Below are 57,671 nucleotides of genomic sequence, written 5' to 3'. Positions count from 1 at the left end.
TCCAAAGCTGCGAGGGTATCTGCCTGCGCGAAGAGCAACCGCAGTTGTTGTTTCTTGGTGGGCTTTAAATCGAGCGCCAGGGCATAGGCTTTCGCTGCCTCTTCCGGTTTCTTCTCCAGCATCCACAAATCCCCCAGCTTTTCCTGCAACACATTGCTGGTGCGCGTAGTCGCAGTTTGATTCAGGTAACCGATCATCTCCTTCGGAGTCGTGCTGCGCACCAGATTCAGGTTCACGATCTTGAGATGCGACCACTCGATGAGCGGATTCTCTTTGGTCATCAATTCCGCATGACGAATCTCTGGCCCCTTGACCATCGGCCGATAGAGCGGATCACCGATCACCGTAGTCTGCCAGGAAAGCACGGGCGAACCCGCATACGCCGCTTCACCGAAACTGAACCGGTTGTGCAACCAGCGCACCGCAAAGGTGCCGATGTCCGGTGTACCGCCAAGGTAAGGTTCATAGACACATCCCATTGTCGCCGTGACACCTTTGGCCAGGAGCGGCCCGACCCAATTACGATTCGTGGCCCGGATGGAATCCGCGCTGAAAGAATGCAGATGATATGCAAAAGCACCCGGCAAAAACTCCGCTTCCCCCCAGGCAAACGGACCGGAAAGATTTCCCTCATACCAACCGAAGTAGAAACCGACCTGACTCATAGGAAATGCAGCCGGAAAAGTCTCAGGCTTGTTATCAATGATAGTTTCCCAGCCCAGTTTGCTGGTCACTTCGCTAGCCTGTCTGATCCAGTCATCACCCTGTTTGTATTCACCCTCCTTGATGTTTCGGAGATCGATGTATGAGCGTCCCCATAGACCGTCTTTCTCCGCTTCCAACGCTTTATCGACGAGTCCTTTTGCGATTGCCTCACTTGGCCCATCCAAACGCGTGACCATCAAGATGCCGTTGGTGGGATGCAGCATCGCACTATTCGTAATGCCGTAGAAAGGACTGTTCAATGGGCCCGTGATGGAAAGGTTGCGCGTCTTCATGGGCAGCAAAGACAACTCGCTATCCACCGCCGCATAATTTTCTCGCAAAGCCTCGGGAAGTTTTTCGATACCAGCTTCAACCAGTCCCACCGCTTTGGAAATCTTCACCGGCACACCATAGCAGAGGACTGCATAACGGATTTTCGCTTCAGCCACGGAGGGTGCGATGATGGTAGCATCAGCCGCATCTGGTCGTAGCGTGATGAGTTTCTTCGCCAGCAATGCCCTCCACAACGGTTCCTCAAGTTCCTTCTTATAATCCTCACGCGTGATGATTTCTTCGCGGGAAAGATGCAGGGCGATGATCTGTTCCTTGGGCACCTGCCGTTTCTCAGCGTAATACTCCGCGACACGTTTGGATTCCGGGGAGCGATCATTGTAGACCACCACCACATCAGCACCGCTATCCGCATGAACGAACGGGGCGGCTGAACCGATGAGCAACACCAACAAAGTTTTAAGGATTCGAGCAGACATGGTTTAGCCTTCGATCGAGATGGTTAGACCGTCATATGCCAATTCCACGCTCGGCGGGAGTTCCGCTTGGTCGATGTCGTGGTCATAATCATGTGTCAAATGCGTGAGCAAAGTACGACCGGCCTGGATGCGTCGGGCGGCAGTCAGCGCTTCATCCAGGCACATATGCGTCCAGTGCAGCTCTTTCCGCAGCGCATCCAGCACCACTACATCCACTCCACGCACGGCCTCAATCGCGACCGGCGTGACTTCTTTGCAATCGCTAAAGTATGCGAGCTTTTTCCGGCCATTTTGTTCAAACAAAAATCCGCTGGTCGTCATCCGTCCGTGCGGCAGGTCAAATGGCGTGATTTTCAGATCACCTACTTCAAATGGACCTTCGACGATGTGCGGCTCGGGAATGAAATAGGTCTTGTACCATGGACCATCATGGAAGGCGTAAGAGTAAACACGCTTGAGATCCGCCATGGTCGCCGGACTGGCATAGATAGGTAGAGCGCCACCACGCAGATCGCAGAAACGGCGGCAATCGTCCAATCCCATGATGTGATCTGCATGGGAATGGGTAAAGAGAACTGCATCTAACCACTTGATGCCCGCGCGGAGTACTTGCGTACGAAAATCCGGTGGCGTATCCACGGCAATCTTCACCTTGTCCGTCGTCACGTAAATGGCCGAGCGCAACCGATGATTCTTGGGGTTTGCAAGGAAAGCGGGCGGATAATCCTTGCCGATGATGGGCACACCTTGCGAAGTGCCCGATCCTAAAAATGTAAACTCGAACGCCATGTCCCCTCTTGTACAGCATGGGGAGACGGGGGGCAAATAAATGACCTTTGAGGCTGCGAAAGTGCCCATCCAGTTGCACAGAGGGCCAAAGACTCGGCTTTTGATCCCTCAAGGCTGTAAAGGCGGCACGGATTCACAATCGGCTTGCAGGCACGTAGCGATACCGTGCAAAAATCCGGAAATGACAATTTTGTCACATATTGTCTCGACTCCACACCATGTTCAATTAACCCTGTAAACATCGGCTTTCGGGCTGCCTTGGGGCGGGGCCGGTCCTTGACTGCAAACAGCAAATTTTAAGAAGTTTTGAATCGCGACAGTTACACGCAATTGTTGGGGGATCTGCGAACTCAGATTAGAGCGGATACCGCTATCGCCATTGGCCTCTATGATGAGCGGCGTGCCCATGCGGATGTGCAGCTAAAAGCTATCGCCGCGTATCAAACCGTCATTCCCAAACTGCCCCAGCACCTTGAGAGCCTGACGGATGCCGTCCATTCCTTCTACAGCACGAACAGTCACCGTGGCTGGTCCCAGCAATTCGCCCTTCGCGATCTCGAAAAAATGGAATCCCTCTGGCCTGTTCAGGAAAATCACTGATTTGGCCCGGCCCCGCTCGTGGTTTTCCGCCGCAGAAGCCATCGCACCTTTCTCATACCGCCCGGCTCCAGGTCTGCCTCCCGTCCAGCACAAATCCGAGCCGCGCATAAAGCGTCGCCGCTTCCGGATGCCGCTCATCCACCTCCAGACGCAACCGGTTTATCCCTTCCGCTGGCAACTCATTCATGATCTCCTTTAGCATGTGCGCGCCCGAGCCTAAACCGCGGAACTCCGGCAGCACAAATAGCTCGTCGAGCAACCCCACCCGTCCATCGAACTCCAGCGCAAAATAAAAAGGTATGGAGGCATACCCCACCATTCGTCCTTCCTTCTCCGCACACCACAGGCCTCCCAGATCCCGTCTCCCTATGAACTCTTTCAGCAGTCGCCTTTTCTTCTCCGTATCCCATGCAAACCCGAAGTGCGCGTAGAACTGCTCCACCACCGGCAGCAATTTCTCCACGTCATCCACTTTCGCTTTTCGCACATCCAGCACTCGCATAGTATGTGCGTAACGTTCCTGCTTCTTCCTGATGTGTCCAGCGTCGTCCTTGATTCGTTGAAAGGTTAAAATAGTTAAATCGTAAATCGTTCCACCATTTAACGGTCTTAACTTTTTAACGTCTTAGGCCGCCATCCGTTCTCCCTCCGCTATGATCGGTTCCGGCATCACCATCGGCATCGCCACCTTCACATCATCCACATCCGGGATGCGGCTTACGAGAGGCGGCGGCAGGCGCAGCAGAGAGCACAATGTCGGATTCACGATCCACATCTCGCGGATCACCGGTTCGCCGGGCTGATACCCGATGCTGTAGCGGCCTGGCTCGCGCAAGATCCATCCGCGCAAGAGCAGATCGCCCAAATCAGGGAATCCGGCCATCTCGATATCGTTTGCGCGTGGCCGTCCCAAGCGACGGCAAAACACGTGCGCCAGTTCGATCAACATGGTGTGACGCAACGCCTCCGGAAGTTCATTCAGGTTCATGGTAGGTTTCAGCATCTCAGTTCCTTCTCTCATTCGCTATGGGGTCTGTGCCCGAGCAGAGCCGCCACCATGGCCGCTTTTCCACCGCTCCTTTGGGTCCCCATAACTATCTTCATGCCTCAACTCTACCGAGGGGGGTAGGACATTGGCTGTCCATGTGAATAATGTGGATAACTTTTACAGAATCAATATAAAACCCTAAATATCAAGATATTACGCGCTGTGATTGGCCAGTTTGGACTCTTCACCGTTTTCAAAAATCCTTACCTCGACGCGATTGTAGGGCGTCTATGACCCGTTCGCGTTTCTTCGGATCCGTGATCACCAACCGCATCTCCTCTTCTTTGCGCGCGCTCATCTCTATCAGCTTTTTCATCACCGCCGGATCATCCCAATCCAGAGGCGGTTGATTTGAGCGATCATACTTCTCATCGATCTTATAGAGCGCACGAAATTCCAGATCACTGACTCCTGATGCGCCTAGGTCATGACGCAATCGCTGGGCGACTGGTGATCTCTGCAGCTTGTATTCTTCAAGCTGCGAGGCGCTCATGATCTTCAACAGTTCAGCATCGCGTTCCTTGGCGAAGGCGGCTTTTTCGGCGAAAGGTTCTTCACCGGAATAACGATGATACTTCATGCCAATGGTGCCTTCCAACTGCATGTAACTGGAGGTGACCATGGCGACCTGACGGGATTGGAGCGGTGTGAGGAAGGCAAGCTGGCTTGGATTCTTATCCATGATGCCGTGGCGTATCTGCCTTTCCTTGTCCACATCCACTCCCAAGAGCGCGAACAGCAAGGCATCGCGTTCCTGGTTCAGTTGCATCTGCTTGCGGATGCGCTCCACCACAGCCTCACGATTCGCGCCGAAAGATGTCCAGTAATCGAAAGACAAGCCATCGCGACCGATACGCAATCGTTGGTTCAACGCGCGGACCTTGTGCGCGTAATCTTTGTCCACGAGAGCATAGATGATGTCCTGCACAGTGATCTCGGGACAACCGAGCGTGCGCAGGTTCTTCACGTAAGCGTGATAATCAGCCACGTTCATCTCATCCCACGTGAAAGTTTCACCCTCCACATCAATGACTTTGGGAGGTGCAGGTTCAGCGGTTTTTAAGCCCTTCACAGGAGATGCGGAAACAGAGGTCGTGGTGATCTGCTTTCTCTGACCGTTGAAATGCTGATACAGGAGACCCAATACCAGCAGTGCGTTCAGGAGCAGCGAACCGATATAAATAATACGGTAGTTCATGGCTGCTCCTTCTGTATGCGGGGAGAGATGCCGTTCATCCACCGGCCACCTTGTCGCTTGTAGTACTTATACCCGCGTTCTCCGATCACACCGATGACCGTCTTTTCCGTGGTGTCACGGATCGCCAATAATTTCTGCTGCCGCACCTCTTCAGTGAGGGATTGATCATTTCGCACAGCAGCCACGGCCTTGTTAACGTCCACCCGCATATCCACCACTTTCTTGGCCGCCTCGCGTGGAAAACCCAAGTATGGCGCTGCCAAGTATAGCTCCGCGTAAGCCATGTCACGGAAGAGGCGGAACTCGGCGTAACGCTCCGGCGTAAGAGATGCCTTCATCTGGTCGATGGCTTTTTGCTCATCGCGCTTCAGCTCCGCACGGCGTTCGTCCGTAGGTGGATTCCGAAAATCAAAAAGTTCATCCCTTGCTTTGTCCCATGCCTGATAAGCATCGTAGGAGGACCGGAACTCGGATTCTTTCACACCGATCGTGTAAAAGTCAGAACGCATGGAGGAGGCGATCTTGGAGGTGCGCAGATCATACTCGCGGATTTGCTCAGGTGTCATGAATTGCGCCAGTTCAGAGCGCATTTCCTTGAACTGTTCTTCCGGCAATTCGAGACGATGGAAACGAAGCCCTCCTTCACGTCCATCATCATCGGGATACAGGTCGTATTTTTTCTCCAAGCCGATGAGCTTCTCGCGTTGTTCGGCGGAGAGAAAGGCGTAACTGCCTTGGACCGCATCCTCATGCCGGTGATATGCGGCTCTGAGCGAACGCTCGCTGACCCCGAGAAGTTCCTGGATCAACGATGCCCTTTCGCTTTCCAGTTCCGATATGGTTTTGGTTACGGATGGATCCACTTTCGGAACGGGTGATCCGACAGGCTGCCCATATCTCTGCTCCCGTGCTGCAGCCATGATTCGCCGCAAGGGATTCAATTTTGGCTCGTACAAGTTGTCCAAATCGGCGAGGATGATGTCGCGGATGGTCGCTTCCGGGCAGTTCACAGTGCGCAGGTTGCGGATGTATTCCTTGTAATCCTCAGACTCCAGTCGCTGCCATTTGAAATTGTTCGGGATAATGTTTGTGATCGTGGTCGGAGCGGGTGTTTTTGCTTTCTTAGCTGGATGAGTAGCGATCCCCGCAGGTGCTTGTTTTGACACATCCGCCTTAGGAGAGGCGTTCAATATCCAAGCGAAGCCCAGCCCGATGTTCAGACAGAGGGATACCATCACCTTGGCCGTGGGAGTCATGTGCTATTCATATCCCCAAAGGAAGAAATGCTCAAGCAAAAGGGTTTGCTCAACAGGGCGCATCCGCGCAGTGCTCCAATGTGCTGCCGGCATGTTGCCGGCAGGAGCGGGGCATTCGTCAGGCATCGTCCGGTTCCATCAATCCGGGCTGGACCGCTCTCCGTCAGGCAGAACCGGCACGCCAATGACCGCCTCACCCCACACTCAACGGCAACGACACCGCATTCCCCGTCTCTGCCGCTATCAATCCCGCTTCCAAAATCTCCTGCGCATCACGCGCCACGCGATCCTGACACAACGGATGAAATGCCTCGCCCGTCTGCAGGCAATGCACAAAATGCGCCGTCGCATTCCGCAGATGCGGCGCCGGTTTCGGCACCTTCACCGCCTTGCCATAAGGCTCCTTCTCCGTCGCCAGCATCAACTTGCCCTCTGCTCCCGGCTCAACGATCAGTGTTCCCTCTGTCCCATAAATGCTCGTGAAATAAGAACTCATGTAACCCACCTGCGTCCAGGACGCCTCTGCGATGGATAACCCGCCCGGATACTGCATGAGCAACACCGCGTTATCCTCCACCACGATGTCTTCCTTGCACAAGCGACCGCTCATCGCCGTCACCCGGCTCGGCACACCAAGGAAGAAACGCGCCATCGCCGCGCCGTAGCAGCAGTAATCGATCAACGCACCGCCGCCGTTGCGATCCACATCATAAAGCCACTCGCAGAAGAACGAGGACGCGCCCATCTCCTTCGGCCCGCAATGCGCTGCGCGATACTTCGTCTGCCACACGCGCCCGATCGCCCCCTGCTCCACCAGCTTGATCGCCTGTTGCAATTGCGGCCACCACACCGTCGGCCAGTTCACCATCAGCCGGGTCTTCGCATTACGCGCCGTCGCGATCATCTCATCCGCACCCGCGAGCGTCGCCGCCATGGGTTTCTCAATCAGCACATCCAATCCCGCATCCGCCGCGAGAATGGCCGCGATCTCTCCCTCCGCATTGTCACCATAGATCAGCACCGCATCCAGCGTCTCACCTTCCAGCAAGTCTTGCGCAGAAGCATGGGCCCGCACTCCATATTCCTTCACCGCACGTTCGCGTAATGGCTCAATCTCATCTGACACCGCCACGAGCACCGCGTCACGATTGCTCTTCAGGTCTTTGAGATTATCCCACACATGATCATGCGTGAGGCCGATGACACCCAACCGGACCGGTGATGCTTTTTTTGTAGCCATAAAATTACTGTTTGTTCGCGCGCCAGAGCAGCCATGCGCCCAGCCCTTGGAAGAGGAACGTGGGTATCCACACGATGATATGCGGCATGTAGAGAGGCTGTGTCTCCACCGCCTGCGCCAGCACGATGAAGCTGTAATACACCGCCATCAAGATCACCGCCAGAAAGATGCCCACCGTCGTCTCCCGCCGATGCGCCCGTATGCCCAACGGAATCCCCACCATCACGAAGCCTAAGCAGGCGAAGGAAAACGAAAGCTGGCGATTGATGTGGAACTGGACGGGCGAAGGATTGAACCCCGCGCGTTCGAGGAATTTTCTCTCCTCCAAAAGTTCTGTGAACGTCATCTGGCCCAGACCCGGCTTCTGGCTGGCGCGTTTGATCAATTCATCCAATTGAATGACAGGCGTGGTGCCTTCCACTCCGGAGATGGGATGCCACCGCGCCAAGTCTTTCGTCATATCCTCGCTCTCCAACACGGGAACATCTGCGGTGACCTTTTCCACCACATTCGTGATGACCGATGCTTCCGGCGCCTTCTCCTTGTCTGGGTCATACGCCACGCCTTGCCATTGCTTGAGCTCGAAATAGACCTCACGCTTCTCCTTGTCTACCACCAATTTCCCTTCCGCCGCCTGCACCCGCCAGTCCACCTTTTCGTCTTTCAGGTGATAAACCCAAAGATCTTCCAACTGACCATCACGATTACGCCCGAGATAGATGATATGATCCGGAAACTCCGTGATGAACCGCCCCTCCTGCAAGAGCGCCAGCGGATCGCGCATGCCCTGATCGATGAGCAATTTCTTATACGCCACCCGCGCCCGCGGCCCCACCTCCATGTTCAACCACGCCGAGAACACACTGAGGCATATGCCCAGCAAGATCACCGGGCTCACCAGTGAAACCAGGCTGATGCCATTCGCCCGGATCGCTGTCAGCTCATGATCCGCACTGATGCGACCGAACACCAGCAACACCGCCGCCAGCAAACCCAACGGCAGCGCGAAGACCAGCACGAACGGGATCAGCAGCAACAGCGCCTGCAGGATCATGCCGCCCGTGGCCGCGCCATTCTGCAACATCAACGTGATGTCCTTCAGCGCATTGCTGAGCAAGAGCACACCGGCGCAGACGATGATGCTCATCGCCAGCGTCGCCAGCACCTGTCCCAGCAAATATCGGTAAAGCGTCTTCATCTAAACTGATCACGACCGTAACGGAAGCCGGAGCGTAAGGGATGAAGGAAGGATTGTCACGCGGAGCGTGGGCATCCCCGCCCATCAAGCCTCCTACTGACACTGCACAAATGCCAATGGATGAAGAAAGCAAGACAACACGCATCACCCTCGCCCCTCGGAGGGGAGAGGGCCGGGGTGAGGGGTGCTCCTGCGCTCAAAGAGGGCACTCCCCCTCACCCCGGCCACGCAAAAATGATCACCAATCCCCCGATGAACGCCCCACCGAACAACATCGCCACCCTCCCCAACAACGCCGGGTTCCCCAACACCGCCACAATGCCCGTCTTAAAAACCAGATTCGACAATGCCGCCACGATCACCAATCTCCAACCCGTCCTCCCATCCACATGCTGCTGCTGCACCATTTGAGATACAGACAACGTGATCGCATCCATATCCGTCAGCCCGGATAAGATCGCCACCGCATACAACCCTCGTTCACCGAAGTTCTCCTTCGCCGCCGCCACCCCCAGCAGCACCAATCCATACATCGCCCCAAACACCAGTGCCGCCTTCAGCTCCGAGGGGTTCTTCTGCTCCGGCATCTTGGATTTCCCATCACGCCCCTTGAACCACGCCACACCAGCCAGCACGATCGTGATCACCAGCAACGCACTGATCGGCCCCACCGCCTCCCGGAAAAACGCAGGCGCCGTCGTGACGATCAGCAGCAACACCCGGATGAACACGATCGCCGATGCGATCATCAGCACCACTGCCGCCAGCGATGCCGTGTTCGGACTCTCCTTCGTGCGCCGTGCATAACTCACCGTCGTCGCCGTGCTGGAGATGAGTCCGCCCAAGATACCACCCGTCAACGTCCCCGCCTTCTCCCCAAAAAATTTGTAGATGACATACCCCGTCAGGCTCAGCCCCACGATGAACACCACCATCAGCCACAACTTGAACGGATTCAGCACCGAATAAGGTCCGTAATACTCGTTCGGCAACACCGGCAGAATGATCATGCTGATCACCACGAACTGCATGATCGCCTTGAAATCCTCATCCCCGATCTTGCCCGCAAACCGCTTCATCTCCGGCTTCAAGTGCAGCAACACCGCCACCACTCCACCCACGATCACTCCCACCATCGCCGAACCCACCACCAGATACGCGCCCACGCAATACATCACCAGCATCGCCGTTTCCGTCGTCACACCCGTGTCCGGATGCGGCTTCTTCATCTCCGCCAGATTGCCCACCACCACCATCGCGCCGATCACCACAAACCCCATCGCCACGATCCATCCGCCGAACTCAGCCGCCAGCAACGCACTCATCGCCCCCGCCAATGTTATCAACGGAAACGTGCGAAACCCCGCGAGCGTCGCATTCGTCCGCTCCCTCTGCAAACCCACCAGCAAACCCAACGCCAGCGATAGCGCGATCGGTTTCAGGATGATCAAAAGCTCGTTCATGATTCCGTCCGCAATATGACCTAGATCACAGAAATAGCCATGCTGTGTTATCCTTCCTCAACGAAGCCGCCTGGCCGGCATCACACAACGAAAACCCACATCATTGCACGTCGAGTTCAAGGCTTCAAAAGCCTGATGCGAAGTCCGCGCCTGCTGGGGACTATAGGCATACGCACCACCACGGATGATCCCACGCTCACCGCGTTCTCCGAACAGATGCAACCACACCGAATCCTTGTGGTTATCACTCACCCACTCCCAAACATTCCCCGCCATATCCATGGCACCATAAGGACTCGCTCCCAGAGGAAATATCCCCGGCTCGATCTTCCTTCGTCCCTCCACAGTGATAGGCAACACACAAAGTTTTCCCGTCGCCTGAAACACTTTCTCCGGATCCAAGTTCGCCCGGTTCGTCTCGAACTGATCACCCCACGGATACCGCCTTCCATCCGTGCCCCGCGCCGCCTTCTCCCACTCCGCATTGCTCGGCAGCCGTTTTCCGGCCCATTCCGCATACGCGATGGCCTCCGGCTTAAAGACCTTCGTCACAGGCAAAGAATCTTCCCCCTCCGGATAATTGTGCGCTGGCTTGAACCGTTTGAACTCCCGGTTGGTCACCTCATACACATCGATGTAATAGGCGGGCAGATAAACTCGACGGCGCGGCCGCTCATCGGGCTCGGACTCAGGCTCATCACTCCCCATCCAGAACCAGCCCGCCGGAACGATTACCATCCCCTCCGGCGGCGGCGCATACTGCGCGTGCTCCGCCCGCCAGCGGCCAAAGGCACGCATACTCCCGAAGAGCACGAGGATGCCGACCACCGCGCCAAGCAGGGCAAGCAACCGGTGGGCGTGCTGTCTCACGGGACGGAGCATATGACGTATGAGACACCAAAGTGCGCCGCATTCCTCAAAAAAGAAACCCCGTCTGCACATTGCTTGCAGACGGGGTTGAAATCAGATGGAAGGGGATTATTCCTTCTTCTTTTTGTCACCCTTCTTCTTCATGTCTTCCTTCTGGGCGGCCTTCTCGGCGTCATCCAGCTTGCCATCGCCATTCTTGTCATACTTCTTGATGGCTTCTTCGCGGTCCTTCTTCATGGCCGCCTTCTCTTCGTCGTCCAGCTTGCCATTGGCATTCTTGTCATACTTCTTCAAGGCGGCCTCTTCAGCCTTCTTCTTCTTTTCTTCCTTGGATTCCTGGGCATTGACCGTGGCTCCGCCGAACATGGCGAGCACAACTGCGATGAGGATAAGTTTCTTCATAGGTTTGGTTTAAGTGATGACTTTCGTCATTAGGTGAGACGGAGGCAGTTCCGATTTGGTTACAGGATTGTTAATACCTTGGCGGCCAATCCTTTACCAGCACAGGAAACCGCCCAAAAAACCGTTTTGAAGAGAAAACCCGCTGCCAGCGTCGAAGAAATCAGCGGTCACCGCATAACCTGCATTTTTGACGTGCATAAGCCCCGGTGAACGGTATAGAAACTTAGCTGTCTCATTTATGCCTATGAAATTGATCATCACCACCTTGAGTGTTGTGGCGCTCGCCTTTGCTGCCCAAGCCGATCTGGGCGATGCCAGCAAGCTGCCGCCGGCCGCCAAAAAGACCGTTGATTTCGACAAGGACATCAAGCCCCTCTTCGAGAAGTCCTGCGTGAAATGCCACTCCGGCGAGAAGCCGAAAGGCAAATACAGCATGGAAACCAAGGAAGGCATCCTCAAGGAAGCCGTCAAAGGTGACAGCGCCAAGAGCGAACTCGTCCACCTCATGGCCGACCTCGTGGCTGATTCCGAGATGCCCCCGCTGGACAAGCGCGATAAGTTCCCGGCCCTGACCAAGGAACAGATCGGCCTCGTCCGCGCCTGGATCGATCAAGGCGCCAAGTAATCTTGGTCCCAAACAGTTTTCACAAAAGGCTCCGGTCACCCCGGAGCCTTTTTTATTTATGAATCTTCCCCCCACTGCACACGTCTGCTAGACCAGACCGGATAAAGCCTATGCGAACCCAGTTGATCCTCAGCCTCTCCTGCTGCCTGACCATCTCCGCACTCGGAGCAGACACGGTGGACATCAAAAAACTACCCACCCCGGCGAAACAAAAGGTGGAGTTCGCCAAAGACATCAAGCCGCTCTTGGACAAGTCCTGCACCGAATGCCATTCCGGTGAAAAACCCAAAGGCGGCTACAAGACTGATACCATTGAGGGCCTGACCAAAGGCAGCGGCAGCGATGTCCCCATCATCCCCGGCAACAGCGCCAAAAGCCCGCTCATCCATTACGTGGCGGACCTCATCGCCGAATCCGAGATGCCCCCCACGGACAAACGCGAAAAATATCCCGCACTGAACAAAGACCAGATCGCCCTCCTGCGCGCATGGATCGATCAGGGCGCGAAGCATTAGAGCGGTTTTCTGGCTGATACTGGAAAACAAAAAGCCCGGAACTGTTTCCACAGTTCCGGGCTTGTGATTTTTATAAAGACTTACTGCTTCGATGCCGGTGGCGTGGCCGGGACCGCATTCGGATCAGCCGGCACAGGCGTCGGCTGGAGCGGATTGCCCGGCAGTAACATCTCATCCTTCACCACCGGCTTCCGGGACTTCTTCATCTTCTCCATCTCCTTCTCGGATTTCTCCGCCAGCTTGCTCTCCTCATTCAGGATGTCCATCTCCGCCTTACGCACACCGGAGAGGCGTTGACGCTCAGACTCCGCCACACTGCTCGCGATCTCCGGCGTCTTCAACACCGTCGGACGGATCAACACGATCAGTTCCACCCGGTCATTGTTATCACTCTTCTGGCTGAACAAAGCGCCCAGCACCGGGATGTCCTTCAGGAACGGCACACCCGTCTTGCTCTTGCGTTTGTTGGAGCTGATGAAGCCGCCCAAGATCACCGTTTCGCCATTCTTCACGGCGACTCGCGCGGTGGCGTTGCGCTCCGTGGTCGTCGGCACCAGGTTGCCGTCGATCTCACGGTTCTCACCCAACTGCGCCACCTGCTGGTCGATGTCCAGCACCACCAGGCCATCCTGGTTGATCAAAGGCAGCACGCTCAAGTTGATGCCCACCGGCTGGTTCTGGAACTGGGAACGCGCACCACCGTTGATGTCCGAGGTGGTGCCCGTGATGAAAGGCACCGTCTGGCCGACGAACAACGATGCCTCCACCGCGTGTGACGTCTGGATGCGCGGACGTGAGAGAACGTTGATGGATCCATCACCCGCTGTGGCGCTCACCGCCAGATCCCAACTGCCCATCTGGCCGAAGTAGCTGAAGCCATTGTCCAAACCGCCCGGAAAATTCGTCAGACTGCCGAAGTCGGTGAATTTGCTCCCGCCGAAGAGGCGTTTCGCACCCTTGTCAAAGGATGTGGCGTTGGCCGCAGACACCCCGAAGTTAAAGGAGTCGCTCAAAGAAACTTCCATGATGACCGCTTCGATCAGCACCTGTTGCTGCACCACATCCAGCTCCTTGATGATCTTCTTGATCATGTCCCGTTCTTCCTTCGTGCCGAAAACGAGCAAAGCATTCGTGCGCTCATCGGGGATGATCTTCGCATCACCCAAGATCGGCAAGCTGCCGCCTGACGCGGCCCGGTTCACGATGTTGGCGAGCTGGTTCTGAAAATTCGCCTGGTTGCCAGCCACATTCCCTGTGGTGCCGGGACGGTTCTGCAAAGTGTTCACACCACCTTGTTGCCCCCCAAATCCGCCGGTGTTGCCCACGCCCAAGCTGCCGCCCGTGCGGCTGTTCGCGCCGGATAAACGGCTGGTGGTGCCGGATCGTCCGGTCGTTCCCGTCGTCCGCGCACCCGTGCTGCCCACCGATCCGCCGGAGGTCAGGCTGCCCAATACGGAGGCCATATCCGCCGACAAGGCGTACTTGATCGGGATCAATTCCAGCTCCACTTCCATCGGGATGTTCACATCGAGCTCTTTGATGATCTCGACCATGCGCGCGATGTTCACGGAGTAATCACGCAGGATCAGCTTGCGCGTGCCATCGATCGGTATGATGCCGTTCGGTACTTTGCTGAACGGCGTCAGCACCTGCTGCATCTCGCTCGGCAGCGCATTCGTGAGTGTGACGATGCGTGTCTCGTAAGACTGCGCCTCCACGATCATGTCCCCGGCGGTTTTGAAACGCGTGCCTTGCTGAAACGCCATCGCTTCTGGCACGGCCACGGCCAGCTTTTCGCCCATCGGCAGGATCACCACGCCATTCTGCGCCAGCACAGTATCCATGGCCTGGAGCAGTTCCGATTTGGTCAGCGGTGTCTGGATCTCCAAGGAAACAGTCGCCTTCAGTAATGGCGCGATCGCTGTTCCCTGGATGATGGTGCGCCCCACCTGCTCCGCGTAAAACTTGATGAATTGCGAGAGTTCCATCTGCGGGAACCTCAGATCCTCGATCGGGATCAATTGTTCACCGGCGGCATTCACTGCGCCGGAGCCCGGTGCCACCTGTGCCGCTACGTTTGGCAGCGGCTGGTTTGCGCCGGGCGTCACCGCCTGCACCATTCCCGGAGCAGGAGCCGGCGCGGCAGGAGAACTGGGTGCTGGTGGAACCGCAGGCAAGGCCGGCGGCGCTTGCGGCGCAGGCGGCGTCTGGGCTTGCGGCGCGACAGGCGAACCCGGAGCGGCTGGCGTCTGCGGCGTGCGCGACGGGCGGCGGATCATGTTCGTCGAGCCAGGCGCCGGCGGGCCACCCGGAGCGGGCGGCGTTTGGGCCGTAAGATTCAAAGCCACTGCCCCCAGACAGATGGCGGTCAACGGGAGGTTCTTCTTCATGGGGTCTTGTCAGTTAAATTGGTTGATTTGTTGGCCAGCGGACCGCTGGCCGTCCGTTCCTTCTTCTCCACTTCGTAATTGGCCACCAGTGTGAGATAGCCCCGCAATAGCATCTTGGTACTGTCCGGTGCCAGGGAAAACTCCCGCACCCGCACGGAGGAATTGCCGTCACTCAGACGGTAGAGAAAATTCACCACCGCTTTTTCTTCCGCGCCCACGAGGGTGATTTTGAGGCTCAGTTCCTGGAAATACTTGTTCGTAGTATTCAAGTTCACCGTGGGCGGGCTGATATTGTTGTAGGAAAGGCCCGTCTGCGCGGCGAGCGTGTTGACTGCACGGGAATAGTGAGCCGATGCATCACTGGCCGCCACCACCGGCGCGCTGTTCGTGGATTCCAGCTCGGCCAGGCGGGCCTGGATCTTCGGCAACTCGGCGATCGTCTTTTCGTAATCCGCCAAAGTCTTGAGCTTTTCTGCGCGCTCCTGGTTCACCGGTCCCCAGTTCTTGAACTGCGGAAAGATGAAAAGAAAGTTCAGCACCAGGGCGAACACGATCACCACGCCGATGACGAATTTGCGCTCCTGCGGAGTCAGGTTGAGATTTTGCCACCAGTTGCTCATCTTTCGTCCCCCCCGGCGAGTTCGCAGTCAAAGGACCAGTTCCAGTTCCCGGTCGCCATGCGGCTGGAATTGGGCACCATCACTTCCTTGAAGACCGGATGGCCGTTCACTGTCAATCCCCGTAACTGGTCGGCATAATCGTACACCTTGTCCTTGTTCGCGGCATCCACTGTCCCTTGCACGTTCAGGCGTGAGCCTTTGCTGAATGAAAGTGTGGAAAGGGTCATGTTCTCCGGCAGGTTCACCACGATTGTTTTCCAGGCATCCAGCGCCGCGAACCGGAGGTTGATCTGGTTCTCCACCACCTTGATCTTCTCGCCCAGCTGCACCGTTTTCTTGTACTGCGGATCCAGATCGTCGATCCTGGCCGTCAGATTGTTGCGCTGGTAAATGCGGTATTGCAGGGCTCCCAGATAGACCCCCACGCCGATGACATAGAGCAACGCCACCAGCCCCAAACTGCGCATCCACAGGCGCTCGATAAATTGCTGGCGGTAACGCACCGCATAATCCGGCGGCATCAGGCCGGGATTGATATCCTTCCGCAGGGCGTGCGCTGCGCTCGCCGTGGCCTGTTCGGTCACGGGCTTGGGCTTCACTACCTCCACTGCACCCTCCGCGGCTTGCTGCACCACGGGCAGCCAGCTCGCCGCCGTCTGGTCATCCGCCACCAGATGCCACTTGAAAGGCGTCACAAACCACCCTTCCACTTCACCTGCCCACGAAACTTTCGCCACTTGATCCTGCAACTCGCGCACCCAATTAGGTTCCGTGGTCAGCTTGAACAGGCTTGCCTGTTGCAATACTCCGCCGAACCACCATGCGATGATGCAGGCCGCGTTCTCGCCTTCTTTCCGCGGATAGATCCACGCACTGTTCTCCGCCACCGGCCGCTCGATCAGTTCATGGATAGCCGGAAGCTCCAGACGATCTGCCTGATAACCGCCCGCTTCCAGCTTGCCCAGATGCTCTTCCACCACATCTCGTGCGGCGATAAGGACCAAAACCGTGCGGGGCGTTCCCGGTACCGATTGCGCCGTAGGCACATGCTCGACCGTCCAGACGATCTGGGCCAAAGGCAGCGGAGAAAGTTTTTCCAGTTGAAACTCCACCATCGCGGGCACTTCTGATTCCTCGCAAGGCGGCAAATGCAGCACGCGCAGAAAAACTTTGTCGTCCGGCAACCAGGCGACATTCAAGGAAGGGTTCCACAACTGGCTCCAGCCTTTGGCCACCCAGTTGGCTGGAGGCGCTTCCATGGGGCCAAGCGCCTTTTGCCCGGCTGGCACACAACGGTTGCCATTACGGGTAAAATGCCAGACCTCACGGCGCGTCTGTTCGCCGGAAGAAAGGACATTGCAATAATTCGCGCGCCCCATGCTACTCCTTGGTCATGAAAATGGTGTTCTGGTCTTCCAGCAGGGACTGGTGCTCTTCCGTTTGTGTCACACGCAGCACTTCCTCCACCGTGGTGATGCCCTCGCGAACTTTCTTCCAGCCGTCATGACGCAACGTGCGCATGCCTTGAGCCACTGCTTTCTGCGCAATGGTCGAGGCCGCCGAACGGTTCAGGATCAACGGACGAAGATCCTCGTTCACGACCAGCAGTTCATAGATGCCCAAACGGCCCGTGTAACCGGAGCCGCGGCATTCATCACATCCTGCACCGTGCCAGAATTTCGCAGTGGGCAACTCCGCCGCCGGATAACCCAGCTTGCGCAAGTAATCGCGATCTACCTTCTGCTCCACTTTGCAGTGCGGGCAGATGGTACGCACGAGACGTTGCGCCAGCACGGCCTCGATGGACGAAGCTACTAGGAACGGCTCGATGCCCATGTCGATCAAACGCGTGAACGCGCTGGAGGCATCATTCGTGTGCAGTGTGCTGAATACCAAGTGACCCGTGAGCGCCGCGCGGATGGCGATCTCCGCCGTCTCCAAGTCACGGATCTCACCCACCATGATCACGTTCGGGTCTTGGCGCAGGATATGACGCAAGCCCACTGCGAATGTCAGACCGATGTCTGAACGCACTGCGATCTGGTTGATGCCCTTGAGTTCGTATTCGACCGGCTCCTCGATCGTGATGATGCGTTTATGCACCGAGTTGATCGTGTTGAGGAACGCGTAAAGTGAAGTGGATTTACCGGCACCCGTAGGCCCGGTGACCAAGATGATGCCGTGAGGTTTGACGATCAGGTCACGGAGCGCATCGTCTTCCCGCTTGGAGAAACCAAGTTTTTCCAGACCGATCAATACCTTGCCACGCGAGAGCAAACGCAAGGACACGCTCTCACCGTAAACCGTCGGCACGGTAGATACGCGGATGTCGATCTCCTCGCCCTTGATGCGGACGTTGATACGACCATCTTGCGGCAAACGCTTCTCCGAGATGTTCATTCCGGACATCACCTTGATACGCGAGATGATGGCCGATTGATAATGCTTCAACTGCGGGGGCATCGGCGTCTGATGCAAGATGCCGTCGATGCGGTAACGGATGCGCAGCTCGTCTTCGTTCGGTTCGAAATGGATGTCCGTGGCGCGCGTTTTGTGCGCTTCCCAGATGATCTGGTTCACGAATTTGATGATGGAGGCTTCTTGGTCGTCCTCGGTGATCTCCTTGTCACTGACCTCCAGGTCCAGAGGATCATCCTTGGCGATCTCATCCAACGTCTCGGCACCCACGCCATAATATTTCTTCAACGCCTTCTCGATCTCTTCACGCGGAGCCAGGGCGAATGTCACCGGGCAACCGGCATCGAATTGCACTGCGCTCAACATGCCAGCATCAAAAGGGTCGCTGACAGCGATCTGCAGTTTGCCGTCGATGAAAGCTGTCGGCAGGATATTGTATTGGAAAGCGATCTTGGTGGAGATACGGGCGCGGGCCTCAGCCGGCACATCGACCTTCTTCAATTCCACGAATTCCCAACCCAGCGCATGAGCCAGCTTTTGGAGGAACTGATCCTGGCTCATCCCGGCTTCCCGGCAGAAAAAGGCGAGCAAGCCCTCTTGAGAGCCATTCTCCGCCGAGATGCGCCACGCCTTACGCCACTCCTCGAACTGGTCGGGAGTCGCCAGTGCCGCATCGGCGAGTACCGACTTGATAGACCTAAATGCCATGTATGCTACTGGTTAACTTCAAATCGTGTAACACGAGAAGCTAGGGAAAGTTGCGCCATGGGTCAAAGGATTTACGGAAAACATCACGTTAAGAGGCATTTTGCATAACTTTGCATTAACTCATGCTACAATCACACAAAGAGAAGCGGCCCTAATGCATGCGAAAAAGATTTACTCAAACGGCACTTCCCGCCTTCATTTCCCGCTTAAGTCTATGAAACGTCTGGCCACCATCACCGTCATCGGCAAGGACAAGACGGGCGTCATCGCCCGCATCACGAATTATCTTTTCTTACAGGGCGCGAACATCGAGGCCCTCGAGGAACAGGTCACTCGTGGCCAGTTCAGCATGACGGTGAACGCCTCCTGGCCGGAGGAAAAACTTGTGGCGGCATCGGTAAAGACCGGCTTGGCCGCCCTCGGCCAAGAACTCGGTATGGAGATCACCCTGCGCTTCACCAAGCCACATACCCGCCAGCGCATGGCTATCTTCGTTACGAAAGAACCGCGCTGCCTTGAAACCCTCCTCGCTGCCGCCAAGTCCGGCAAGATCCGCCAAGCAGAACCCGTGTTAGTGCTGGGCAATCATCGCGACCTCGAACCGATGGCGAAGAAAGCCGGTCTGCCGTTCATTCATCTTCCTTGGGAAGACCGCGCGCAATCCGAAGCGAAAGCGCTGGAGATCCTCGCCGAGCATGAGATCGATTTCGTGGTGCTCGCGCGCTTCATGAAGATCCTCTCGCCGAACTTCGTGTGGCGCTACAAGAACAAGATCATCAACATCCATCCTTCCTTGTTGCCCAGCTTCCCTGGACCGCAAGCCTATCGCCAGGCCTACGAGCACGGCGTGAAGATCATCGGTGTGACCGCGCATTTCGTGAGCATGCACCTCGATGAAGGCCCCATCATCGCTCAAAGCGCCTTCCCGGTGAAGCCCACCTACACACTCAAAGAGATCATGGACCAAGGCCAGAAGCTCGAAGCCAAAACTCTCCTGAAAGGTGTGCAGCTCTACCTCACCAAACAGCTCGACGTGCATTGGGGCAAGGTCAAATGGGTATAGACCGGCTGTTTACAAATCTCGGCGCTCTCAGCATTTGAAACCGCCGGGCTCACAGCTAGAGTTCAAAACATAGCCTATGAAATCCGCCAAGAATGCGCTGTCCCCCGCTCAAAGCAAAGCACTGCTCTCTGCTTTAAAAAACCGCTTCGAGAAAAACCCGGCCCGTCATCAAGACCTTGATTGGAGCAATGTTCAGACACGTCTCGAAGCCAGCCCGGAAAAATTCTGGTCTCTCCACGAGATGGAAACGACCGGTGGCGAACCCGATGTCATCGCCCACGATAAAAAATCGGGCGAGTACACTTTCTTCGATTGCTCCGCCGAGACACCCAAAGCCCGCGTCAGCGTCTGTTACGACCGCGAAGGTCTCGACTCCCGCAAAGAGCACAAACCAAAGACCACCGCCATGGACATGGCCACGGCCATGGGTGTCCAACTGCTGACCGAGGAAGAATATTTCGACCTGCAAAAACTCGGCACCTTCGACACCAAGACCTCGAGCTGGATCAAAACCCCTGCGGCCATCCGCGACCTCGGCGGTGCCCTCTACGGAGAACGCCGCTACGGCCGCGTATTCACCGGTCACAACGGCGCCCAATCCTACTACGCCGCCCGCGGCTTCCGCGCCTCGCTCAAAGTCTGACGACTCACCGGACAAATAGCAGACAGAGCCCGAACATCTGAATCCCGTCCTCGGAACCAATCCAGCATCCTGTAAATCTTGTCGATCCTGTCAAAACCCTCTCCTCGCTCTGTATGTCTTCAGTGTTCAATCCGTGCTAAAAAACACTTTCTTCCTTTCCTGAACGTTGGACGTTGGAAGTTGAACGTTTCCCCCGCTCCCCTATACTGCCCCTCGCATGAGTTCCCCCGAGGAAGCAGAATTGCTCGCGCGCTGTCGCCGAGGCGACTCCGCCGCTTGGGATGAACTCTTTGACCGGCACTACGCCCCCTGCGGCCGCTTCCTCTTCCAGCTCTCCAACACCCTCACTGCGGAAGATGTGGACGAGATCTGCCAGGAAACCTTTCTCACCGTCGTAAAAAACCTCGCCACGTTCCAAGGCCACAGCCAGTTCCAGACCTGGCTCTTCCGCATCGCCGTGAACAAGGCGCGCGACCATCAGGAGAAACAACGCGCCGCCAAACGCGGCGGCGGACAGCTCACCTTTTCACTCCACGCAGAAGACCCAGACACCGGCCTGACCATTGATCCCCCCAGCCAGCAACCCGGTCCGGACACCGCCCTCACCACGCAGGAAGATGGCTCCCTCATCATCACCGCCCTGACCGAGCTGGGCGACCCTTGCCGCGAAATAATCGAGCTCCGCTACTTCGGCGATCTCAGCTACGAAGAAATATCGAAAGCCTTGGAACTCAACGAGAAAACCGTCAGCTCACGGTTGAGCAAGTGCCTCGATAAGCTCGAAGAGATCGCCCGTATAAAATTTTCTCGGGGAAATGCCAGCGTTTCTCCGTCAAACAAATAGACGACCATGTCGCAAGAACCTGAAAAAGACATCGAGAAGCAGTTGCGAGAACACGCTGAAAAGCGTCGCGCCGCTGCGGGCGATCAGGTGGAGCTGCATCCCGCCACCCGCGCGATGTTGCAGGGCGAAGTGGCGCGCACCTACGGCACCACCTCAGCGGCAGCAGCCGCGACTGCTCATGAAAAATCAGCGCGTCCATGGTGGTCCTACTGGCCTGGCCTTCTCTTCGCTTCCTGCTGTGTTATGCTCTTGGCCGTCTTCACGATGAAGCCCGGCTCGCAAAACGAAATGGACTTCGCGCAAGCTCCAGGCACTCCTCCAGCAGCTACCGCAATCTCGGCTGAAATGGCCCCTACTTCCCCTCAACCTGCCGCCTTTGCTTTAGACGCCGGAGCACCTCCATCACCTCGTGAAGCGATGGAATCCGTCGTCTTCGATCCTCAAGGTCCGACCCTCAAAAAAGAGATGCCCTTTACCTATGCAGAAACCAAATCCTCCGCACGCCAGGCTGGCACTGCACCAAAAGACGCAGTCATGTCCGTGTTCGAACCGGCCAAGCTAAAAGCCGATGCACTCGCCGCCACTCCAGCCGTTACCAGACCCCTTCCCGCAAACACCGCATCCGCGCCCCTTGTCGTTACCGTCGCAGCCCCAGCCTCCGCGCCCATCTCTTCCGCCTCCATCACCATGCGAGAGGATCTCACGGAAAAGCCTGCGCCCACGATCGCCGCCAAACGCATGGCCGTCACCGCCTTGCCGCCACCCGCACCGAGCGCTCCTTCAGCATCCGTCCCCGCGCCTGACGTAGCGCAAGCGGCAGAAAAAGCCAAAGTCGCACTCCCCAGCGACAACACTGGCCAGCGCTTCGAGCAAATCCCTTCCCGCGCCGGTATGCGCCGCAATCTCCAATCACCGCCCAGCCCCGAAGTGCTCGAACAATTCCAAGTGCAACAAAACGGTAATGAACTGAAGATAACCGACAACGATGGCTCCGTTTACCTCGGCAGCCTGATCACCCCCGAGGAAGCAAATCGCAATCAGGAGGCGCGTGACGAAGTCGCGAAGGACAACGCCCGCATACAAATGAATCGCGGCGGCGCACTGCGCGACACACGCACCGCGTCCGAAGCCGAAAACCTCCGCACTCGCAGTGCCTTGGCCGAATCCAATGCCAACATCGACCGCTACTTCCGCGCCACCGGCATGAACCGCACCTTGAACCAGCCCGTAGTCATCGACGGCACCTTCAAGAACACCGCCGCCATCGGGACCAACGCCAATACCCGCGCGCTAGTCGCCAAAAAACAAATCGAAGCACCAACCAATCTTCCCCCATCAATGCAGATACAAGGCCGCGCCGTCATCGGCGACCGCCAAGAACTCATCATCAACGCCATACCAGTGAATCGCTAAATAGACCGTGCTGCCGGATTCCAGCCGGCAGTTCCTGCGCTCTCGCCGAAGCCCATAACATATTCCTCGCAACCACCTTGAATTTGCGAACACAAATTGCAAAGGCCTTTGCCGATGTTCCCTACCCCGGTGATGACAACATCACCTTCAGCCAGTGTGAAGAAGCACAACATGTCCTCCACTATTTGTGCGGAAAGAAATGGCATGAACTTTCCATTCAAGAGCTGAGATATGCGAACGCACTCAGTTGGTTGAGCGAAGCCGGGTTTCAACACTACTTGCCCGCCTATCTTCTCGCCGTCACAACGGATATTGGGAAAGCGGACGTAATGGTGCTTGAGCTGAAGTACGCCTTCATTCCTCCACGCCGCCTAACTGGTGCGGCCAATTCCACATTCGCCTCACGCATCCAGTGCCTGACTGACGCGCAAAAGGAAACAATCCTCCTCACCTTTCAAAAACTTGCTCACGATGGAGCCTATGACGAAACCGACTTGGAGATGCTCCACCGCACATTCATGCAATTCGGAAAAGCCTAAACCACCTCCGGCCTACTCCTTCTTCTTCGCCTTCGGATCCGCCGTCGCCTCCTCCAGCCGCTTCACCACATCCTCATATTCTTTCACCAGCTTGTTATACTTCTCCACGATCTCATTCCGCTCCTTGCCCATCGTCTCGATCGTTTTGTTCTGCTGCGTGATCGCCGCATTCGCCTGCTTCATCCCTTCGTTCTGCTTCTTGATATCCTCGTTCTGGCGCTCCATCTCCTTGTTCTGCCGCTCGATGCTCGCATTCGCCTGCTCAAGCGCCTTCTTATAAGCCTCGCTCTGCTTCTCCGCGCGATTCCCCTTCTGCTCCGCCTCTGCCAACGAACGCCGCAAGGTGAACACCTCTTGTGAAGTTTTCTTCGAAGCATCCGTCAGCTCTACTTTCACGCCATCGAGCCGTTTGATCTCGTTCTCCAGCAGCTTGTGCTTGCCTTCCAGCTCCTTGAACTTCTCATCCCCCTTCACCACGGCGTCATGCTGCGCCTGCAATTCCCCGCGCAGCTTCGCCTCGCGGAACCACTGCACCGTGATCAGCCCGCACAGGATGAGCGACCACACCAGCAACAGATTCGGCAGCCACTTCTTCATGTCTTACTTCTCCCCCTCGCTCGCGGCTGCGATGGCGAAGGAAACCTTCTGCACACCCGCTCTGCGCACCATGTCCAACACATTGATCACCGCCCCGTGGCTCGCCGCCTTGTCGCCGCTGATATACACCGGGATGTCCTTCTTCTCCGCCACCCGTTTCACCAGATAATCATGCATCTCCACCAACGTCTTGCGCTCCTTCTCGATGTAGATGTCACCTTGCTTGTCCACTGCGATGTTCACCAGGTCCGGCTTGAAATCCTTCGTCGCCTGCGTGGCCGTAGGCAGGTCCATCTTGATGGATTGCAACTTCACCATCGTGAGACTCACCATCATGAACGACGCCAACAGAAAGAACATGATGTCGATCAACGGGACGATCTCAATCCGTGCTTTCCGGTGTGGCAATGGAGAACCGATTTTCATGCGCGTCTGGAAGGAAGCCCCATCAAACTGTAGTCGTAGATTTGCGCGCGCTGATCATCGAGGGCGCAGGAGGAGCTGGCGTCTCACGGAACGTGCCGCCATCCGATTCCTTGTGCTTCGCCGCCTGCACCATCACCTCGACATTCGTCGCCGCAGACTCCAGCTCGAACTGCAAGCGCGCGACCTTCGCCGTGAAATAATTGAACGGGATCAGCACAAAGATCGCGATGCCCAGGCCCGCACCCGTCGCGATGAGCGCCTCACCGATACCGCCCGTCACCTTCTCCACGGCCAGTTCAGAACCGCCGATGGAATCGAATGAAGCCATGATGCCCGTCACCGTGCCGAGCAAACCAAGCAACGGCGCCAGCGTGATGATCGTATCCATCGCCATGATGAAACGGCCCGCGCGTTGCAGTTCTACACCCGCCGCCACCTGCAACGCCCCCTGCATGGAAGAGTGAACATGGTTCAACCCATGCCAAATCATACGGATCACCGGGTCTTCTGAATCCTTCGCGCGATTCGATGCTGTGTTGAAATCACCCACCTCGATCGCCGTCAACACCTGCTCCAGCCGCTTCGCATCACGCTTCTTCGCCAGCGTGCTCCACCAGATGATCCGCTCACCGACCACCGCGACGGCAACCAGAACAACGATGAGGATCGGCCACATGATGGGGCCGCCCTTGATGAACAATTCAACGACAGTATTCGCGAGCATGGGTAATAAAACGTGCGGTTACGACTTGGCCGAAGACTATTTCTTCTGGTTGATTTGGAATTTAAAAGGCACCAGATAATGACGTTGCGGCCCGGCTGGCCAGCGCCACTTGCGCTTCACAGTGTAAGCGGCTTCGTCATCCAGAATATCCCAGCCAGAACTGTCACGCACTGAAATGGATGAAGGAAAACCGGTGCGATCGACCACGATCTCCAACACCGTCACACCTTGATAGCCACGGCTCAAAGCCAGTGCAGGATATGTCGGCTGGGGATATTTTCCGCCATCCCCGCCACCCGGACTGAACTCCACCGCATCCCCCGTTCCACCCGTGCCATTACCCGTCGGTCCCGGCGGCGGAGGTGCCACCACTTTACGGATCACCGGCGGTGCCGCTGCATACTGTGCTGCCACCACGCGCACAGGTCCTTCCACCGGCACGGCAAACGCCACATTCGCATTTTCGGGAGCCACCGCAGGAGCCACTTCCGGCATCTCCATCGGTTCCGCAATGCTGTCTGGCGCAGGCGCACTCTCGCTTGCCGGAGCCAGCGACTGCGATTGCATGCTCGGAGGCGGCGGCATGAACAACACCGGCACCACCACCTCTTCCGCTTTCGCTTCCGCTGGCAAGATGAACAACGGCGACTTCAAACCATACAGCCCGATGAGGATGAACAGCACACAGATCGCGTTCGCCCAAGCATACTTCACATTCGGGTCCGGCTTGTCCTGCGGAAGACATTGCCGCGCCAGCTCACACGTCAACCGCGTCGGGCACGCTTCCCCCAAGGCGCAACGTTCCAGCGATGCCGGAGGCACCTTCACGATCAATTTAGCTGGTTCTTGCGTGGTCACCATACTGCTAAGAGCAGTTCTTGAGACTAAATCTCAAATAAATCTGGTCAAGCCCTCTTTCTGTTACGATTGGGCTGTTTAAACCGTCTATTCTGTGGCCGTGCGAGGCACCGCCATCACTTCCGGTTCCGGCTGCGCGATAGCGCGTTTCTCGGCTTCAGCGGACTTCTCTTCCGGCTTGGCGGCCAGATCATGCTTGCGATTCCGCCAGTTACGGAAGCGGCGGAAGGAAAGCGCAAAACCCGTGTAAACTAGCACCATGCCACCGATGCAGGCAAAGAGCGCGATCGCCTGTCCGGGCAACCCGAACGCCTCGCCTGTGTGCAACGTGCGGTTCAACGTGCGGAAACCGCGACGCACCCCGTAATCGGACAAGCTCTCTTTCCGCAACACATCCCCCGTGAACGGATCAAGCTGAAGCTGGTAAGGCAACGGCATCCACGCCTCTGTCTTCACCGTCATATTGATCGGTTGCGGCGCAGCGGCAGCCATACCACCAGCCCCACCGCGACCTTCACCGCCCATGCCCTTGGCGCGCTCACCACCACGTTCGCCACGACCTTCACGCGCTTCACCACCGGTAGACGCCGTCGCTGCGGCCACAGCCGGAGCTGCATTCGTAGAACCTTCTGCATTCTGCGCCACCTCTGCATTGCCACCTTCGCGCTTGCGGCGACCACCCTCACGCTTGCCTTCACCGCGAGGTCTCTCTTCCGCAGACGCCACCACCGCATTCGTGCTGTTCGCCTCAACCGTCGTGCCCGCCACCGCTGCACCCGGAGCACCACCTTGCGGACGTTGCATTCCACCGCCACCACCGCGCTGACGCGGATTGGAAAGGCGCAACGTGATCGTTTCCCAGCCCGGCACTTCCTTCTGCGCGGCAGCGAGCAATACATCATGATTCGCCGGACGCGTTCCCGGAGCCGGTGTCGGCACCGTTGGAATCAAAGCCTTCGCTGCATCGCCTTCCGGTCGCTTATAAATCCAGTCACCCACATCATGGAACGCCATCACGATGCCCGTGAAACCCATGATCACGATGACCGGTGCAGACCACAGCCCCATCGCATTGTGCCAGTTCCAGTCACGCGGCTTGCCTTTGAGCTTGAAGCTAACCACCGAGACCGCCTTCAAACTCTTCCAAGACCAGTGACGCGGCCACCACAGGTAAATACCCGTGATGCTCAACAGCACAAAGATGATCGTGGAGATACCCACCACCGTGCCCGCCATCTCCCGCGCACTCATTGGACGAGGTTCGCCAGCCGGCCCTCCGGGACCACCAGCCGGTGCCGCCGCTACGGCATTCGTAGAAGCAGTCGCAGCAGTTGCTACAGTATTAGAACCGCCTTGTGCACTTGCCACCGCATTCGTTCCCATTCCACCAGAACCTCCCGGACCTTGGCCCGGAGGCGTGTTCACACCCAACCACCGATGCCAACGCAGCATCAGCGCGAAGAACTCACGCGTCTTCTTCGCACCCGGCTGCTGGATTTCGCCGGTGTAAGGATTCAGGTAAACCGTGTTCGTCCGGCCCATGCTGTAGATCACTGGCTCCGTCGGATCGGCAGAGACCACAATGCTCGCCGGACGCGCCTCCGGCTGTGCCTCACGCAATTTCTTGCCCAACTCATCCAGCGTCAGGCGCGGTGCATCCGCCGTCGGCGGCTTCACCTTGCGTACATCCCGCTCCACCCACGCGATCACCTGCTTCTCGAACGCCATGGAAGCACCCGTGAAAACCGTGATCGCGATCACGCCACCGGCGACGAGGCCGATGACCAGGTGAACCCAGAAAAGTGCTTTGCGGAACTTCTGCTTCATGGCTGGCGGAAGGAAAGGGTGGAGCTGTGCGTCAGGCCCTCAAATGCCTTGCCCCCGGCAAAGCCCGCCAACGTCTCGCGATGAACACAGACCAGCAAAAACAATCCCTTGGACGGTGCCTTGAAAGTCACCTTGCCTTCAGCATTGCTGGTCAGATCCGCCGTAAAACCTTTATCTCCCTCCACCTTGATCTTGGCCTCTGCGAGTGGCTGACCACGGAACGTCACTTTGTATTCGCCCGCCTTACCCGTCGGCACGATGTCCAGCGTCAGCGCCGCTTCACCTGCTTCGGATTTAGCCGGTTGCCAGCGTGCGTAAAACATCGTCTTACGCGGATTCTGCACCGCACGCACCGGCATGCCCGCTTCTTCCGCGAGTACCGGAGCGGATGCTTTGCTGCCTTGCAGCAGGATGTGATCGCTCTTTTTCTCCAGCTTGAACTGATTCGTAGCCACCGTCCAACCTTGCAGGCTGGTGAACGCATCGAGACGTCCCGGTGATGTCTCCACCTTCTCTCCGATCTCACCGAAGCGGAATCCCACCTCGCCGTTCGGCAGGTCTTCCAACCAGATATTATGCGCCTGCGCCGTGATGGCACCAGTCAGACCGGCGGCCAGCACTAACGCACGCAATGAAGCGAAGAGAGATTGTTTCATACGACAAATAACAATGAGTTAGCCCATTTCCGCCCATTGGCGGAGCAGGTTGTGATACACGCCCGTAAGGCTCACGGTGGATGGGTGATTCGGCACATCCGCATTCAGACGCTGGATTGCCATGTCCAAGTCGAACAACAGCGAGCGCTGGGTGTCATCGCGGATCATGCTCTGCAACCAGAAGAACGAGCACAGACGCGCACCCCGCGTCACGGGCGTGACGTGATGCAAGCTCGTCGCCGGATACAAGATCATGTGTCCGGGCGGCAGCTTCACCTTCTTCACACCATACGTGTCTTCCACGCACAACTCGCCGCCATCATACTCTTCCGGTCCGGCGAAGAACAATGTGGCCGACAGGTCCGTGCGGATGCGATGGCCCGTGCCCGGCACCTGCCGGATCGCATTATCCACGTGCGTTCCAAATGATTGACCACCGGTGTAGCGGTTGAACAGCGGCGGGAAGATGCGCAAAGGCAAGGCCGCGGTGATGAACAGCGGATTCTTGCTCAACGCGTTCACGATCATCTCACCCACCTGCCGCGCCGCCGGATGCCCCTCCGGGATCTGCCTGTTGTCCTTGGCGCGAGCGGATTGATAACCCGCCGTCACCTTGCCATCCACCCACTCGGCGCTCTCAAGGATCTGCCGTGCCTCAGCCACTTGCTGCGGCGTCAATACATCTGGAATGCTGATTAACATGTTTATCTTAGAACCGGAAATTGGCCGTCAGCACAGCGGAGCGTCCCGCACCCGGGATCACATGGCCGCCGCCCACACGGTCAATGTAGGTCGTATCCGTCAGATTATAGACGTTCAGACGGACATCGAAGTTTTTATTGATGCGATAACCCACCATCGCGTCGAAGAGCACATAGCCTTCCACCTGACGCGTGTTCGTGTTGCTGCTGTAGCGGGTATCGACGAATTGCGCACCGCCGCCAAGTTCGAGACCGAACGGAAGCTGATAGGTCGTCCAGAGGTTGAACGATTGCTCCGGCGTGTTGCTCAATTCCTTGCCCACTTCGGCCGCGTTCAGAGATTTCACGATCTCACTGTGCATGTAGGTGTAACCGGCGAAGACCTGCCATTCTTCTGTGATGCGGCCAGCCGCGCCGAACTCGATGCCATCCACACGCTGCACACCATTCAGCACGATCACGTCGGCCGGGTTCGTCGGGTCTTCCGTGCGCGCATTCGTCTTGTCCGTGCGGAACACGGCAGCGCTGATGGAAAGCCGCTGCTTGAAGAATTCCCACTTGGTGCCTAGCTCGTAGGTATGGCTTTGCTCGGGATCCGTATTGACGTTGTTCGCCGCGGTCGCGGTCGTGGCCAGCGTCAAACCTTCCGCTGAAGGATTGAAGGACGTGCCGTAACCGAAATAGACGCTGCCGTTTTCCTTCGGCTTGAAGACCAAGCCCGTGCGGCCGCTGATCATGTCATCGTTGGAGCGCAACGGACCGACATCCACTTCAAAGTGCTCGAAGCGCACACCGCCATTGACCTGCCACTTCTCACCGATCTTGATCGTATCGAATATGGACAAGGCCGCCGACATGGATTGGGCTTCCGTCACCACACCCGTACGAGTGACAGCGCCTGGATTCGGGTCGTTCGGGTTCGGATTATAGATGTCCGTTACCGACGTAACACCAGCCCGCGTGTAGTTCTCCGAAGATTCACCGATGACTTCCAGGCTGGTCACCAACGTATGCTCCAGCTTGGCGGTTTCGAAACGGCTCGTCAGGTCGGTCTGGTTCGCAATGATCGTATCCGTCTGGTCACGTGATTGGATCTGGCGGTTGACGCGGGTGTCATTGATAACACCTGCGCCCGGATCGGAATCGAAGAAGCGCGGAGCCGTGATGATGGAATCACGCTTGGTGATGCCCATGCGGAACAGATTCCGCAGGCTGTAGGAATCGTTGAAATCGTGCTCGAACAGAGCCGTGCCCAAATCCGTGCGGGTCTTCTCGTAATCACGATTGGCGAGACCGTAGAAATTGGAATAATCCACGGGGGCCACTTGATCACCGTAACCGGCGAGGAAGGGATCGGTATTGCCCACCGGCACGAACGGAATGCCGTAGTCCGGAATATTGTCCTGCTCCAAGTGGAAATAGCTCAACGTCACGCGCGTAGGCGTGCCCAGACCGAAAGCCAGTGACGGCGCCACACCCCAGCGCTCATTCGTCACTTCATCACGGCGGGGCGTGTCGTTCTGGTGCCAGACACCATTCAACCGCAAAGCCGTGCCTTCAAAGCCCGTATCCTTCAACGGCTGGTTCACGTCCACGGTAGAACGGATATAGTTATCCGTGCCGACACCTACGGAACCGCTGTAGAACGGGTCCACCTTGGGCATTTTGCTGACCAGATTGATGGAACCGCCCGTGGAACCACGGCCCGTGGAGGAAGACGTCGGGCCCTTGATCACTTCCACCTGCTCCATGTTGAACGGGTCGCGCGAGTAACCGCCGAAATCACGCACGCCATCGATGAACATGTCCGTGCGGGCATTGAAACCGCGGATGGACAAGTTGTCACCCGCCGGCACACCGCCTTCGCCTGCTTGCATGCTGATGCCCGGAACGTTGCGCAAGACATCGCGCAAAGAAGTCGCACCCTGGTCCTCCATGACGGCGCGAGGGATGACCGTAATGCTTTGCGTCGTATTGACCAGCGGCTCCGTGTATTTGGGTGAAGATACCGTCTCCGGCTTGTAAGCCGTCTCATCCTTCGTCTTCTCACCCGTGATGACCACGTCTGGCAGCTTCGTCGGCGCGTTCGTAGAAGAACCCGCCGCGACTGGCGGCGTGTTCGTCTGCGCCTGCGCGGCACTGGCCCCCGCGAGCATGATGGCATTGACCATCATCAACGTGCTGGCAGACGGACGATATCCCGGCTTCTGCCCCTGAACTGTGTTCTTCTGCGTCATCATTTTATTAAAGTCACTACAGCCCGACAGCCGTGCGGATGCCTTATGAAACCGGAGCCTACAGGGCTCAAATTTCTCCGACGGCTGTCGGGCCAAGGATTCATAAAGTAGAGAACCGGTAAATCCCGCGCTTGCGGTGGCTTGCGTTTTTCTATCGGCGGCTTGCGTACCTCGTTTTGGGCGAGTGCAAGCCGCCGACAGGTAGTTTTTGCCTATCCAGCTTAGAAGCTGAAGTTGGCCGTCAGGTAGGCTGACCGCGGTGTGCCCGGATTGAACCGCCCGCCGTTGTTGTTCAAGCTGCTGGAATACAGCTCGTCAGCCAGGTTGTAGATGTTCAGGCGCACATTGATGTTCTTCGTGATGTCATACTGCAGCATGGCATCGAAGACCCAATAATCCGGCGCTTCCGGCATATTCGCACCCGGAGTATTGGTCGTCTGACGGGCGATGGTGCTCACATAGCGCGCACCACCACCCAGCGTGAGGCCGAAAGGCAGACGATACGTTGTCCACAAACTCATCGAGAACTCAGGCGTCCATTGGATGGCCGCACCGTTGGCTGCATTGGCCGGGTCAGAGAACTCCGTGTTGAGGTAGGACCAGTTGGCAAAGACCTGCCACTCATCCGTGATGCGTCCCGCCACACCCCATTCCACACCATTCACGATCTGCTCGCGACTGTCGTAAATGAAGGAACCAACATTCAACGGATCCGGCGTCAGAATATTGTGATTGATCGTCCGGAACACCGAAGCATTGACCGCCAGGCGTTCCTTGAAGAATTCCCACTTCGTGCCGAGTTCGAAGTTGTCGGCGATCTGCGGATCCGTGCTGGCATTGTTCACATTGCCCGCCGCACCACTGAGGTTGAAGTTCGCACTGCCCGGAGGCGTCATTGTGCGACCGAAACCGAAGTACGTGCTGCCATTGGAGGCCGGCTTGAAGAGCAAGCCCGCCTTGCTGCTGAGAATGTGTCCATCCGCGCCCAGATCGGCGGTCACTGCCTGGGTTGCATCCACGGAAGTGAAGTGCGTCGCATAATGCTCCCAACGCACGCCACCATTCACCTGCCAGCGTTCACCGATATCGATCGTATCAAACAGATACAGCGCCACCGTGTCCGTAGAGCCCCTGCTGTAAGCGCCGTTCCGCACCGGGCCATAGCCGGTAACATCGTAGTATGGATCGGGGTTGTATCCGTCAAACGGAGTAACTGCCGCGGTACCGGCACCAATCACCGTGGGGGTGTATTGCTCTTCCCAAGTGTATTCCAACCCCGTCACCACGGCATGTTCCAGCGGGCCTGTGTCAAACTTGATGGTGCCGCTCGTCTGATTTGAGAAAATCTTGTTGTACCGCTCGTTTGCCTGTCGCATACGCGCGACCTGACCCGCAGCATTGATATTGCCCAACCCCGTGATCACCGCCAAACGGTGCGTCTCCGTGTAGACGGTGTTATTGCGCAACGTAAAGCTGTCCGAGAGATCATGCTCGATGCGGCCACCTGCGCTGAACTGGCTGACTTCTTCAAAGTCATAGAGCACGTTGCCATAATAGTTCTCGCGATCGATGCCACTATTGCCATTCAAAGTCGCTGTTGGCAGACCGTAATCAGGAATGTTGTCCTGCTCGGTATATGTGGAGGTGAATACCACACGCGTTGGCGTACCCAATCCCAATGCCAATGATGGCGAGATGCCCCAACTATTGCGCTCCACGTAGTCACGGCCCGCCACGCCGCCACCCTGCACCAATCCGTTCAGGCGTAACGCCGAACCGCCCAGCCAGGTGTCTTTCTCGCCGAGTTGCAACGGCTGGTTCACATCCGCTGTGAAACGGGTGTTGTCGGCCGAGTTGTATCCCAGGCTGGCACGATAGAAAGGTTCCAACGCGGGCGACTTCGTAACGATATTTACGTAACCAGAACCATTGCCGCGGCCAGTATCACTGCCCGTAGGGCCTTTGAAAACTTCCACCGCTTCAAGATTGAAGGCATCACGCGTGATCAGACCCTGGTTGCGCACACCATCTACGAAGATGTTATTGCTCGCATCAAAACCGCGCATGAAGAACGTGTCACCTGCGCTGCTCGAAGCACCACCTCCCTCTCCTGCCAGCATCGTCACACCCGGGATGTTGCGCATGATTTCGCTCAAGGTCGTCGCACCTTGCTGCTCGATGACCGCCTTGGGGATCACAGTGATTGTTTGCGCAGTATCCACCAGCGGTGTCGTGTACTTCGGGTTAGCAACCTGTTCCGGCTTATAAGCCGTCTCATCCTTCGTCTTCTCGCCAGTGATCACCACGTCCGGCAGTTTCGTCGGCGCATTCGTGGACGAACCGGCCACTGCTGGTGGCGTATTCGTCTGCGCCTGCGCGGCGCCAGCACCCGCCAGCATGATGACATTCACCAATGCCAGCGTGGCGATGGACGGTTTTCTTAGACTTTCCGGATTTGTTTCAACCCCCTGCTGCGTCTGCTCGTATTTCTTCATGTATATAATAAAGTCACGTCGCCCGGCCGCCACACAGATGCCTTATGAAATTTGAGTCCAACCGGGCCTCAACTTTCTCCGGTGACGACCGGACAACGGTGCGCAAATTATATAATTCGAAAAGCCTCCGCTTTCGTTCACTTGCTATTTTCTATTGTAAGATTGCGAAACAGGAAATTCGGAATCACAGACGCAATCCTCCCATTGAAATCATTTTTAACCAATAAAATCAGGTGTTCTATTCGTGTTAAGTTTTCAAGAAACCAGATCTGGAAGCATCTTCAGCGGGTGATTGAAATATTTTTCATCTATTTTCATTCTCATCAAAAAATAAAAGCCCGCAGCACTTTCACGCTGCGGGTTTTAAACAATTTATATAAGTTATATCACTCGCCACCCTTGGGGGCTCCGCCGCCTGTTCCGCCACCACCGAGGAAATACTCCACCAGCAACAACCCGCCATCACCAGCGCGGCGGATCATCTGGAGCAGTTCATCCGCAGAAGAGACCTCCTCCAACTGCTCGTTGATGAACCATTGCAAAGATGTCTGTGTGAAGCGATCGCCCTCCTTTTCCGCGAGATCGAACAACGCCTTGATGGAATCCGTCACCTTGATCTCGTGTTCCAAGGCCACCTGCGCCGCTTCTTCAGCGGATTTGAATTCGCACTTCGGCGCATCGATGGCCGGCAACGCCAGCGGCGTGCCCGTATCCACCACATATTTCATGAAGCGGTGCGCGTGCGCCCGCTCCTCGCTCGCCTGCTGGGCGAAATGCGCCGATAGCCGCGGCAACCCTTGTTGTTTGAACCAGGCCGAGATCGCCTCATACTGCATCGAGGCAAAGAATTCCAAGCCGATCTGCTTGTAAATGGCAGCAGCCACCTTTTTAGGAATAAGCGTAGTCATAACATTTTCTCCAGCAGGTGGTAACGTAGCCTTGATGCGCGGAAAAAGCAATCTGAACCACGGCTCATAAAATAGCGCCCTTGTCGCAAAGTGCTAGCGACACCATCCATATCCCTCGCTGCCATGGTTCCACGTAGAACTGACTAGCGGGCCAACGCGGCCTTCAAGCTCGCCTTGGCTGCGGCTGCACGACGGCTGCTGCTGGATTTGGCCGGCTTCCGCACCTTTGTGAGTTGCTGCCAGAACGCCATGAAATGATCGAAACGCTTTGCGGTCATGGCGTCACACTAGTTGAGAGGTAAAGTTTACGCTGTCGTTGGATTGCGAATCTTTGTCGTCCGCTTGCACTCTCCTTTTTGCGGTGAGGCTCCACGTCACCCGGCATCACCGCAGGAGGATAACCGCGGAAAGGTGGCTGACCCGATATGCCAGGTGACGTGAGCACTCACTTACCTAGCGCACAAACACATTCAATCAGAGCAGCAGATTCTCCGCCTCCGTTGCGTTGTCATTTTCTATCGTTGCGTTGCACCCCCATGATTCCTTTAGTTTGCGAGCGGCAGTAATTTATATTAAAGCCATAGGCATGCATTTCCTTTCACGTCTCACTCTCCTGATTCTATTAGCCATCGGCCTTGGCGGCTGTGAATCAAGTCATGCTAAGAAGCCGACATCGGTTAAAAAACCGCCGATCATCGTGTGTTACAGCGTTCCCAACAAGACTTGGGATCTCAAGGCTCTCTATCAAAAGCCCGCACACACCTTCGGAACCACCACCGGCCTCGTGCAAGAGGTCTATTACGAAAACGTTCCTTTCCAAGGCAAACCCACCCGCGTCTTCGCGTATCTTGGCCGGCCCGAGGGCAAAGGTCCCTTCCCCGCCATGGTTCTCGTCCACGGCGGCGGCGGACAGGCTTTCGCGAACTGGGCGGAGATGTGGGCCAAGCGGGGTTACGTCGCCCTCGCCATGGACACCGCAGGCAATGGCCCTGGGAAAGTTCGCCTGCCCGATGGCGGCCCTGACCAAAGTGACATCGAGAAATTTCAGAAGTTCCCCACGACTGATGTGAAAGACATGTGGACTTATCACGCCGTCGCCGCTGTCATTCGCGGTCACTCACTACTGCGCAGCCTGCCGGAAGTGGATGCAAACCGCATCGGCATCACCGGCATCAGTTGGGGCGGTTACCTCACGTGCATCGTCGCGGGTGTGGATGACCGTCTGAAATGTGCCATCCCCGTTTATGGCAGCGGCTACTTATGGGAAGACAGCGCGTGGCTGGCGCAATTCGAGAAGCTCGGCCCCGAACAATCCAAACGCTGGTGCAATCTGTTCGATCCCTCAGTATATCTTCCAAATGTCACCTGCCCCATCCTCTTCGTGAACCGGCCTACCGATTTCTACTACCGGCTCGGCGTTTATCAAAAGTCTTACAATTTAGTGAAAGGCCCGCGCACCTTGCACATGGATATCAAGCTGGGCCATTCGCATCCAGCGGGTTGGAACCCGAAGGAGATCGGCCTCTTCGCGGATAGCATTCTGCGCCACACCGCACCTCTCGCTCAAGTGACTGCGATGACGATCATCGAAAACACTACTGAAGCCGAAGTTAAAGGCTCTGCTGCTATCACTAAAGGCGAACTCTGTTACACCACCGACACCGGCACCTATGATAAACGCAAATGGCAGGCTGTCCCTGCTGCACTTAACGGAAATTTTGTCAGTGCCGTATTGCCAAAAGAACGCCCGCTCACCTTCTTCCTGAATGTGATCGATGAACGCGGAGCCATCACCAGTTCACCGCATAAGGAACTCACTGCGGAAGACAAATAAGTTCGCGCATGAAATCTGGTGCGTGCTGTGATAGGCTGAACATCAGCCAATGATTCCATGAAAGCCAAGGCCGCCATCACCTCTCTCATCGGGTTGCTGATAGCCGTGAACTTGGCGATCTATTTTCATCCGCAATGGAAAACTCGACGTGCCAAGCAGGAAATAAAGTATGCAGCGACGACATGGTTTGAAAAAGAGGCCCACCATTATCGCACGGCTGATCCAAGCAAGGATGCTGTCGCGGCTGCTGCCAAAGGTGATACAAATTTTTATGGAGTGATGGGCGTGGGACTATCACTGCCCGGCATCACCAATAGAGCTATCCTTCTGCCAGCATTGCAAACCCGCCAATACCGCGTGATATCCCGCACGAGTGATGTCATCGAAAGTGAACTGCATCTGCAATACGTGCTGGCGGCCAGTGATTATGCAAAAGCTTATAATCTGGCACTCGAGAAGTTGATACTCTCCAATCGCCTGCCCGCGGCGTCCAACCCATGAAAACCAGAACGCTCATCCTTTTTGGTGCGCTGCTGGCTTTGAGCGTTTTCCTTTATCGTGATTACCGGAATTCCAAAACCGTGAACGAGAAGCGGATGAGAGAAGAATTTTACCAAAGGGAAATCGCCCAGCTTCAATCCGCTTCACCTCGGCGCGCCGCCGTCGCTGCCGCTGCCCATGGAAACAATAAATTCTACATCGTTCAGGGAGAATTTCACTCAAGCATCCCAGGTATCACCAATGGTTACTCTCTCAAGCGGATCTATGATCAGAAACAATACCAAGTCATTTACTACGCAACAGATGTGATGCGCCGACCTCAATCTGATTATCATCAAGTAGCTTGGCGTTATGCAGCTTCATATAATCGAGCGCTGGAACAACTGATCCTGACTAACCTTCCTTCCACAGCATTGGAGAAGTGATGGGCTTGGCTACGGCTTCTTCGCCTCCTCCACCTTGATCCACCCCCGCATCCGGTAAACCACCCACCCCGCCTGTTCATGCGCATACCGGCTGAACAACTCGATCCCCGGCGGCCACGGTAGCGGATTGAATGGCGATTTGTTCAGCATTCCTGAACGGACAAAATCACATCCTACCGGGATCACCGGAAGACCTGCTGTGCGAAACACTCCCTCCGCCCGTCTCATGTGGTAACCGGACGTCACGAGATAGACCCGTTTCCATCCGCGCTCTTTCGCCAGTGCCGCACATTTCACCGCTTCATCATGCGTGTTACCAGAAGCCGTGAGTTCCATCATCTCTACCTTCACCGACAGATTCTTTTCCATCCACCGCTTCACCGTACTGCCTTCACTGATATCCTGGCTCTCTTTCGGATCACCGCCACCGCCCAGCACAAGCAACGGTGCTTTCTGCAACCGCATCAGTTCCATGGCGGTTATGATCCGGTCTGAAGCTTCATTGAAATTGATGCCCAAGGGATCAGTCTTTGTATATCCCGCACCACCGCCCAATAGGATCACCGCATCTCCAGACTCCAGTTTCTCCATCTCGACATACGCATAAGGCGCTTCTAGGCGTCCCATGAGATACAGCGGGATACGGCTCGCCACGAGTGAGATGAAGAGCGCGATGCCCAACAAAAAGAACATCGTCGGTTTCAGCTTCTTCCGCTTGGCCACCACAGCCCCTATCAGACACGCCACCCAGATCAAACAGATCGGGTGCGCCAGCGGGCTGAAGAATTTAAGTGTGGCCGTGAGCATGTCCCACACAGGCTAACGGGAAGGTGTCGACCTGAGCAAGCCAAGCGCGGGTCTCCGCCCCACAGCAATCTCCAACAGTCTGCAGTAACAACCTGTTGCAGATGTCCGCTGTCATCATCGGTCCAGTCTTTCCGTATCCCCTATGCAAACCGCCGAATCCCCAACGCACAGCACCGCTGCCATCCACAACGGCAGTGGCCACCATCTGAACCTTGGTCCGTAGAAGATTTTGCCCCTGCCCTCTTCGGGATGTCTTGCCGTTGATACAGGGATAGACATACAGTCGGGCATCGTCACGCTATGAGAGGCCGCCTTGTCTTCTTTCTTTTGTCGCTCATGGCGGTGCTATGCCTGTCTGTCTCAGAGGGGGCGGAGACAAGTTCTCGTGAGAAAGTTCTCCGGCACTTGGAGGAAATGATGGCGGTCACTAACAAGCAGTCCGCCCTGCAAAGCATCATTGTGATGGGAACAAATGCTGCCCCGGTATTGATCGAAGTGATGGGATGGTCGCCGGAGCAACTGGATCAATGGCAAGCCCGGTTGCAGACTAAAAACCCCGGCGTTGCCCAAGGAAAGATGAGCCAAAGAACGCTACGGTCCCGAACATCAAGCGCTGCCCAAGAGGCGCTCATCAGTATTCCTGAGGCGACATCTTATGTGACGAATTTTTTCCCTTTGTTACAGGATTCGCGATCAGAAGTCCGTAACGTTGCCGCCACTTCGCTAGCCTATTTTTCTCATCAAGTGGATGGGGAACTGCTTTTGCCCGCCTTACCCGCGTTGAAGGACAAGGATCCATTAGTGAGGACATACATTCTTAAGGCTTTCAGACTGGCGGCGACGATACCTGAGGTCAGGACAGCTTTGGAGGAGGTGCTGCTAGATGCACGGGAAGACCTGCGGCGTGAGGCGGCGAACGCGTTGCTCCGCGCAGACAAGAACCATGCCAGGGCGTTGGCCACCTTGAAGTCTCTCTTTACATCGACGGATGCACACACACGCTATTTCGCCGTGCGGGATTATATCAACAGCGATCCAATCAGGCCGCGCACAGAAAAGGAGTTGATTCCTGTGCTCATCAACATGCTGTCGGATGATGATGTCTGGACACAACGTAATGCGGCCAATTCTCTGGGGGAGTTTGGACCTCGCGGCCTTGGGGCGGTGTCGCAGTTGCAGAAGCTGTTGCAATCTGCCGATCCGGACGTGCGACGGTCTGCCACTAACGCGTTGAGCGAGATTGCCCCGGGACTGCTGCCGGGGAAACCGGCTGCTCCTGCTGACCGTGAAGTGGTCTTGCAGCATCTGCAAAATCTCTACACGACCAATCAGGCTTTCGTTTTTCAGAGTGTCAAAGCGATGGGGACAAATGCCGTGCCTCTATTGATTGAGATATTAGGTTACGAGACCACGCAGATGGATCAATGGTATGAAAAGGCGTATGCCAAGGCTCCGGCAAGTGTTAAGAGCCGGATGTCCAAACCGGAAGCGTTGGAGAAATTACGCAGCCAAACTTCCTTGTTGCTCCTAAACATGCCTGAGACAGGATTATATCTGACGAATCTTCTGAGTCTCTTAAAGGATGAACGGGTGGAGGTCCGCCGGCGGGCGGCTTCATTGGTGCAAAGTTGCATAGCGAATAACAGGCAGCGCTTGGAAGACGGTCTTATGCTGGAATGCCTGCCTGCGCTCAGGGATAGCGACCATATGGTGCGCCTTTACATGGTCCATGCCTTCAGTCCGCGCTGGGCGGTAATTCCTCGTGCGAAAGCGGCATTGGAAGCAGTCTTGAATGATCAGGTGGAAGAGGTCCGTGTGGCGGCAGCCGCGATCTTGCTGCAGACTGATGGAAACCATCAAACGGCGTTGCAGGCGCTCAAGGCCCTGTTCACTTCAACCAATGCCACCTATCGTCACAGGGCGGCAGCTTATTATCTGAGCATAGGTTCGCCGAAGGGAAGGCTGGAAGATGAGATGATCCCGATCTTCATCAGCACCTTATCCGGCTCGGACAAGGATCAACTGATCAGTGCCTCCGGTTGTCTGGAGCGGTTTGGGCCACGAGCAAAAGCGGCAGTGCCGGTATTGTTGAAACATGCGCAATCCACCGAGCCGGAAGTGCAGCAGGCGGCCCGAAATGCTTTGGAGAAGATCGCACCGGAGGTGTTATCACCGAGGAAGCCGTGATGAGATTATGAAAAGATGGGGCATCGCGTTGATTCTGCTGCTGCTCATGGATTGGGCGGGGGAGGGTTTTGCACAGGTGACGAATCAGACGCCGCGGGAGCAGGTGTTGCAGCTGCTACAGGGGGTCATCTCGACCAATCAGCCTGCGGTGATCAAAAGCATCCAGGCGATGGGGACGAATGCGATACCGACGTTGATCGAGGTGTTGGGGTATCGGCAGCAAGCGATGGATGCGTGGTATGAGAAGGTTTATCTGACTACGCCAGCTACGTTGCAGAAGCATTTGTCCAAGCCGGAATTCATCACCAAGCTGCGGAGTGAGGCGAGTTTTCTGCTGATGTTGATGCCTGAGACGAAGGATTATTTTCAGGATTTGGTGCCGTTGCTGAGGGATGAACGGGCGGAGACGAGGCGTTCAGTGGCTTCGATATTCTCGATGCGCGGTCAGAATGCACCGGCCGCCATCCAGTTGGAGTTGATACCTTTGCTGAAGGATGATGATGCGATGGTGCGTGAGTATGCCATGGTGGGACTGGGGCAACGTATCAATGATCTGCCAAGGGCGAAGGCAGCCTTGGAAAACGCTATGCAGGATCAGGATGAACGGGTCCGCGTGCGGGCTGGCGAAACGTTGCTGCGTTCAGATAAGAATCATCCGGAAGCTTGGGCGGTGGTGACCGCCTCTTTGAAATCGACCAATGAAGCGGTGCGGCTCAATGCGATCGGAGCGTATCTGATAGTGCGGAAAAATTCGCCTGAAGTGGACCGAGAGATAAGTCCGATCGTGAATGGCATTCTCTCGGGGACGAACAGTCAGATGCAGGCAATGACGCTTATGCTTTTGCAGGGGAATGGAAAAGTTCTCACATCGACGGTGCCGGAGGTGCAGAAGCTGCTGACGAATACCAACAACTTTATCCAGATGGAGGCAGGCAAGGCGTTGCGGGTTTTGACGAATAATGTGCCGAAGCTGTGAGCATGAGAAACTTTATCAGAGCTTGGTCTGTTCCCCTTTGCTTGCTGGGATGCATCTGTTTTTTCACCGAGGTCACCCGGGCTGCTGAGCCTTCGTTGCGGGACAAGGTGATCGAGCATCTGGAGCGCCTGCATTATGGACCGACGCAACCGCGAGAAGCCGAACGCAAACGATTGCTGGCCCTGGGAACGAATGCGGTGCCCATATTGATCGAGCTTGTGGGTTATAAAGAAACGAAGCTGGAGGAAACGTATCGCAAGACTTACTACGAATCGCCGGAGGCTGTCCGCCAGACGATGTCCAGACCGAGGGATTTGGAGGGATTGGCCCGTCCGGCTGCGTGGGAGCTTCTGGACATGCCGGAGTGCAAAGATTATCTGCGTAAGCTGCTGCCGTTGTTGCAGGATTCGCGGAGTGAGGTCCGGGAGTTGACGGCCAGAGTCATCGCGACACATGTTGAGGCCGTGAGGAAAACGGACCGGGCTTTTCCCCTCGAACTGGTGCAGTTTCTCAAAGACAACGAAGCCGGAGTGAGACGGCGCATCATCAATGCGTTGCAATTCGATATCACTACACTGCCGCGTGTGAAATCGGCTTTGGAGGGGATGTTGGCGGACAAGGATGATGCGGTGCGCAATTCAGCTGCGCTGGCTCTGTTGTTGGAGGATAAGGGCCACGCTGCTGCTCTGGTAGCGATCCGGGCGTTCTTCAGTTCCACAAATGAATCGACAAGGATCAATGCGGGTTTGGTTTATGTGATCAAGCAGCCCAATTCCCCGGTGATCCAGAGCGAGGTGCTGCCGCTTTTTGTGCGCAGCCTGTCCAGCACGAATGAGAGTGCGCAGACTCTGGCGCTTTCGTATATCCGGGGATATGCGCCGCACTTCACAGCCACCGTGCCGGAGGTGCAGAAGCTCCTGGCGCATCCCAGTCTACGGGTCCGTCAGGAGGCCACGAATACGTTGCGGGGTTTGACGAATAATGTGCCGAGGCCATAGCGTTTTTCCTGCTGGCATTTTTATCGTTTTCGCTTTCAATCTTTCAGATTTCATGAGGAGTCGTGAGCAACATTTTCGGCTGATTTTGCTCGGCAGTATTCTGCTGCTGAGCGGCTGGTTGTGCTTTATCGAGGAAAAAGAAAGGAATCCGCCGCCAGAGCAGTATGCGGATATTGTCAAACTCATGGATAGGGGTCTACTTCCTACTTACAAAGCTCCCGAGCGCTTCCGACGGCTCAATACCAATGTTTATCTGCAATTAATCGCGGAGATGGAGATAAAGGATGGTTATCTTCGGACCAAATACATCTCTGTTTATCCGAACCTGCCAGAATTTCTAAGGTCTGAGACAGTTCAACCGCTGGTTGATGTGCGGCGGCGCGAACGGGCCCGTTTTCTTTTAGAAGAACTGCTTGAGACCGAGCCCGACATCTTGAAGGTTGTGAATTTTCTGGGCAACGAATCTCCCGGGGTTCGCCAAACAGCCTGCCGGGCACTTTTGTCCAGGAGTTGGAAGATGGATCAAGAAAGAATTCCGTGGCCGCAAGTTGAGTTGCTCAAATATCTGGACAGTCAAGATGAGAGAGTGCGGGATTTCATACTGCATCTCTTTCAACAAATCGTTGAGAAATCCAATGTGGCGGAGACCAACTTCACGCGCTTTCTATCTCATCGGGACGACGAAGTGGTACTCGATGCCGTCAGGGTCATTTTGAAAACGGGTGGAAGCAAGGATAGTATGAAGCCGCATTTGCAAAAACTGCTCCAATCGACTTCCGATGAGGTTCGCTATCAGGCCGCAGTCGACTTTGGGACTGTGGATAAAAGGAATACCAATGCCATGGCCGTGCTGATGTCCTTTGCTCAATCGACAAACACGGTATATCGGCCCGAGGCGTTATGGCTGTTAGGATCGTTCGAAACTAATGCTGCGGTCCATTCTCCGGACGTTAAAAAATTCTTTTGGGATCCTGACAAGGAAATGCGGGAAGCCGCAACAAACACATTCTACCTCATCACACCTAATATCAAAGATGAGAGGGAAGTTTTCGGTATTCTGATGCACCATCAACGGTCACGTTATACCCGCAAGGGACGATAAACTCACGTCTTGCACGATGAAGGAGTTTTCCCGCTCGCGTTTTCTGCATCAGTCGCTTCAATATGTCTAACGAATTGAATGAGTCGCAAAGGGTCATCGCAGTGGGACTTCGGGGAGCTTTTCCCGAAGGAGGCGACGCGTAAGGTTTTGACGGTGGCGGAGCTGACGGGGGAGATCAAACGGACGTTGCAAAAGCAGATCGGGCAGATCTGGGTGACGGGGGAGATCACGAATCTGCGGGCGCAAAGTTCCGGGCATGTCTATTTCACGTTGAAGGATGCGGCGGCGCAGTTGAGTTGCGTGTTGTTCCGGGGTGAGGCGTTGGATGTGCGGGATTCTTTGCGGGATGGGCAGAAGGTGGTGCTAAACGGTGATCTGACGGTGTATGAGCCACGCGGGCAGTATCAGTTGCGTGTGACGGCGGTGGAGTTGCAGGGCATCGGTGCGCTTCAGGTGCAGTTCGAGAAGTTGAAGCAGAAGCTGGCAGCGGAGGGATTGTTCGCACAAGAGCGGAAACGGGCGTTGCCGAGATTTCCGCAGCGGATCGGGATTGTAACGTCCGCGACGGGGGCGGCGATACGGGATGTGATGCATGTGATCATGCGGCGTGATCCGGGTTTGGAGATCATGCTGGCATCATGTCGCGTGCAAGGAGCTGGGGCGGCGCAGGAGATCGCGTGTGCGATAGAGTTGCTGAACTCGTGGAATGCGGCGCAACCGGAGGGCAAACGGTTAGATCTGATTTTAGTGACGCGTGGCGGCGGGAGCTTGGAGGATTTGTGGGCGTTCAATGAGGAGCCGGTGGCGCGCGCGATCTTTGAGAGTTATCTGCCGGTGATCTCGGCGGTGGGGCATGAGATCGATTTCACGATCAGCGATTTTGTGGCGGATTTCCGCGCGGCCACGCCGAGTGCGGCGGCGGAGATCATCACGGCGGAGGCGGTGCTGGCGCGGGAGTTCGTGCTGAAATCGAATCACCGGTTGAAGCAACTGGTGCGACGTCGGCTGGATGAGCAGCTCGACAATCTCGATGCGTTGGCGAGTCGTCTGGCGCGGATGCATCCGCGGCGCAAGTTGAACGAGGCGTTGCAGCGGTTGGATGATTTGCAGATGTCACTGGTGCGTTGTGCGCGGGTGCAGTTGCGGGAGCATCAGAACCGGCTGTCGCGAGTGCTCCAACGGTTTCAACAGGTGCGTCCGGCAGCGCAGGTGAAGGTGCGTCGCGAGGTGGTGACGCAGGCGGAGCGGCGGTTGCATGAGCTGGCGCGGCATCAGGTGGAGCGGTTGGAAGCGCGGTTGAAGCAGGCGCAGAGCACGTTGCGTTTGTTGGGGCCGGATAATGTTTTGCAGCGCGGGTATTCAATCACGACGGATGCAGAGTCCGGCGCGATCGTGCGGGATGCGGGGAGGGTGAAGTCGGGGCAGAAGTTGAAGACGCGGGTGAAGAAGGGCGAGATCAGGAGTATAGTGGAGGAATAAATCTCGAGTTTTCAGCCATGGGATGACCGTAAACCCTGGCCGAAACGCCGAGATGAAGAAGCCACAACGGGGTAACCCTCTACCCGTTCTGTTTACCGTTCAAAGCAAAGAAATCTTCACTCCCGCACCGGCAGGCAAAGTGGTTTCTGGCGGGACATCCAACAATGCGTTCGCCGCAGCCAGGGAATGAAGTTGATGTGATGCTTGTGTGCCAGCCAGGCGTACGTGGCCGGATGAATCCAATGTCACACGGACGAAATGGCGGCGGTCTCCGCGGTTCGTGACCGGCTCAGCCAAGGTGGCATGGATCAGCGGTAGCGCAGTATCGCTGACGCCTTGCAAGCGCAGCAAAGCCGGACGCATCAGAAGCGCCGCCGTAACGAAAGCGGAGACAGGATTACCCGGCAGGCCGAACAGGAAGCGATCATTCCATTCTCCGAAGACAAACGGTTTGCCGGGTTTGATTGCTACGCGCCAGAAATCCAGCTTGCCGCCGAGCGATGTGAAAGCGTCTTTCACGAAGTCGAATCCACCTACGGAAACACCACCCGAGGTGACCACGGCATCGCATTCAGAAAAAGCTTTCTGCAAAGCAGCCTGCGTGGCTTCCAAGGTATCTTCCACGATGGGATAGATGACCGTCCTCACACCCCATGTGGCGAGCAGTGAGGCAAGCATCAGGCGATTGCTCTCGTATATCTGGCCGGGCTTGAGCGGCTGGCCTGCTTCAACAAGTTCACTGCCCGTGGCGAGTAACCCGACGACTGGCTGGCGGGTGACTTGCAGTTGGGCGATGCCACTGGCAGCTATGACGGCGATATGTTGAGCAGAGAGACGTGTGCCGGCACTCACCACGGCGCGGCCTTGCTTCACATCTTCGCCGCGGAAACGCACATTTTCCCATGGTTTCACCCCCTCTTTGACCGCCACTTCACCAGGTCGCCCAGGCAGGCTAAGGGTGTCCTCCTGCATCACCACAGAGTCAGCGCCTTCAGGCATCATGGATCCGGTGAAGATGCGAACAGCGGTGCCTGACACCGTGGAGCAGTTCGCCGGTTCACCCGCCGCGATCTGGCCGACAAGTTTCAGCCATTTCAAATTTTCAGGAGACGCCCCTTCCGTCTCGGCGGCCTTCACGGCATAGCCGTCCATGGCGGAATTATCAAAGGCAGGCAGATCGGTGACGGAGATGGCAGCAGTGCGCAACACCCGGCCGCTCGCCCGGGACAAAGCGACCGGCTCCACGGGCAACGGCTGGATGCAGGCAAGGATACGCTCTATGGCAGATTCCAGTGGAAGCATGTCAGGATTTGTCCTTGGGCTTGTCCAGATCGCGCAGGGTGAAAAGCACATAGATGGCCAGCAACGCCACCAAGGCGCTGGCGATGAGGACCGTGCGAGGCGAATGGTAAACGTTCACATAGATGGCCACCCCGCCCAGCGCTGCCGAAACCGCATAAAGCAACAAGGACGCCTGGCGATGATCCATGCCCATGTGCAGTAGACGGTGGTGCAGATGCGTTTTATCCGCCTTGAAAAGTGGATCGCCACGCATCAGCCGGCCAAAAAAAACTGCTGTGGTATCGAAGAGAGGTATGCCAAAGAGCATCACGGGCACGATGACGATGGCAGCCGTGGTCACCTTGAACAAGGAGATGATCCCGATGCCCGACAGCACCAGACCGATGAAAAGGCTGCCGGAATCGCCGAGGAATATCTTGGCTGGCGAAAAGTTATGCGGCAGGAAACCAAGACAGGAACCTGCGAGGCAGAGCGTCAGCAACGCCACCATGATATTGTCATTCATGATGTTGATGACGGCCAGTGAAAGCGCGATGCAAACGGTCACACCGGTGGCAAGACCGTCGATGCCATCAAGCAGATTGATCGCATTGGTCACACCGACTATCCACAGCACCGAGACCGGCAACGCCAGCCAGCCCAAGGCGATGGACCCGCCGAAGGGATTGCTGAGCAACGTGATCTGGTAACCGCCGAAATACAACGCAAGCGCGGTCATCGTCTGGAAGGAAAACTTCTGCTTCGCGTTCAACCCTTTCACATCATCCGCCACTCCCAACAGAAGCATCAGAGACGCAGCGATCATGAGAGCGAGAAAGAGTTTCTCATAGTTCTGGAAGGTGACGGTGACGCGGTTATCCAGCAGATAGAAGGCGAGCCATGGCGCACAAAAACCGCCGAAGACGGCCAGCCCGCCCAGGCGCGGCATCGGCTCTTTATGCACCTTGCGCGGATCAGGCTTGTCGATCGCCCCCCACTTGAACGCCAGCTTCCTCGCCAGCGGCGTCAAAAAAAAAGAGGCCAGCGCGGACATCACCAGAACGGCGAGGTATGTCTTGAAGTTGTTCATGCGCGTTGGCGCAGGCGCTGAAACAATTCCCAATAGCGATCAATCATGCGGTCCTCGGTGAACTCCACCGCCGCCCGTTGCCGGCCCTGCTCACCCATCTTTCGGGCGAGAGCCGGATTCTCAATCAACTGTTTGATGCCGTTTCGCAAATCCTGAACATCACTTGGTTTCACCACCAAGCCGGTGACATTGTGCTGGTTCACCCAAGGCACACCCGAGGGCAGATCAGTGCAGATGATCGGCTTGGCGCAGGCCATGGCCTCGATCTGCACGATGCCGAAGGCCTCGTTCGGTGTGATGGACGGGAACACAAACACATCACAAGCCTTCAACAGCGTAGCGAGTTTCCGATCATCCACTCCGCCCCAAAACTTCACACGATTCTGCAAACCCAAACGGCTGACCTGTTGCTCCAGCTCCGCTTGCAACGGCCCGGTACCCGCGAACCACACCTCAACATCCAAGCCTTGTATGGCATCCACCAAATAGCTCTGCCCCTTATAGCCGACCAGCCTGCCGATGTTTAGTAAAATCGGCCTCATTTGCGCTTTTTGCCGAAGCGTAACAACTTCCTCCTGCTCGGCGGCATCGGTGTGGAGAAAACGGCTTTGATCGATGCCGAAAGGTATCACCTCCACCTTCGCCGCATAAGGTGGCAAGGTGTGGGAATACTTCAGATGGTTCGGGGTGGCCACCACGATGACATCGGCCCGATCGAGCAGACGTTTGAGGATAGGACGATAAAACTTCAGCACCGAGGACTGGCGGATGATGTCACTGTGATACGTGAGCACCATGGGTGTCTTCGGATCGCCGCGCAAGCAGGCGACATCAGCCAGCGGATTCGGAAAATGTGCCTGCCAGACATCCGAAGGGTATGTCTTGGTAGCAGAGAGATAAGCGGGACAAAGCGACGTGGAGAGCAGCGAACCGTGACTGGCAAGCCGATGCACTTTCACTCCGTCCAGCACTTCATGGACCGTCTGCGAAGCCGTGTTCGCCACCACGCAATTCACTTCGCCACCACGTCGCACGAATCCACGCGACCAGCACTCCAGCAACGTCTCCATGCCGCCGCGATAGGGCGGATAGAATTTCCCCAATTCCAGTATCTTCACACACCCTCCGGGTTGGAGAGCTGGCGAAGCAACGTCTCAAACTTTTCCACGGGCAAATCCCAGCAGAACCGTTCCTCCGCGTAGCGCCGGCATTTCTCGCGATCAGGCAAAGCGCCAGGTTGTTGCAAGACCTTCTCCAGCTTGCGCGTGAGTCCGGCGACATCGCCCGGTTCAAAGAGAAGTTGCGCATCCAATGGCTCAAGCAATTCAGGAGTAGCACCCGAACGCGTGCCCATCACAGGAGTACCGCAAGCGAGTGACTCCACCGTGGCCAGGCCGAAGCCCTCCAGATCGAGCGAGGGCATCAGCGTGCAATCCGCTGCAGCGTAGAGGGAAGGCAAGTCTGCTTCCGGCACGAAGCCGAGAAGCTTCACATGATGCTCCAGCTGGGACTCACGGACGAGCGCCTCAAGTTGCGGTGCATCGGGGCCTTTACCCGCAAGCCAAAGACGGGCATTAGGATGATTCAGCGCGACCAACGCAAAAGCGCGGATAAGACTTGAGAGACCCATGCGCGGATCGAGGCGGCGAACCGTAAGGAAAAGGAAATCGCGGTCATCGAGTTTCCACTTCTCACGGACTGCGACGCGATTTGCTGGCAGTTGGAAGCGTTGCAGATCCACGCCTCCGAAGATCACGCGCACCGGCGGCAATCCGCCACCATGCCAGCGCGGCAGTTCGCGCAGGTAATATTCGCTGATGGTCGCGATGGCGCGCGAGCGGCGAAGCGCCTGTCCTTCGGAGATGCGCATCGTGCGGCGGATGACGACATCCAGCGCTTTGCGGCCCATACCCAAGGCACGCGCTTGCTGGGCGAAGCGATATTCCTCGGCCCAAGGGCCGGTAAAGAGAAACACGGAGTTCGGCCCGCTGACATGCAGCAGGGGAGAGAAGAACGCGTGGCACAGAACGGTGATGGACGGCTCAGCACCATACTTCGTGACCTCAAGCCAGAGTGTGCGAACATTGCGATTCTCCGTATTCCAGTTCGCGAAGAACATGCCCTCTGCATCGGGATACCGATACCGCTCCACACCATTCAAAGTGTCGCGAGCCGTCGACTGATCTTTCGCGACAGGGTAGATGACGGCGACCTTATGCCCACGTTGCGCCAGCCGTTCGGCGAGGTCCGCGATATAGCGGTAAGCCCCGCCGACGGAGTCGGGGTGATAGCCCAGTGTTACAAAAATCAAGCGCATGCGCGGCTGTGCCGTTATTGCGTAACAAGTTCGTTCAGCAACTTGCCAAACTGCTGGCTGACCCGGTTCACCGTGAACTGCTTCAATACCCGCTCACGGCCCGCCGCCGCCAGTTTCTGCCGTTCCGCTTCCGAAGCGGCCAGCAGAGCCATCTGGTTGAAGTAATCCTGCACATCACCGGGTCTGGCAAGCAATCCGTGTTCACCATGAGAAATGATTTCAGGCACGCCACCGGCATTCGCTGCGATCACCGGCACCCGCGCGAGCATGGCTTCCAAAAGCACTCGCCCAAATGGTTCCGGCCGTGTCGAGGTGTGCAGGAACGCATCCAGCTCCATCATCGTGGCCGGAAGATTGCTCTGATACGAAGCGAAGTGCACCCGCCCGTCCAGTTTGTGTTTCACCACGAACTGCTTGAGCTTTTCCTCGAACGCCTGTTCTTCATTGAATGCGCGGCCGATCAGCATGAAGTGTCCCGGACGATTATCCTCCACCCACCGCCGCGCCAGCTCCAGGAAAAGCTCCTGCCCCTTCCAAGGTGTGAACCTTCCCGCTGTACCGACGAGCAGCTCGCTCATCGGTATATTGAAAAACTCGCGCAATGTCCCGCTGCGATTGGGATCGATCGTGAGCTGCGGGATGCCGTTATGTATGGTGACCGTTTTCTCCGGAGGTATGCCCAATTTCGTCAGTGCTTCCCGGCAGTAGTCCGATACCGCAACCAATCGCCCCGCATTCCGCGCATACCAGCCAAATGCCTTCCTCGTAGGCCAGGAGAAAAAATCGCCCGTGACTGCGTCATTCGCCCACCACACATGTGGCAAGTTCACCAGCTTGCAGGCATTGCCCGCCACGAAGTGATCCTTGTTCGTGCAGGTGATCAATACATCCGGCTTGAACTGTCCGATGATGGTGTGCAACTGCCAGCGTGCTTCACGCAACGCTGCCGGCCATTTCATCAAACGCTTGAGAGGAAAACCGCGATCCACGAACCGCGCCTCGCTCAATGCTGCAGGTATGCGGTAATCGAAGCACTCGATGCCAGCGTTCTTGAGCGCGTTGTAGAGCGGGCTGGTATCGGGACAGGCACAGGCCACGCGCCATTCGCGAGGGAACGGGGACTTGGTAAGCAGCTCGATGATATTCAGCTCTGCTCCACCCTGGACCCGGTCCACATGATCCACGAATAGGACGCGTTTCATGCGCTCCTCTTGCGCTCAGGACACTAGTGTCCACCCATCGTGAGCGCCAACGCCTGCTCAAGTGTGGATACGCCCTCCTTCACCTTGTCCAAGGCCACCGCGCGCAGGTTCTTCATGCCTTCCTTCACCGCCACGGCGGCGATCTCCATGCCGGAAGAACGCTTGAGGATCATCTTCCGCACCTCATCAGTCACTGTCATGATCTCGATGATGGCACAACGGCCGGCGTAACCCGTGTTCTTGCAACGGTCGCAACCACGGCCCTTGAAGATGGGCGTTGACCCGAAGAAGCTTGGATCGATGCCCAGATCCTCGAACATCTTGGGCGGATACTGGATCGGCTCTTTGCACACCGGGCAGATGCGGCGCATCAGACGTTGCGCGCACGCCAGGATCACCGAGGACGAGATCAAGAACGGTGCCATGCCCATGTCATCCATACGCGTCACGGCGCCCGGCGCGTCGTTACAGTGCATGGTGCTCAACACCTGGTGACCCGTGAGCGCCGCTTCCACGGCGATCTCGCACGTCTCCTCGTCACGGATCTCACCGATCATGATGATGTCCGGGTCCTGGCGCAGAATCGAGCGTAATGCCGCAGCGAAGGTCAACCCGATCTCCTTTTTGATCGGCACCTGGTTGATGCCCGGGATCTGGAACTCCACCGGGTCTTCGCACGTGATGATGTTATACTCCGGGTTGTTCAGCTCATTCAGGCAGGAGTAAAGCGTCGTCGTCTTGCCGGAACCCGTCGGGCCCGTCACCAGGATCAAACCGTGCGGTGCATCCACCGCGGATTTCATACGCTTGAAGCTGTCCGGATCCAGGCCCAGCTTGTCCATGCTCGCGGACAAGTTGGACTTGTCCAACACGCGCAACACGATCTTCTCACCATGCACCACCGGCAGGAAGGATACGCGCAAGTCGATGTCGCGACCCGCCACCTTCATGCGCATACGACCGTCTTGCGGCAACCGGCGCTCGGCGATGTCCAGGTTCGACATGATCTTCAGACGCGAACTCAACGCCATCTGCATGTTCTTCGGCGGAGGCGGCATGTCCGTCAGCGCACCGTCCGTGCGGTAACGCAGACGCACCATCTTCTCGAAAGGCTCGATATGGATATCGCTCGACTTGTCCTTGATCGCCTGCACCAGGATCAGGTTCGCCAGCTTGATCACCGGCGCCTCTTCACCAGCGGCAGCCAGGGCATCCGGATTCGAGTCATCCGTGGCATCCGCGACCAGCTCGGCACCATCGGCCTCCGCCTCCAGTTCGGCCTGTTTATCGGCCTCCTGGATGATGTCTTCCATGCTCGCCCGGTTGGTTTCCAGGTTGTTCAGCTTGTCCAGGATCGCCTTTTCCGAGGCGATCATCGGCAGGACTTCCAGCTTCGTGATGCGCTTCACGTCGTCCAGCGCCAGCACGTTCAGCGGGTCCGCCATCGCCAGGAAGAGTTTTCCTTCCAGACGTGAAACCGGGATCACCTTATGATTCGTCGCCACCTCTTTCGGGATCAGCAGCGCGACTTCCGGGTGGATGCCGATACGCGGCAGGTTCACTGGCGGCGTGTTCAGCACACGTCCCATGCAGACGGTCATATCCGTCTCGCTCACATACGACTTGTCGATGAGCAATTTCAGCAGGCGCGTGCCCTCCTTCTTCTGCAATTCGAGGAGCTCCTCAACCTGCTTGCTCGTCAGCACGCCATCTTCCACCAGCGCATCGGCGATACGTTCACCAAATGATTTTACGGGAGGCATACGTTAATTATTCAAGTGGTTTAGCGGAACACGCGTTTCAAGACTTTCACCAGGTCCGCTGGCGGAGCGATATACCACAAGAGCCGGTAATTCGTCGCCTTCTCCAGTTCGGCAGCCGCCTGTTTGTTGAAGGGGTTCGTCGTCGCCACGATCACCGTTTTGCTCATGCGGTCGATCGGCACCACGCACCAGCGGCGGCAAGTCCCTTTCGGGAAACTCCGCGCCAGTTCCATATCCACGTCATATTTATCCAGCGGCATGTAAGCCAGCCGCGCACGCTCCGTGATGATCTTCAATGACTGCTCGATGGGCAGCAAACCCTTGTCCGCGATGACCTGGATGAACGGCTCGATCGTCTGTGCCGGATCTTTGTCCGCCGGGGTGTTCCAATACATGTCGAAGTCACCCGCATTCACCAGCTTACCGTCCACGAAGATCTTCCGCATCATCGCCTTGCCATCCTCCAGTTCGGCGGCACCCGGACCCGCGCCCGGCTTCTGCATGAACTGCGTCTGGCCGGTCGGCGCCTTCGTCTCCACCACTTCCATGGCAGGAGCGGCGGAAAGGTTCGTGGCACGATTCTCGATCTCCGCCAGCGCCTTCTGCACATCCGGATCATCCGGATACTTCTGCAAGATGCTCTCGTACTCGAGAATGGCCGAAGAAAGCTGGCCCAGCTGCACATACGCCGAAGCGATCCGCTTCGCCGTATTGATCATATCCTTCTCACGGTTCAGCTTGATGTAAGCTTCCTTGAGGATCTCCAGCGACTGATAGTCCTGCGGCTGGGACTGCGTGATGACCTCGAACATGTCGATGGTCTGTTCGAGTTGAGCTTTCTCGCTCTCAGTCAATGTGGCAGCCATGACGGTTAAATGCGCTCAGTCGGGTATCAATAAACGCCTGGCGTGGTCCCTTTTCCCTATCCCGCACATGCAGCCTAAGCCTTGGCGCGGAACAAATTGCCAGCCAAACATGCGACATACTAATGACAGATTGCCCACATGGCAATCCCCGTTTCCAACCTCCACCCCAACCCGCAACCGCCGCCGAGTTAACTAAGCGGAACAGACTTTAAGGTAGTGTTCGCTGTCCTCAGCGGGCCGCCCCTCCTTAGCCGACGCAAGGAGGCTATAACTAACCTTCCTTTCAATGTTAGATGTTTTCCCCTCACTCAACTCTCAACACTATCTCCTCTTAACTATAGGCCCGTAGTGCAACTACCATTCCCCCGAAGTGGCTTTCTGCTTGGTTTGCTCCGCCCGGCAACCCGTTCAAGGCATCCTGTGCTACGGCACTCTAGCCTCCGGCCTCAACCTCCCAAACCCAACCCTCGCCAGCCACTCCACCAAAGAATGCAGCCGAAGATGGTTAGAAGCTAACGAGCGCACTTTTCCCAATCTTCCTTCTCCCTTGGCAGCCGAACTTCGGCCGGGAGAAGGATTGAGGATGAGGGTGCCCCCATTTCTTCATTCCGCCTTCTTAATTCTGCATTCCTTAAAAGGAACTATGTCAAAGAGCAATGAAACCATCCGACCCCTGCGAGCTATCGATTCCTCCGTCCCTACGATTGGAACTTCAGATTCAGCGTATGCCTGATGACCCGGCTGGTTCCGCAGTGAGTATTCAAGATTCCCCGGCTTTATTCTTCACCGACGTCCCTTTCCCCCTCCAGCTTACGAGCCCCAATCCACACGCCCGACACACCCACAGATCCTACCAGAGATATGGTGGGGCAATCGCTGCCGCGATGCCCAAACTCTTTTCGTCAAGGCTCACCCGAAGGTTCTCACCCGCACCACGTCTCCATGATGACTCCATAAGGAATTGCCAAAACGATTCCACCGAATCACTCAGCGGGGATTTCAGCCTTCCGTGTCCCTAACTCGAAACTTAAAACCCGAAACACGTAACCGGCTTGCAGCCCTTCCTTTACCAGCAGCGAGCTGCCAGCACTAAAATCTATCCCACAAAACCCGCAAGAAAACCACCACTTTTCGCTAAAATTTGCAGCAAAAACCCAACCAATTCACCCTCAAGAACATCCACAAAACCCAATCTACGTAACTTAATATTTGAAGCTGCCTTTCCCCCTAATTCTTCCCCGTTGTTTTGTGCCTTCTGCGCTTCTTTGTGGCCATCTTTGCGCCGTTCCCACTGAAAACTGAACACTGAAAACTTCAAACTCCTTCCGTGTTAATCCTGTCAAAAATCTCTTCCCCCATCCGTGGCTAAAAACCTTCCTCACTTCTTCTTCCGCTCATAATACGCCCCGATCTCCTTCTGCGTCGCATCCGGATAATCCGTCGCGAACGCCATCAGCCCCAAGTCCAGCAACGTCGCATACACCGTCTTGTCATCCGTCCACGGGAGCGCCTGATAAACGATCTTCCGCGCACGCAATTCCTTGCCCAGCTCCAAAATGAAATCATTCGAGAGCGTGAACGGATTCGGATTCGCCTTGTCCGTGTTCAGGCGGATGTGGATCTGCACCTGCGTGATCCCTGCAAAATTCTCCTCCTTCAACTTCTCCACCCGCGCCCGCAACGTCTTCTCATCCCCGCCCATCCACAAGAGCGTATCCGACTGCGGCACGTAAGATTTCCATTCACGGATCACTTCGGGTTTGGGTGACGCCAGCACCACTTGTGCGGACACCTTCGCCGCATTCACCTCATCAGCCAGCTTTTTCAAATCCACCTGCTTAATATCCAAATAAAGATGCCGCTCTGGCTTCCCCTGCATCGCTTGGAAAACTTCCGCGATGCGCTTCACCTTGCGCCCCTTGAAATCCTCCCCATGCCACGCCCCCACATCCAGCTTGGATAACTCCTCAAACGTCACGTGCTCCACGCCCTTCTTCTGGAGCTCCGCATCCGCCCCCTTCACCACCCGTTTGAAATTCGCATCATGAAAAGCCACGATCACTCCATCCTTCGTCGTACGGATGTCCGCCTCAGGGTAGGTGCCGAGCTTCCACCCCAGCTCAAACGCCTCAATCGTATTCTCCGGCGCCAGCACCCCCGCCCCGCGATGACTCTGCAAGATGAACTTCTCCCGCGGCACATGCCCAGTCACATTCCAATCACTCTTCGTCTTCAACTCCGCCGCCCATCCGTTGAGCGTGAACCCCAATGCCAAAGCCAAAATCAAAGTTTGTTTCTTCATGATCAAATAGATTTCAAACGCGTTTGAATCGCATTGCAACACTGATTTGATAACCGCAACAAAACGTCACAATGCGGGAAATGTTGACTCCCTCTCCCCCAAGGGCTGAGCATTACCCACAAGTGGTTATACAAGGAAGACGGCATCCAAAACAGCCTGAAGCCCCTTATCAAGGTGGGGCAAAGCTGCCGCTTTGCCCTGACTTTGGCCTTCACCGCCGACCTCTCAAATGAAACCGGCCGCCGAAAAACACAGCTCTCCCTGTCCTCAGTCTTGTTCATTCTCGCTTTATAGACTGGTGGGTAATGCTCAGCCCCAAGGGAGAGGGCCGGGGTGAGGGGAAAGGAAACTTTCAGCCGCAAAGTTGTTCTCCACTTTTCACGGAAACAACCTCTCCCGCATCGCCGGGCTCAGCGCCGACGCATATTCGCTGATCTCAAACACCTCCACCCACTCGATCTTCTTCGCAGCCTCTGCGCCATACTTCGCCACCACCTGCTCCTGATACTTCTGCGCGAGGTGATGCGCGCGCTCGTGATAAAAATCACTCACGATCTTCGCCCGCACCGCGGGATCATCCGGCACCGCATCCATCTCGCGACGGTTGAACGGCAGCCACTCGAAGAACTGCGAGGCATGCGCGCCGAGCATCGCGAGGATCTTGTCGATGTGTGGAGTCACATCCACCACCGCATCCACCTGAAACGGATACGGCTTGGTGAAATGATCGTAAAGATACGCCACCACGGGATCGCGTCGAAGGATCGGCACCTCAGGCACTACGAGCGGAACAGTCACCAGATAAGAAGCATCCCGCACCGCATGCCCCACCGCCCGATGATCCGGGTGATAATCATCCGGCCGATGCGTCAGCACTAGATCCGGCGCGAACGTGCGAATCTCGCGAATGATCCGCTCACGCACCTCCAACGTCGGCTGCAGAAAACCATCCGGAAACTCCCACACCTCATGCTGCGCCCCGATGATCGCCGCCGCCTTGGCCGCTTCATTCTTACGCCGCGCGATCAACTCCGGCCGCTTCATCGCATGATGCCCCGAGCCGCCATCCGTCACCGAGACCATCTTCACCGTATGCCCCAGCGCCCGGTAGATGGCCGCGATGCCACCCGCGCGAAACTCCGCATCATCCGGATGCGCCCCCAGTATCAACAATTTCAGCGGTTGCTCTTTCATAAATTTTCAATCCATCAACATGGTTGGGCGAGAGTCCTCTCGATCCCTGACTGGACCTTAAAATCATGGCGCGTATTCGGCGCGCAAAAAACTTTCAACGCGGCCCAATGGTCTCCCTCTCCCCTCATAGACACGCCGAGCTTCGGCGAGAGGGCCGGGGTGAGGGGATGCCGTGCCTCCCCGTTCACTTTCCTCAGTCTGTGCGGGGCAGTGTCGAAACGCGCCCTGTGAAGCGCACCTGCTGATGCTGAAGGCATATCATTATTTCTCCGCTACCTGCGCCAACACTTTCTGCACGAAAGCAAGCAATTCCATCGTTGCCGGATCATCGGCCACGCCTAGATTGGCATTGATGCGGGTGTGGTTGGTTTCTTTCACGCCATAGGCTTTGGACGTGATCTTTGCCTCGGTGAGTTTGGTGTTCAGGCGGATGGCTTGGGCGGCGTTGTCCGGGTGATCGGCCACGTAGAGGATGAGGAAGGGCGGGATGCTCTTGCCGGGTGCGATGTGGGTGACGGCGGAGTAGTCGATATGCTTCGCCGGATCGTCGCCGAATTTCAGGCGGTGACCGTATTTCGGTTGCGGCAAGCCATGGACACGG

General features: G+C 56.5%; 54 protein-coding genes (2 of these 54 cut by a window edge). 16 read left to right on the top strand and 38 right to left on the bottom strand.

From position 1 onward, the window contains the following. Together VGH19_09355 and VGH19_09350 are read right to left on the bottom strand one after the other, a co-directional pair. A protein-coding gene (locus VGH19_09355) for a TIGR03790 family protein (GenBank protein ID HEY1171563.1) crosses the window boundary here: on the bottom strand, positions 1 to 1,475 show its 5' portion. Its footprint begins 160 nt before the window's first position; only the first 1,475 of its 1,635 coding nucleotides appear in the window; its start codon is at positions 1,473 to 1,475; the stop codon falls past the left edge of the window. A 3-nt stretch (positions 1,476 to 1,478) separates the two neighbouring features. Beyond that, positions 1,479 to 2,264, bottom strand: a complete 786-nt coding sequence (locus VGH19_09350; protein HEY1171562.1) for an MBL fold metallo-hydrolase — start codon at positions 2,262 to 2,264, stop codon at positions 1,479 to 1,481. 306 nt (positions 2,265 to 2,570) lie between these two features. Between VGH19_09350 and VGH19_09345 the strand changes: the two genes are divergently transcribed. Then, the gene (locus tag VGH19_09345) at positions 2,571 to 2,864 is read left to right on the top strand and encodes a hypothetical protein (GenBank protein ID HEY1171561.1); all 294 of its coding nucleotides are present in this window, start codon (positions 2,571 to 2,573) and stop codon (positions 2,862 to 2,864) included. A gap of 52 nt (positions 2,865 to 2,916) precedes the next feature. Here VGH19_09345 and VGH19_09340 read toward each other — a convergent pair whose 3' ends face one another. From VGH19_09340 to VGH19_09300, 9 genes are all read right to left on the bottom strand, one after another. Further along, positions 2,917 to 3,366: a GNAT family N-acetyltransferase gene (locus tag VGH19_09340; protein ID HEY1171560.1), complete on the bottom strand. Its 450-nt coding sequence runs from the start codon at positions 3,364 to 3,366 to the stop codon at positions 2,917 to 2,919. Between the two features lie 123 nt (positions 3,367 to 3,489). Continuing rightward, a complete protein-coding gene (locus VGH19_09335; GenBank protein ID HEY1171559.1) occupies positions 3,490 to 3,867 on the bottom strand; it encodes a hypothetical protein in 378 nt (125 codons plus the stop codon). Between the two features lie 238 nt (positions 3,868 to 4,105). After that, positions 4,106 to 5,110, bottom strand: a complete 1,005-nt coding sequence (locus VGH19_09330; protein ID HEY1171558.1) for a hypothetical protein — start codon at positions 5,108 to 5,110, stop codon at positions 4,106 to 4,108. Next, positions 5,107 to 6,366, bottom strand: coding sequence for a hypothetical protein (locus VGH19_09325; protein ID HEY1171557.1), 1,260 nt, complete (start codon positions 6,364 to 6,366; stop codon positions 5,107 to 5,109). The genes VGH19_09330 and VGH19_09325 overlap by 4 nt, the downstream gene beginning before the upstream one ends. 193 nt (positions 6,367 to 6,559) lie before the next feature. Then, a complete protein-coding gene (locus tag VGH19_09320; protein ID HEY1171556.1) occupies positions 6,560 to 7,606 on the bottom strand; it encodes a Gfo/Idh/MocA family oxidoreductase in 1,047 nt (348 codons plus the stop codon). 4 nt (positions 7,607 to 7,610) lie between these two features. Beyond that, a complete protein-coding gene (locus tag VGH19_09315; protein HEY1171555.1) occupies positions 7,611 to 8,804 on the bottom strand; it encodes an LptF/LptG family permease in 1,194 nt (397 codons plus the stop codon). 215 nt (positions 8,805 to 9,019) lie between these two features. Next, the gene (locus tag VGH19_09310; protein ID HEY1171554.1) at positions 9,020 to 10,267 is read right to left on the bottom strand and encodes an MgtC/SapB family protein; all 1,248 of its coding nucleotides are present in this window, start codon (positions 10,265 to 10,267) and stop codon (positions 9,020 to 9,022) included. A 57-nt stretch (positions 10,268 to 10,324) separates the two neighbouring features. Next, positions 10,325 to 11,137, bottom strand: coding sequence for an SUMF1/EgtB/PvdO family nonheme iron enzyme (locus tag VGH19_09305; GenBank protein HEY1171553.1), 813 nt, complete (start codon positions 11,135 to 11,137; stop codon positions 10,325 to 10,327). A gap of 108 nt (positions 11,138 to 11,245) precedes the next feature. Next, a complete protein-coding gene (locus VGH19_09300) occupies positions 11,246 to 11,539 on the bottom strand; it encodes a hypothetical protein (GenBank protein HEY1171552.1) in 294 nt (97 codons plus the stop codon). A gap of 238 nt (positions 11,540 to 11,777) precedes the next feature. Here VGH19_09300 and VGH19_09295 point away from each other — a divergent pair, with 238 nt between their 5' ends. Further along, entirely contained in the window at positions 11,778 to 12,164 is a 387-nt protein-coding gene (locus tag VGH19_09295) for a c-type cytochrome domain-containing protein (GenBank protein ID HEY1171551.1), read from the top strand. 110 nt (positions 12,165 to 12,274) lie between these two features. Beyond that, positions 12,275 to 12,679, top strand: a complete 405-nt coding sequence (locus VGH19_09290) for a c-type cytochrome domain-containing protein (GenBank protein ID HEY1171550.1) — start codon at positions 12,275 to 12,277, stop codon at positions 12,677 to 12,679. Positions 12,680 to 12,759: 80 nt separating this feature from the next. Here the strand turns inward: VGH19_09290 and VGH19_09285 are convergent, their stop codons facing one another. From VGH19_09285 to VGH19_09270, 4 genes are read right to left on the bottom strand one after another with little or no spacing between them, the layout of a single operon-like run. Further along, a complete protein-coding gene (locus VGH19_09285) occupies positions 12,760 to 15,069 on the bottom strand; it encodes a secretin N-terminal domain-containing protein (protein ID HEY1171549.1) in 2,310 nt (769 codons plus the stop codon). After that, entirely contained in the window at positions 15,066 to 15,689 is a 624-nt protein-coding gene (gspM, locus tag VGH19_09280) for a type II secretion system protein GspM (GenBank protein ID HEY1171548.1), read from the bottom strand. The genes VGH19_09285 and gspM overlap by 4 nt, the downstream gene beginning before the upstream one ends. Further along, the gene (locus VGH19_09275; GenBank protein HEY1171547.1) at positions 15,686 to 17,068 is read right to left on the bottom strand and encodes a hypothetical protein; all 1,383 of its coding nucleotides are present in this window, start codon (positions 17,066 to 17,068) and stop codon (positions 15,686 to 15,688) included. The genes gspM and VGH19_09275 overlap by 4 nt, the downstream gene beginning before the upstream one ends. 1 nt (position 17,069) lies before the next feature. Further along, positions 17,070 to 18,815, bottom strand: coding sequence for an ATPase, T2SS/T4P/T4SS family (locus VGH19_09270; protein HEY1171546.1), 1,746 nt, complete (start codon positions 18,813 to 18,815; stop codon positions 17,070 to 17,072). Positions 18,816 to 19,029: 214 nt separating this feature from the next. On the opposite strand from VGH19_09270, the gene VGH19_09265 reads away from it, so the two are divergent. The 5 genes from VGH19_09265 (at position 19,030) to VGH19_09245 (ending at position 23,317) form a co-directional block, all read left to right on the top strand. Next, positions 19,030 to 19,878: a formyltetrahydrofolate deformylase gene (locus VGH19_09265; GenBank protein HEY1171545.1), complete on the top strand. Its 849-nt coding sequence runs from the start codon at positions 19,030 to 19,032 to the stop codon at positions 19,876 to 19,878. Between the two features lie 76 nt (positions 19,879 to 19,954). Then, a complete protein-coding gene (locus tag VGH19_09260) occupies positions 19,955 to 20,521 on the top strand; it encodes a DUF4256 domain-containing protein (GenBank protein ID HEY1171544.1) in 567 nt (188 codons plus the stop codon). 217 nt (positions 20,522 to 20,738) lie between these two features. After that, positions 20,739 to 21,365 (top strand): sigma-70 family RNA polymerase sigma factor, encoded by a 627-nt coding sequence (locus tag VGH19_09255; protein HEY1171543.1) that lies wholly within the window; start codon positions 20,739 to 20,741, stop codon positions 21,363 to 21,365. A 6-nt stretch (positions 21,366 to 21,371) separates the two neighbouring features. After that, entirely contained in the window at positions 21,372 to 22,778 is a 1,407-nt protein-coding gene (locus VGH19_09250) for a hypothetical protein (GenBank protein ID HEY1171542.1), read from the top strand. Between the two features lie 77 nt (positions 22,779 to 22,855). After that, a complete protein-coding gene (locus VGH19_09245; GenBank protein HEY1171541.1) occupies positions 22,856 to 23,317 on the top strand; it encodes a DUF6714 family protein in 462 nt (153 codons plus the stop codon). 12 nt (positions 23,318 to 23,329) lie between these two features. Here VGH19_09245 and VGH19_09240 read toward each other — a convergent pair whose 3' ends face one another. From VGH19_09240 to VGH19_09190, 11 genes are all read right to left on the bottom strand, one after another. Then, positions 23,330 to 23,914 carry a hypothetical protein gene (locus VGH19_09240; protein ID HEY1171540.1) on the bottom strand — a complete coding sequence of 195 codons (585 nt, stop codon included), beginning with the start codon at positions 23,912 to 23,914 and terminating at the stop codon, positions 23,330 to 23,332. 3 nt (positions 23,915 to 23,917) lie between these two features. Then, the gene (locus VGH19_09235) at positions 23,918 to 24,340 is read right to left on the bottom strand and encodes a biopolymer transporter ExbD (GenBank protein HEY1171539.1); all 423 of its coding nucleotides are present in this window, start codon (positions 24,338 to 24,340) and stop codon (positions 23,918 to 23,920) included. Between the two features lie 22 nt (positions 24,341 to 24,362). Then, a complete protein-coding gene (locus tag VGH19_09230) occupies positions 24,363 to 25,064 on the bottom strand; it encodes a MotA/TolQ/ExbB proton channel family protein (GenBank protein HEY1171538.1) in 702 nt (233 codons plus the stop codon). A 36-nt stretch (positions 25,065 to 25,100) separates the two neighbouring features. Further along, positions 25,101 to 25,925: a TonB family protein gene (locus VGH19_09225; GenBank protein HEY1171537.1), complete on the bottom strand. Its 825-nt coding sequence runs from the start codon at positions 25,923 to 25,925 to the stop codon at positions 25,101 to 25,103. Positions 25,926 to 26,009: 84 nt separating this feature from the next. Continuing rightward, positions 26,010 to 27,749 carry a PepSY-associated TM helix domain-containing protein gene (locus VGH19_09220; protein HEY1171536.1) on the bottom strand — a complete coding sequence of 580 codons (1,740 nt, stop codon included), beginning with the start codon at positions 27,747 to 27,749 and terminating at the stop codon, positions 26,010 to 26,012. After that, positions 27,746 to 28,405 carry a hypothetical protein gene (locus tag VGH19_09215; GenBank protein ID HEY1171535.1) on the bottom strand — a complete coding sequence of 220 codons (660 nt, stop codon included), beginning with the start codon at positions 28,403 to 28,405 and terminating at the stop codon, positions 27,746 to 27,748. The genes VGH19_09220 and VGH19_09215 overlap by 4 nt, the downstream gene beginning before the upstream one ends. 18 nt (positions 28,406 to 28,423) lie before the next feature. Then, positions 28,424 to 29,107 (bottom strand): Fe2+-dependent dioxygenase, encoded by a 684-nt coding sequence (locus VGH19_09210; protein HEY1171534.1) that lies wholly within the window; start codon positions 29,105 to 29,107, stop codon positions 28,424 to 28,426. Between the two features lie 7 nt (positions 29,108 to 29,114). Continuing rightward, positions 29,115 to 31,346: a TonB-dependent siderophore receptor gene (locus VGH19_09205; GenBank protein HEY1171533.1), complete on the bottom strand. Its 2,232-nt coding sequence runs from the start codon at positions 31,344 to 31,346 to the stop codon at positions 29,115 to 29,117. 218 nt (positions 31,347 to 31,564) lie between these two features. After that, on the bottom strand, positions 31,565 to 33,838 hold the full coding sequence (locus VGH19_09200) for a TonB-dependent siderophore receptor (GenBank protein ID HEY1171532.1): 2,274 nt from the start codon (positions 33,836 to 33,838) through the stop codon (positions 31,565 to 31,567). A gap of 386 nt (positions 33,839 to 34,224) precedes the next feature. Then, positions 34,225 to 34,746, bottom strand: a complete 522-nt coding sequence (locus tag VGH19_09195) for a ferritin (GenBank protein ID HEY1171531.1) — start codon at positions 34,744 to 34,746, stop codon at positions 34,225 to 34,227. A gap of 143 nt (positions 34,747 to 34,889) precedes the next feature. Next, positions 34,890 to 35,024: a hypothetical protein gene (locus VGH19_09190; protein ID HEY1171530.1), complete on the bottom strand. Its 135-nt coding sequence runs from the start codon at positions 35,022 to 35,024 to the stop codon at positions 34,890 to 34,892. A 308-nt stretch (positions 35,025 to 35,332) separates the two neighbouring features. On the opposite strand from VGH19_09190, the gene VGH19_09185 reads away from it, so the two are divergent. Genes VGH19_09185 through VGH19_09175 form a run of 3 tightly spaced genes read left to right on the top strand, consistent with a single transcriptional unit; the run spans position 35,333 to position 37,506 of the window. Next, entirely contained in the window at positions 35,333 to 36,580 is a 1,248-nt protein-coding gene (locus VGH19_09185) for an acetylxylan esterase (GenBank protein HEY1171529.1), read from the top strand. A 57-nt stretch (positions 36,581 to 36,637) separates the two neighbouring features. After that, entirely contained in the window at positions 36,638 to 37,081 is a 444-nt protein-coding gene (locus VGH19_09180; protein ID HEY1171528.1) for a hypothetical protein, read from the top strand. Beyond that, on the top strand, positions 37,078 to 37,506 hold the full coding sequence (locus tag VGH19_09175) for a hypothetical protein (GenBank protein ID HEY1171527.1): 429 nt from the start codon (positions 37,078 to 37,080) through the stop codon (positions 37,504 to 37,506). Before VGH19_09180 ends, VGH19_09175 begins: the two co-directional genes overlap by 4 nt. A gap of 9 nt (positions 37,507 to 37,515) precedes the next feature. Here VGH19_09175 and VGH19_09170 read toward each other — a convergent pair whose 3' ends face one another. Next, a complete protein-coding gene (locus tag VGH19_09170) occupies positions 37,516 to 38,313 on the bottom strand; it encodes a YdcF family protein (GenBank protein HEY1171526.1) in 798 nt (265 codons plus the stop codon). 300 nt (positions 38,314 to 38,613) lie between these two features. On the opposite strand from VGH19_09170, the gene VGH19_09165 reads away from it, so the two are divergent. The 5 genes from VGH19_09165 to xseA all read left to right on the top strand — a co-directional run bounded on the left by VGH19_09165 (position 38,614) and on the right by xseA (position 45,055). Continuing rightward, positions 38,614 to 40,500, top strand: coding sequence for a HEAT repeat domain-containing protein (locus tag VGH19_09165; protein ID HEY1171525.1), 1,887 nt, complete (start codon positions 38,614 to 38,616; stop codon positions 40,498 to 40,500). A 7-nt stretch (positions 40,501 to 40,507) separates the two neighbouring features. Next, entirely contained in the window at positions 40,508 to 41,476 is a 969-nt protein-coding gene (locus VGH19_09160; protein HEY1171524.1) for a HEAT repeat domain-containing protein, read from the top strand. A 2-nt stretch (positions 41,477 to 41,478) separates the two neighbouring features. Next, positions 41,479 to 42,474 carry a HEAT repeat domain-containing protein gene (locus VGH19_09155; protein HEY1171523.1) on the top strand — a complete coding sequence of 332 codons (996 nt, stop codon included), beginning with the start codon at positions 41,479 to 41,481 and terminating at the stop codon, positions 42,472 to 42,474. 52 nt (positions 42,475 to 42,526) lie between these two features. Further along, complete coding sequence (locus tag VGH19_09150; protein HEY1171522.1) at positions 42,527 to 43,576, top strand: HEAT repeat domain-containing protein; 1,050 nt, start codon at positions 42,527 to 42,529, stop codon at positions 43,574 to 43,576. Between the two features lie 78 nt (positions 43,577 to 43,654). Beyond that, the gene (xseA, locus tag VGH19_09145) at positions 43,655 to 45,055 is read left to right on the top strand and encodes an exodeoxyribonuclease VII large subunit (GenBank protein ID HEY1171521.1); all 1,401 of its coding nucleotides are present in this window, start codon (positions 43,655 to 43,657) and stop codon (positions 45,053 to 45,055) included. Between the two features lie 99 nt (positions 45,056 to 45,154). Here the strand turns inward: xseA and glp are convergent, their stop codons facing one another. From glp to VGH19_09090, 11 genes are all read right to left on the bottom strand, one after another. Continuing rightward, complete coding sequence (gene glp, locus VGH19_09140) at positions 45,155 to 46,357, bottom strand: gephyrin-like molybdotransferase Glp (protein ID HEY1171520.1); 1,203 nt, start codon at positions 46,355 to 46,357, stop codon at positions 45,155 to 45,157. Between the two features lies 1 nt (position 46,358). Next, on the bottom strand, positions 46,359 to 47,426 hold the full coding sequence (locus tag VGH19_09135; GenBank protein ID HEY1171519.1) for an MraY family glycosyltransferase: 1,068 nt from the start codon (positions 47,424 to 47,426) through the stop codon (positions 46,359 to 46,361). Beyond that, entirely contained in the window at positions 47,423 to 48,544 is a 1,122-nt protein-coding gene (locus VGH19_09130) for a glycosyltransferase (GenBank protein ID HEY1171518.1), read from the bottom strand. Before VGH19_09130 ends, VGH19_09135 begins: the two co-directional genes overlap by 4 nt. After that, a complete protein-coding gene (locus tag VGH19_09125; GenBank protein HEY1171517.1) occupies positions 48,541 to 49,743 on the bottom strand; it encodes a glycosyltransferase in 1,203 nt (400 codons plus the stop codon). The genes VGH19_09130 and VGH19_09125 overlap by 4 nt, the downstream gene beginning before the upstream one ends. Positions 49,744 to 49,757: 14 nt before the next feature. Further along, positions 49,758 to 50,945: a glycosyltransferase family 4 protein gene (locus VGH19_09120; GenBank protein ID HEY1171516.1), complete on the bottom strand. Its 1,188-nt coding sequence runs from the start codon at positions 50,943 to 50,945 to the stop codon at positions 49,758 to 49,760. Positions 50,946 to 50,968: 23 nt separating this feature from the next. Beyond that, positions 50,969 to 52,708: an ATPase, T2SS/T4P/T4SS family gene (locus tag VGH19_09115; GenBank protein ID HEY1171515.1), complete on the bottom strand. Its 1,740-nt coding sequence runs from the start codon at positions 52,706 to 52,708 to the stop codon at positions 50,969 to 50,971. Between the two features lie 20 nt (positions 52,709 to 52,728). Next, a complete protein-coding gene (locus VGH19_09110) occupies positions 52,729 to 53,574 on the bottom strand; it encodes a tetratricopeptide repeat protein (protein ID HEY1171514.1) in 846 nt (281 codons plus the stop codon). Between the two features lie 1,096 nt (positions 53,575 to 54,670). Next, complete coding sequence (locus tag VGH19_09105) at positions 54,671 to 54,892, bottom strand: hypothetical protein (protein HEY1171513.1); 222 nt, start codon at positions 54,890 to 54,892, stop codon at positions 54,671 to 54,673. 60 nt (positions 54,893 to 54,952) lie between these two features. Then, positions 54,953 to 55,876, bottom strand: a complete 924-nt coding sequence (locus VGH19_09100) for a glycerophosphodiester phosphodiesterase family protein (GenBank protein HEY1171512.1) — start codon at positions 55,874 to 55,876, stop codon at positions 54,953 to 54,955. Positions 55,877 to 56,254: 378 nt separating this feature from the next. Continuing rightward, positions 56,255 to 57,070, bottom strand: a complete 816-nt coding sequence (locus VGH19_09095) for a PIG-L deacetylase family protein (GenBank protein ID HEY1171511.1) — start codon at positions 57,068 to 57,070, stop codon at positions 56,255 to 56,257. Between the two features lie 261 nt (positions 57,071 to 57,331). After that, positions 57,332 to 57,671, bottom strand: the 3' portion of a protein-coding gene (locus VGH19_09090; protein HEY1171510.1) for an alpha/beta hydrolase. It continues 548 nt past the right edge of the window; the window shows 340 of its 888 coding nt (coding positions 549–888); its start codon lies off the right edge, out of view; its stop codon occupies positions 57,332 to 57,334.

It is taken from the genome of Verrucomicrobiia bacterium, assembly GCA_036405135.1.
Taxonomy (GTDB): Bacteria; Verrucomicrobiota; Verrucomicrobiia; order Limisphaerales; family JAEYXS01; genus JAEYXS01.
This window is presented reverse-complemented; position numbering and strand designations above follow the sequence as displayed.

Coding starts and splice junctions, on each gene's coding strand:
- VGH19_09300 (HEY1171552.1), bottom strand. CDS start 11,539: ATGAAGAAACTTATCCTCATCGCAGTTGTGCTCGCCATGTTCGGCGGA.
- VGH19_09110 (HEY1171514.1), bottom strand. CDS start 53,574: ATGGCTGCCACATTGACTGAGAGCGAGAAAGCTCAACTCGAACAGACC.
- VGH19_09165 (HEY1171525.1), top strand. CDS start 38,614: ATGAGAGGCCGCCTTGTCTTCTTTCTTTTGTCGCTCATGGCGGTGCTA.
- xseA (HEY1171521.1), top strand. CDS start 43,655: ATGAGTCGCAAAGGGTCATCGCAGTGGGACTTCGGGGAGCTTTTCCCG.
- VGH19_09200 (HEY1171532.1), bottom strand. CDS start 33,838: ATGAAGAAATACGAGCAGACGCAGCAGGGGGTTGAAACAAATCCGGAA.
- VGH19_09135 (HEY1171519.1), bottom strand. CDS start 47,426: ATGAACAACTTCAAGACATACCTCGCCGTTCTGGTGATGTCCGCGCTG.
- VGH19_09180 (HEY1171528.1), top strand. CDS start 36,638: ATGAAAGCCAAGGCCGCCATCACCTCTCTCATCGGGTTGCTGATAGCC.
- VGH19_09100 (HEY1171512.1), bottom strand. CDS start 55,876: ATGAAGAAACAAACTTTGATTTTGGCTTTGGCATTGGGGTTCACGCTC.
- VGH19_09255 (HEY1171543.1), top strand. CDS start 20,739: ATGAGTTCCCCCGAGGAAGCAGAATTGCTCGCGCGCTGTCGCCGAGGC.
- VGH19_09220 (HEY1171536.1), bottom strand. CDS start 27,749: ATGAAGCAGAAGTTCCGCAAAGCACTTTTCTGGGTTCACCTGGTCATC.
- VGH19_09230 (HEY1171538.1), bottom strand. CDS start 25,064: ATGCTCGCGAATACTGTCGTTGAATTGTTCATCAAGGGCGGCCCCATC.
- VGH19_09320 (HEY1171556.1), bottom strand. CDS start 7,606: ATGGCTACAAAAAAAGCATCACCGGTCCGGTTGGGTGTCATCGGCCTC.
- VGH19_09095 (HEY1171511.1), bottom strand. CDS start 57,070: ATGAAAGAGCAACCGCTGAAATTGTTGATACTGGGGGCGCATCCGGAT.
- VGH19_09270 (HEY1171546.1), bottom strand. CDS start 18,815: ATGGCATTTAGGTCTATCAAGTCGGTACTCGCCGATGCGGCACTGGCG.
- VGH19_09240 (HEY1171540.1), bottom strand. CDS start 23,914: ATGAAGAAGTGGCTGCCGAATCTGTTGCTGGTGTGGTCGCTCATCCTG.
- VGH19_09210 (HEY1171534.1), bottom strand. CDS start 29,107: ATGTTAATCAGCATTCCAGATGTATTGACGCCGCAGCAAGTGGCTGAG.
- VGH19_09265 (HEY1171545.1), top strand. CDS start 19,030: ATGAAACGTCTGGCCACCATCACCGTCATCGGCAAGGACAAGACGGGC.
- VGH19_09340 (HEY1171560.1), bottom strand. CDS start 3,366: ATGCGAGTGCTGGATGTGCGAAAAGCGAAAGTGGATGACGTGGAGAAA.
- VGH19_09155 (HEY1171523.1), top strand. CDS start 41,479: ATGAGAAACTTTATCAGAGCTTGGTCTGTTCCCCTTTGCTTGCTGGGA.
- VGH19_09290 (HEY1171550.1), top strand. CDS start 12,275: ATGCGAACCCAGTTGATCCTCAGCCTCTCCTGCTGCCTGACCATCTCC.
- VGH19_09350 (HEY1171562.1), bottom strand. CDS start 2,264: ATGGCGTTCGAGTTTACATTTTTAGGATCGGGCACTTCGCAAGGTGTG.
- VGH19_09175 (HEY1171527.1), top strand. CDS start 37,078: ATGAAAACCAGAACGCTCATCCTTTTTGGTGCGCTGCTGGCTTTGAGC.
- VGH19_09330 (HEY1171558.1), bottom strand. CDS start 5,110: ATGAACTACCGTATTATTTATATCGGTTCGCTGCTCCTGAACGCACTG.
- VGH19_09335 (HEY1171559.1), bottom strand. CDS start 3,867: ATGCTGAAACCTACCATGAACCTGAATGAACTTCCGGAGGCGTTGCGT.
- VGH19_09235 (HEY1171539.1), bottom strand. CDS start 24,340: ATGAAAATCGGTTCTCCATTGCCACACCGGAAAGCACGGATTGAGATC.
- VGH19_09215 (HEY1171535.1), bottom strand. CDS start 28,405: ATGAAACAATCTCTCTTCGCTTCATTGCGTGCGTTAGTGCTGGCCGCC.
- VGH19_09225 (HEY1171537.1), bottom strand. CDS start 25,925: ATGGTGACCACGCAAGAACCAGCTAAATTGATCGTGAAGGTGCCTCCG.
- glp (HEY1171520.1), bottom strand. CDS start 46,357: ATGCTTCCACTGGAATCTGCCATAGAGCGTATCCTTGCCTGCATCCAG.
- VGH19_09125 (HEY1171517.1), bottom strand. CDS start 49,743: ATGCGCTTGATTTTTGTAACACTGGGCTATCACCCCGACTCCGTCGGC.
- VGH19_09190 (HEY1171530.1), bottom strand. CDS start 35,024: ATGACCGCAAAGCGTTTCGATCATTTCATGGCGTTCTGGCAGCAACTC.
- VGH19_09170 (HEY1171526.1), bottom strand. CDS start 38,313: ATGCTCACGGCCACACTTAAATTCTTCAGCCCGCTGGCGCACCCGATC.
- VGH19_09295 (HEY1171551.1), top strand. CDS start 11,778: ATGCCTATGAAATTGATCATCACCACCTTGAGTGTTGTGGCGCTCGCC.
- VGH19_09115 (HEY1171515.1), bottom strand. CDS start 52,708: ATGCCTCCCGTAAAATCATTTGGTGAACGTATCGCCGATGCGCTGGTG.
- VGH19_09275 (HEY1171547.1), bottom strand. CDS start 17,068: ATGGGGCGCGCGAATTATTGCAATGTCCTTTCTTCCGGCGAACAGACG.
- VGH19_09250 (HEY1171542.1), top strand. CDS start 21,372: ATGTCGCAAGAACCTGAAAAAGACATCGAGAAGCAGTTGCGAGAACAC.
- VGH19_09315 (HEY1171555.1), bottom strand. CDS start 8,804: ATGAAGACGCTTTACCGATATTTGCTGGGACAGGTGCTGGCGACGCTG.
- VGH19_09285 (HEY1171549.1), bottom strand. CDS start 15,069: ATGAAGAAGAACCTCCCGTTGACCGCCATCTGTCTGGGGGCAGTGGCT.
- gspM (HEY1171548.1), bottom strand. CDS start 15,689: ATGAGCAACTGGTGGCAAAATCTCAACCTGACTCCGCAGGAGCGCAAA.
- VGH19_09185 (HEY1171529.1), top strand. CDS start 35,333: ATGCATTTCCTTTCACGTCTCACTCTCCTGATTCTATTAGCCATCGGC.
- VGH19_09310 (HEY1171554.1), bottom strand. CDS start 10,267: ATGAACGAGCTTTTGATCATCCTGAAACCGATCGCGCTATCGCTGGCG.
- VGH19_09120 (HEY1171516.1), bottom strand. CDS start 50,945: ATGAAACGCGTCCTATTCGTGGATCATGTGGACCGGGTCCAGGGTGGA.
- VGH19_09260 (HEY1171544.1), top strand. CDS start 19,955: ATGAAATCCGCCAAGAATGCGCTGTCCCCCGCTCAAAGCAAAGCACTG.
- VGH19_09325 (HEY1171557.1), bottom strand. CDS start 6,366: ATGACTCCCACGGCCAAGGTGATGGTATCCCTCTGTCTGAACATCGGG.
- VGH19_09150 (HEY1171522.1), top strand. CDS start 42,527: ATGAGGAGTCGTGAGCAACATTTTCGGCTGATTTTGCTCGGCAGTATT.
- VGH19_09205 (HEY1171533.1), bottom strand. CDS start 31,346: ATGATGACGCAGAAGAACACAGTTCAGGGGCAGAAGCCGGGATATCGT.
- VGH19_09160 (HEY1171524.1), top strand. CDS start 40,508: ATGAAAAGATGGGGCATCGCGTTGATTCTGCTGCTGCTCATGGATTGG.
- VGH19_09195 (HEY1171531.1), bottom strand. CDS start 34,746: ATGACTACGCTTATTCCTAAAAAGGTGGCTGCTGCCATTTACAAGCAG.